Here is a 54,904-nt window from a genome sequence, read left to right on the forward strand (position 1 = left end):
ATCGCCTGCTGCGCCCGTGCTCCGGGCACGGCGACGGCGAAGGCGGCAAGCGCGGCGAGACATATGCGGGGCATCGCCCATCTCCTCATCGGTCGAACGGTTGCGGGCAGGGGTGCAGGATGCGTGCCAAGCGGCGTCCGGCGCCGGTTTCGTCAATGTCCGCGCTGTCCACGTCAATCTTTTGACGTCGCGCCCTGCCGCTCGATCCGCCGCGCAGGAATGCCGGGCAGAACATGCTGCAAATCAAGGGAAATCGGCATTTGGCACGCACATTGCATCAATCCTTGCGGATGATCGCGCGCCCGGTCCCGGCCCCCGCCGGACGGGCCGCATCGACAGGAGGAATGGACAGATGGCTTCCGAAAAGCTCTTCGGCCTGCACGCGACGGCGCTCCAGCTGCGCAGCCAGCGCATGATGATGCTCGCCTCGAACATCGCCAATGCCGCCACGCCGAATTACAAGGCCCGCGACCTCGACTTCGCCAAGGCGCTCGACCTCGCGCAGGAAGGCGCCTCGACCGACGGCGCGATCGAATATCGCGTTCCGGTGCAGGCGTCGCTCGACGGCAACACCGTCGAGATGGCGACCGAACAGACCGCCTTTGCCGAGAATGCGCTCGCCTACCGATCGAGCCTTGCCTTCCTGCAGGGCCGCATCGGCACGCTGACGCGCGCGCTGAAGGGAGAATGACGATGGCCGCGGGTCTTTCGATCTTCGACATCAGCGGGCGCGCCATGTCGGCGCAGCTCGTCCGCCTGAACACCACGGCGTCGAACCTTGCCAATGCGGGGACCGTCGCGGGCAGCGAGGGCGAAGCCTATCGCTCGATGAAGCCGGTGTTCCGCACCGTGATGGACGGCGCGGGCCGCGCGACGGTCGCGGTCGACCAGGTGACGAGCAGCAAGATGGCGCCCACGAAGCGCTACGACCCCGACAATCCGCTCGCCGATGCCGACGGGAACGTCTGGGAAGCCGCGGTCGATAGCGCCGCCGAGCTGGTCGAGATGGTCGAAACCGCGCGCCAGTATCAGAACAATGTCCAGGTCCTCGACACCGCAAAGGGCCTGATCAACGAAACCCTGCGGTTGGGACAATAGCCATGGCGATCGATTCGATAAGCGGCACCGGCACCTCGGCGCAGACGACGACGCTCGGCACGCCGCAGCTCGGCCAGAGCGACTTTCTGCGGCTGATGACGGCGCAGCTGTCGCAGCAGGACCCGTTCAACCCGGTCGATAACAGCGAGATGGTCGCCCAGATGGCGCAATTCTCCAGCCTCGCCGGGGTCAGCGAAACCAACAAGACGCTCATGCAGATCTCCGAACAGCTCACCGCGCAGACGGCGCTGCTCGAACAGATCCGCGCCGCCACCGACACGCCGGCGACGCCGGAAACCGAAGCCACCCAGGAAGGATAAGTCGCATGTCATTCTATACCTCGCTTTCGGGCCTCAAGGGCGCCCAGACCGACATGTCGGTCATCTCGAACAACATCGCGAACGCCGGCTCGATCGGCTTCAAGCGCAGCGCCGCGCAGTTCGGCGACATCTTCGCTTCGTCGCCCAGCCAGTCGACAAAGACGATCGCGGGCCAGGGGCAGCGCCTCAACGGCATCACCCAGCAGTTCACGCAAGGATCGTATGAAACGAGCGAAAAGACGCTCGACATGGCGATCGTCGGCGAAGGCTTTTTCGTCGTGAAGGGTGCGCCGCCGACCAATGCGGTCACCTATTCGCGCAACGGCGCCTTCACGCCGCTCGAGGACGGCACCGTCGTCGACACCACCGGCTCGACGCTGCAGCTGCTGCCGGTCGACGCCGACGGCAATGTCACCGACGCGAGCCTCGGCGGCGCCTATGATCTCGTCCTTCCGAAGGTTTCGTCGACCAATCCCGATGCCGACCTCGTCAACGTCTCGGTGGGCATCGACGGGCTGGTCAGCGCGACCTTCGCCGACGGCTCGACCGAAAAGCTCGGCAAGATCGCGATGGCCTCCTTCCCGGCGACCGAAGGGCTGCGCCCGGTCGGCGACGCGCACTGGCAGTCGACCGGCGAAAGCGGTGCGCCGGTGATCGATTCGCCGGGCAGTGGCGCGATGGGCGCGGTGCGCTCGGGCGCGCTCGAACGGTCGAACGTCGACATCACCGAGGAACTGGTGCTGCTGATCGCGGCGCAGCGCAACTTCCAGGCCAATGCCAAGGCGATCGAGGGCGCATCGACGCTGACCCAGACCGTCATCAACATGAACTGACCGGCCTAATCGCCGCCAGCCCGGAGCCCAGCCATGGACCGCGTCATCTATACCAGCCTTACCGCGATGCGGGGCAGTCAGGCCCGGCAGACGGCGATCGCGAACAATCTCGCGAACGTCAATACGCCGGGCTTCCGCGGCGAAATCGCCGAGGCGCAGTCGCTGTGGCTTCAGGGCAGCGGGGTCGGCGGGCGCGCGGTCGCGTCCGAGGAAGTCGTCGGCGCCGACATGCATCATGGCACGATCACCGCGACCGGACGCGACCTCGACATCGCGATGCAGGGCGATGCGCTGCTCGTCGTCCAGGCGCCGAACGGCGAAGAGGCCTATACGCGGCGCGGCGACCTGATACTTTCGGCCTCGGGCCTGCTCACCACCGGCGACGGCAGCCCCGTCCAGGGCACGCAGGGGCCGGTCACCATCCCGCCCGCCGACGCGATCCGGATCGACGATCAGGGCGGGATATGGATCGTCCCCACCGGCGGCGATCCGGAAAATCCGCAGCAGGTCGACCGCCTCCGCCTCGCGAGCCCCGCGGGCTCGGACGTGGTGAAGGGACTCGACGGCCTGTTCCGCGTCAACAATGGCGGCATCCTTCCCGACGACCCCGAAGCCCGGATCGTCACCCGTTCGCTCGAAGGATCGAACGTCAACGCGACCACCGCGCTCGTCGAGATGATCGAGGCGAGCAAGGCGTGGGATTCGCAACTCAAGCTGATCAGCGACGCGCGCGAAATGGACAGCGCGACCGCGAATCTGATGCAGCTGCCCCGTTAAGGAGAGACAGACATGACCATCGGTGCCCTGCACGTCGCGCGGACCGGCCTTGATGCCCAGAGCTTCAAGATGCAGGTGATCGCGAACAACCTCGCCAATGTGAACACCACGGGCTTCAAGCGCGACCGCGCCAATTTTGAAACGCTGTCGTATCAGATGATGACCCAGCCGGGCGCGACGGCCGCGGCCGACAATCGCTATGCGACGGGGCTCAACCTTGGCACCGGCGTCCAGCTCGCGGGGACCTCGCGCATCGACACGCAGGGGACGTTTGCGGCGACGGGCAATGCGCTCGACATGGCGATCGACGGCGCGGGCTTCTTTCAGGTCGAGCTTCCCGACGGGCGCACCGGCTATACGCGCGCGGGCAATTTCGAGCGCGCCGAGGACGGCACGATCGTCACGTCGGACGGTAAGCCGCTGATCCCGCAGATCCAGGTTCCCGAGGATGCGACCGGCCTGTCGGTCGGCAGCGACGGCACCGTCTCGGCGAGCGTGCCGGGGCAGGCCGATGCGGTCGAACTCGGCCGGATCGAGATCGCGCGCTTCGCCAACCCCTCGGGGCTGCAGGCGATCGGCGACAATATGCTCGTCGAAACCACCGCCTCGGGCACGCCGCAGGTCGGCGCCGCGGGCGAGGAAGGCCGCGGCTCGCTTCGCGGCGGGATGCTCGAGGGATCGAACGTCAACGTCGTCGAGGAGCTCGTCGACATGATCGAGACGCAGCGCGCTTATGAGGTCAATTCGAAGATGATCCAGGCCAGCGACGAAATGATGAAAAATGCGACGCAGACTCTCTGAACTCCTGCTCGTCGCCGCCGTGCTGGCCCCCGTCGGGGCGGCGGCGAAGGACGATGTGCCCGACGATGCCTTCGCGCCCACCGCGCCGGCAGCGCCGGCGGCGACGCCCGCGAACGGTTCGATCTTTCAGGGCGGCTATGTCCCGCTCACCTCGGGCGGGCGCGCCGGGCGCGTCGGCGACATCGTGACGATCCAGCTCGTCGAGCGCACGATCGCGTCCAAGAGCAATGCCGCGGCGACCGAGCGCGGCGGCAGCCTCGGCCTGACGCCGCCGAGCACGGGTCCGCTTTCCTTCTTCAGCCCCAGCGACATCGGAATGAGCGGCGGCAATGAATTTTCGGGCAAGGGCCAGGCGTCGCAGTCGAACCAGCTCGCGGGCGAGATCAGCGTGACGATCGCCGAAATCTATCCGAACGGCACGATGCTGGTGAAGGGCGAGAAACTCGTCACCCTCAACCGCGGCGACGAACGGCTGCAGATTTCGGGCATCGTGCGCGCGATCGACATCGGCCCCGACAACCGCGTCCCCTCGACGCGCGTTGCCGACGCCAATATCCGCTACGTCGGCAAGGGCGAGATCGCCCGCGCCAGCCGTCAGGGCTGGTTGCAGCGCTTCTTCAACATCATCAGCCCCTTCTGACGCTGACCCAGCAAGGACCGACCCTGTGACCCGGCATCCGATCTCCCTCGCTTTCCTCACCCTGCTCGCCGTCTGCCTCGGCTGCGCGTCGCCGGCCTCGGCCGCGCGGATCAAGGACATGGGGCAGTTCCAGGGCATGCGCTCGAACCAGCTCACCGGCTATGGCATCGTCGTCGGGCTCGCGGGCACCGGCGACGACAGCCTCGACTATTCGACGCTCGGCATGAAGGGCGCGGTGTCGCGCTTCGGGCTGACCCTGCCGCCGGGCGTCAATCCCGCGCTCAAGAACGCCGCCGCGGTGATGATCACCGCCGACCTGCCCCCCTTTGCCAAGCCCGGCCAGCGCCTCGACGTCACCGTGTCGGCGATCGGCAAGGCGAAGAGCCTGCGCGGCGGCACGCTCGTCCTCGCGCCGCTCTATGGCGCCGACGGACAGATTTATGCGATGGCGCAGGGCAATCTCGTCATCGGCGGGCTCGGGGTCGATGCCGCCGACGGATCGAAGCTGACGGTCAATGTGCCGTCGAGCGGCCGCATCGCCAACGGCGCCTCGGTCGAGCGCGCGGTCGATACCGGCTTTGCCTATGGCGACCATCTGCTCTTCAACCTCCACCAGTTCGACGCGACCAATGCGAAGCGCGTCACCGACGCGATCAACGGCGCGCTCGGCCCAGGCGCGGCGACGATGGTCGACGGCGCGAGCATCGCGATCCGCACCGGGGGCACCGGCGACGACCGTATGCGCCTGATTTCGATGGTCGAAAATCTCGACGTCGTGCGCGCCGAGCCGCCCGCGAAGGTCATCGTCAATGCGCGCACCGGCACGGTCGTCATCAACGGCGCGGTGCGCGTCGGAACCGCCGCGGTCACGCAGGGCAAGCTCACCGTATCGATCAAGGAATCGCCGACGGTCGTGCAGCCCGCGCCGTTCAGCCGCGGCCAGACCGCGATCGAGCCATCGAGCGATATCGAGGCGAGCGAGGAATATCGCCCCGCCTTCCTGATGAAACCCACCGCTTCGCTTTCGGAGCTCGTCGATGCGATCAACCGCATGGGCGTGCCGCCGGGCGATCTCGTCGCAATCCTAGAGGCGTTGTCCCAGGCGGGCGCGCTCACAGCCGAACTGGTGATCATATGACGACGACCCTGATTTCGCAGCCGGTCCGCCCCGGCGTTCCCGCAGCCGCCACCCCGCGGCTCGGCGGTGCCGGCGGCGGCGACGACGGCGGGCTCGGCAAGGCCGCCGAAGCCTTCGAGGCGGTGATCCTGCGCCAGCTGATGGCGTCGATGCGCCAGGCGAAGCTCGGCGACGACATCTTCGGATCGAGCGCGACCGACAATTTCCGCGAAATGGCCGACGCGCGCACCGCCGATTCGATCGCTGCGATGCGTCAATTCGGCATCGCCGCGATGGTCGAGGCGCAGTTCCGCGGCCGCGCCGCCGCCGCGAGCGGAGCGCTCCAGTGAGCGATCTCCTTTCCATCGGCGCCAGCGGGCTGCGCGCCTATTCGGCGGCGCTCGCGACGATCGGCGATAATATCGCCAACGCGCAGTCGGCGGGCTATGCGCGCCGCACCCTGCAATTGAAGGGCGCGCAATCGGCGGGCGACACGCCCTTCGTGCGCGCGAACATCAACCCCGGCGGGGTCGACATCAATGGCATCAGCCGCTCGGTCGACCAATGGCTGATCGCCGACGCGCGCATCTCGTCGGGCGATGCCGAGCGCGCCTCGGCGAAGCTCGACTGGATGAGCCGCGTCGAAAGCGCGCTCAGCGACGAGAGCAACGGCATCGCGACCGGCCTGACCCAGCTGTTCACCACCGCCGACCAGCTCACCGCCGATCCCGCGAACCGGACGCTGCGCAGCCAGTTCCTCCAGGCCGCCGACGACGTCGCCTCGGGCTTCCGCACCGCAGCGGGGCAGCTTTCCGACATGGCCGACGGCATTTCTGGCGCGGCCACGAGCGAGGTCGCCGCTTTCAATTCGAACCTCGACGCGCTCGAGGCGATCAATATCGGGCTGCGCAAGGCGCGTCCCGGCTCGACTGGCGAAGCGACGCTGCTCGACGAGCGCGACCGGCTGCTCGACGAGCTGTCGGTGCAGGGCGGGATCGACATCACGCTCGACGATCGCGGCGCCGCGACGGTGCGCGCGTCGGGAAGCGGCGACCTGCTCGTCGGCGGCGGCGAGGTTCATCCGATTTCGGTGACGACCGCCGCCGACGGCCGGCTGTCCTACACGGTCGACGGCGGCGGCGCCTTCGCCACCGCAACCGGATCGCTCGCGGGGCTTTCCGAAGCCGCGAACCATGTCGCCGACGAGCGCGCCGCGCTCGACACGCTGGCACAGGATTTCGCGGCGCAACTCAACGCCGCGCATCAGGCGGGTTTCGACGCCGCGGGCAATCCGGGCGCGGCGCTGTTCACGGGCACGAGCGCCGCGACGTTCACCGCCGCGGCCTTGACCCCCGATCAGGTCGCGGTCGCCGACGGGGCGACGAGCAACGGCAATATGCTCGCCTTCGGCGCGCTGCGCGGCGCCAATGATCCCGAATCGCTGTGGGCGGGCCATGTCGCCGAACAGGCGCAGGCGACCGCCTCGGCGCGCGCGCAGGATGCCGCCGCGACGACGCGTGCCGACGCCGCAACCGCGGCACGCTCGGGCGTCAGCGAGATTGATCTCGACAAGGAAGCGGGCGAGCTCTTGCGCTTCCAGCAGGCCTATTCGGCCGCGGCGCGCACGATCCAGGTCGCGCGCGAGACGATGCAGACGCTGCTGAACTCGGTCTAAAAGGACAGTCAGGATGATCAACGCCACCGGCAATCGCATGACGCGCGAGATCGCGCGCCAGTCCAGCCTCGCCGACCGGATCAACGAGTTGCAGATCCAGATTTCGAGCGGCACGCGCCTCCAGCGCGCGTCGGACGACGTCGTCGGATCGCGCCGCGTCGCGACGATCGGCAAGGCGCAGGCGAGCATGGCGACGTGGCAGAAGAATGTCGACGCAGCCGCCGCGCTCGTCTCGCAGGCCGACGGGGTGCTCAAATCGACCTCCGCTTTGATGGCGCGCGCGCGCGAGCTGACCCTGTCGGCTGCGAGCGCTTCGCTGAACGCCGACGACCGCGCGGTGATCGCCGCCGAACTCGGCGCGATCGCCGACGAGATCGACGCGCTCGCCGCGACGCGCGACACCAATGGCGAGCCGCTGTTCGCCGCCGCCGATCCGAAAGTGGTGCGCTTCGACGCCGACGTCAGCTTCGCGCCGGTGCCTTCGGCGGCCGACGCCTTCGTCGTGGGCGGCAACAGCCTGTCGACAACGTTGCGCGACGCCGCCACGGCGGTCGGCGCGAACGACACGGCGGCGATGGGCGCTTCGCTCACCGCGCTGGCCGAGGGAATCGCGCATGTCGCCGACCAGAATGCCGCGCTCGGCCTGTCGGGTGCCCGGCTCGAACGCATCGGCGACAGCCTTGCGAGCCGCGGCATCACGCTCACCGACGAGCGTTCGGCGGTCGAGGATACCGATCTGACGGTGGCGATCGCGCAGCTCAACGCGACCAATCTGACGCTCGAAGCGGCGCAGGCGGCCTTTGCGCGGATCAATCGCCAGACGCTTTTTGATATTTTGGGCTGACGCGCTCAATATCTCGCGGCCGCTGCCGTTAATCATCCAGACCCCCTTGTTTGCCGGGACTCGACAGGTCCCGATTGGAGTTGACTGCGCATGTTTCCCGTCATCGGCATCGTCGTCTTGATCCTGCTGGTTTTCGGGGGTTTCGCGTTCACCGGCGGGAATCTCGAGCCCGTCCTCCACGCCCTGCCGCATGAAATGCTGATCATCGGCGGCGCCGCGGTGGGGTCGCTGATCATCGGCAATTCGGGCAAGGACCTGAAGGCGCTCGCGGGCGGCATGGGCAAGGTGTTCAAGGGGCCGACGTACAAGAAGGACGACTATCTCGACGTCATCCTGCTCGTCTCGACGCTGATGAAGATGATGCGCACCGAAGGCCCGGTCGCGGTCGAACCGCATATCGAGGATCCCGCGAACTCGCCGATCTTCCAGCAATATCCGAAGCTGCTCAAGGATCAGACGCTCGTCCATCTGATCTGCGACACGCTGCGCCTCGTCGTCGTCTCGTCGGGGACGCTCGATCCGCACGCGGTCGAGGAGGTGATGGACAATGCGGTGAAGAACCATCACCACCATGCGATCAAGCCCGCCGACGGCCTGCAGAGCCTGGCCGACGCGCTGCCCGCGCTCGGCATCGTCGCCGCGGTGCTCGGCGTCGTGAAAACGATGGGCTCGATCGACAAGCCGCCCGAGATCCTCGGCGCGATGATCGGTTCGGCGCTCGTCGGCACCTTTTTGGGCGTGCTCCTCGCCTATGGCCTCGTCGGCCCGTTCGCGACGCGCGCGCGCACCGTGATCGAAAGCGACGCCGCCATCTATCATACGGTGAAGCAGCTGATCATCGCCTCGCTCCACGGCCATCCGCAGCCGCTGGTGATCGAGGCGGCGCGCTCGGGCGTCGACCATGGCAACCAGCCTAGCTTTGCCGAGGTCTTCGACGGAATGCGAGGACGCTGATGGCTGCGCGCCCGAATACTCCGCTGCGCCCGATCATCGTCAAGAAAGTGGTCGAGGCGGGCCATGCGGCGCATCACGGCGGCGCGTGGAAGGTCGCCTATGCCGACTTCGTGACCGCGATGATGGCATTCTTCCTGCTGATGTGGCTGCTCGGCGCAACGACCGAAAAGCAGCGCAAGGCGCTCGCCGACTATTTCGCGCCGACGATCGTGCAGGCGAAACAGGATACGGCGGGGTCGAACGGGCTGTTCGGCGGCGAATCGCTCGTGTCGGTCGACAAATATCCGCACGAAGCCGGGCAGACCGGAACCAAGGCGATGACGATCCCGCGCGACGCCGCCGGCGGCCCGCGCGAAGCGACCGCAGGCGCGCGCGCCAGCGCCCGCGCGCAGTTCCAGCAGGTCGCGCAGTCGCTGATGCGCGCGATCGAGGAAAAGGCCGAGCTGCGCCGGCTCGCGCGCAACATCCGCTTCACCGAAACGCGCGAGGGACTGCGCATCGACATCGTCGACGATGCCGATTTCTCGATGTTCGTGCTCGGCACCAGCCAACTCACCCCCGAAGCCTCGCGCATCCTCGGCGAACTGGCGAAGGTCGTCGCGGGGCTGCCCAACGAGCTGATGATCCGCGGCCACACCGACGCCGCGCCCTGGTCGGCGAAGACGGGGATGAACAATTGGCGGCTGTCGGTCGAACGCGCCGAGGTGTCGCGGCAATATCTCGTCTTCCGCGGGATCGCGTCCGATCGCTTCGCGCGAATCGAAGGGGTCGCCGATCGCGAACCCTATGTCCCCTCGAATCGGCTCGACCCGCGCAACCGGCGCATCTCGGTGACGCTCGGCTGGGGTGCGGGTCCGGGGAATTAGCGCCAAACTGGCACTATATCGGAAGCGCGCCACGCAGTTTCGCCGCAATTACTTCCATTGTGGCTATAATCCTTTGTTTTGAAGGGGTTAGGGCCGCAGCGTAAAGCGCTTGTTTACCAATATGACCAATATCCGAAGTCATCGAAGGGGGCGCCACTGGGTGGGGCGCAGTGGAGATGACAATGACTGAGGGTAGGCAAGCCCGCGGCGACCAGGCCGCGCTCGAAACGCTGATCATCGGCCACAGCGCCGCCGCGCAGCATCTGCGCGACATGATCCGCCGCTTGGCGCGTTCGAACGCTTCGGTCATGCTCTGCGGACCGTCGGGTTCGGGCAAGGAACTCGTCGCCCGCGCCATCCACGACGAAGGCGTGCGCGCCGGCAAGACCTTCTCTGCGATCAATTGCGGCGCCATCCCGGGCGAGCTGATCGAATCCGAGCTCTTCGGCCATGAAAAAGGCTCGTTCACCGGCGCCACCGCCCGCCGCATCGGCCATTTCGAGGCAAGCGACGGCGGCACCATCTTTCTCGACGAAATCGGCGACATGCGTTTCGACATGCAGGTCAAGCTGCTCCGCGTGCTCGAAGACCGGACGATCGTCCGCGTCGGCAGCAGCGAGATGCGCAAGGTCGATGTGCGCGTCATCTCGGCGACGCATCAGGATCTTAGCGCTGCGATCGCCGACGGCAAATTCCGCGAAGACCTGTTCTTCCGCCTCGGCGTGGTCGTGCTCCAGGTTCCCAGCCTCGCCAATCGCGTCGAGGACATCCCCGCGCTCATCCGCCATTTTCAGCGTAACATGCCCGCCGACGCCAAATGCCGCTTCGACGAAGCCGCGCTTGCGCTGCTGATGCGGCACAACTGGCCGGGCAACGTCCGCGAGCTCAGGAATTTCGTCGAGCGCGCCAGCGTTCTCCACGGCGGCGAGACGCTGGGGTCGGGCGACGTCGCGATGCTGCTCAACCCGACCGCCGCGATGCCCCGCCTTGCGGCAGCAACCGGCCCCGTCGCGGTGCCCGACGCCTCCGAGACCGTTCCCGTCGCGCCGCGCAAGTCGCCCGCGCCGGGCCGTCCGATCGACCTCAAGCGCGAGATCGAGACGATCGAACTCGAACAGATCCACGTCGCGCTCGACCTTGCCGACGGTATCATTTCCGAAGCTGCGCGCCTTCTCTCGCTCAAGCGCACGACGCTGATCGAGAAGATGCGCAAATATGGCGTGCAGCAGCAGCAGGCCGCCTGACCGCGGCGCTGCCTGAAAGTTCAGCCCCGCTGAAAAAGGGGTACTGGTCCACCCCTTTCAAGTCACCCGGCCGCCCGTCCCCACCTAGGGCGGCCGGGTGCGACTTTCCGGTGTTTCGGGGCGACCGGTGCCGAACCGGAGTCGGCCGGAGGGCCAATCGCCCATCAATTCATCCCTCGCGGATCTTTTTCCACGCGGCGCTGATCGTCTGGACGCCGGCGAGCAGCTCGGCAAAGCCCTCGGCGCTGTTCGCGGCGACCGAATCGTCGAGCTTGCGGCGCATACTGCGATAGACGCGCGACAGCGAACCGGCGACGTCGCCGCCCGCGTCGCGATCGAGCCCGACGTCGAGTCCGATGAGGATAGAGCGGGCGCGGTGCGCGGGGTCGGTCGCCGAGACGCGCTGGCCCTGGTTCACCATCGAAATGAGCACGCCGACCGCGATTTCGAGTTCGTCGTAGAGCATCTGGACGAGTTCGACGGGGTCGGCGGCGGCGGCACGGCTTTCGTGCTGCAGACGGCGATAGAGGCCCGTGGCCCGGACGGTCGAGGCGGTCGGCGGCATCGCGGAAAACCCTTAATTCTTGTACTGGTTGTTCCAGATCTCGATCTGCTGCTCGAGATAGGATTGCGTCGCCTTGAAGGCCGCGAGCTTGGCGTCGAGGCCGCCGAACTGTTTTTCGAGCCGCGCGCGATAGCTTTCCTCGCGTTCCTCGATCTTTTCGAGCTGCTCGGCGAGCGCCTCGCTCTTCGCGTCGAGCGATTCCTCGACGCGGGTGAGGATGCCGTCGGTCGCGACCGCGGCGTCGCGGATCGCGTCGAGCGTGAAGGCGATGCCGGGGTCGGTCGCTTCGCTATGCGTCGCGTCGCGGCGCGGGTTGAACAGTGCCTCGACCGCGCCGGCGTCGGCGGCGAGCGCCGCTTCGAGCTTGTCGCTGTCGACCGCGAGCACGCCGTCCTTGGTCGTATGGATGCCGATGTCGGTCAGCTTGTTGATATTGGGATCGCTCGTCAGCACCGTGCCGACAAGGCCCGAAAGCGTCGATTCGAGCTGGCGCAGCGACATCGTCGAACCCGACAGGCTCGACGCCGACGACAGGCTTTCCTTGAGCTGGTTATAGACCGCGACGAAATCGGTCACCGTCTGGCGGATCATGTCGAGCGGCCGGCTCGCGCCGATGTCGACCGGCTGGCCGGGCGCCGCCTTCTTCAGCGTCAGCGACATGCCGGGGACGACGTCGTCGACGATGTTGGTCGCGCGGCTGAAGGCGACGCCGTCGATCGTGAATTTGGCGTCGGTCGCCGCCTGACCCAGCGTCATGCTGCCGCCGCTGCCATAGGTGAAGGCCGCAAGCCCCGGATCGGCGCCGGCGTCGGCGGCGAGGGTGAAGCCGTTCGCCTCGCCGGTCTGGCCCTTGACGATCAGGCGATAGCCGCCCTGGTCGGCGATGACCGACGCGGTGACGCCGCTGTCGCTCGCGTTGATCGCGTCGGCAAGGCCGTTGAGGCTGTCGTTGGTCGCGTCGATGGTGATCGTATAATCGGTGCCGCCGACGTTCAGCGTCATCGTTCCCCGGCCGATCGCCGCCTCGCGGTCGGCGACAATGCCCGAATAGGCGGTCTGCGCGCGCGCGAGCTGCGTGACCTCGATCGTCGCGGCGAAGCTGTCGGCCTGTAGCCCCGCGCGGGCGGTCGCCGTCAGCACACTCTCGTCCGAAACGGTCGGCGTGCTGCGCAGCGTGCCGTCCTCGACCATCTGGCTCAGCGAATCGGAGAAGCCTTCGAGGTCGGAACGCGCCTGCGCGACGGCGCTGATCCGCGCCTGATTCTGCTGCGTCAGCGTCGTCATCCGGTCGATCTTCGGCTGGCGCGACGCATTGGCCAGGTCGGTGACGATCTGGACCGTATCGATTCCCGACCCGAAGCCGAGGCTGTTGGCGATTGAGCTGACCATGGCACCATCCTTCGCCCTTGTTAACGGCGGGCCGCGGGCAGGATTAAGCCGACCGCGCGCTATTTCTGCCGCCGCCCATCGGGGTCGAAGCGGTGCGTCGGCGGGACGTCGACGGCGGGCTGCGCGCGGCCTTCGGCGGCGGCGCGTTCGAGCTGGAAGACGAAGGCGAGCACGGTCGCCACCGCGACGAACAGCTCCTCGGGGATCGTCCGCCCGGCGCGCGCGGTGAAATAGATCGCGCGGGTGAGCTGCGGATATTCGAGCATCGGCACGCCAGCACCGCGCGCCAGCTCGCGGATCGACAGCGCGACGTCACCGCGCCCGCGCGCGACGACGACGGGTGCGGCATCGACCCCGGGGCGATAGCGCAGCGCGACCGAGAAGTGCGTCGGGTTGGTAAGCACCACCGTCGCCTCCGACACCGCCTTGCGCGCCGACCCGCTCAAAATCTCGTGCGCGCGCTGGCGCTGCGCCTGCTTGAGTTCGGGGGCGCCGTCGGACTGGCGCATCTCCTCCTTCACTTCCTGCTTGCTCATCATCAGCCGCTTATTGCGCTGATACCATTGCGCGGGGACGTCGATCAGCGCGATGATGACCAGCCCCCCGGCGAGCGCGAGCATCGCGTGTCCGACCGCGCGCCCGGCGAGCCCGATCGCGGCATGGAGGTCGCTCGACGCCATCGTCATGAAGGCGGGCAGGCTCTTGGCGACGAGCCAATAGCCGATGCCGCCGAGCAGCAGCACCTTGGCGATCGACTTGCCGAGCTCGATGACGCCCTGAACCCCGAAGATGCGTTTGAGCCCGGTGCCCGGATTGATCCGGTTGCCCTTGAAGGCGAGGGCCTTGCCGCGCCAGCCGAGCGAGCCGAGCATCGCCGGCCCCGCGAAACTTGCGACGAGCGCGAGCGCGAACAGGCTCGCGAGCGGCAGCAGCACGCCGGTGCCACCCCGCATCAGCGCTTCGCCGGGGGCAAAATGCGCGACGTCGTCGGCGCTCAGCGTCAGCCCGTGCTTGACGAGTTCGCCCGCCGCCTCGACCAGCCAGCCGCCCGCGGCGAGCAGCCAGCCGGCGCCCGCGAGCATCATCAGCGCGGTCGCGAGTTCGCGCGACATCAGCACGTCGCCCTCGCGTGCCGAATCGGCGCGCTTCTTGGGCGTCGGCTGTTCGGTTTTCTGGTCCTTTTCGGTCTCGCCCGCCATCGCTCAGCCCGCCGCGACGAGCCGCGCCATGTCGAGCGCGTCGGACAGGATGCGCGCGAGCGTTTCGGCCATCACCGGCGTCGCGATGCCGAGCAGCACGACGCCCGCGAGCAGCGTCGCGGGCAGGCCGACCGCGAACAGGTTCATCGCGGGTGCCGAGCGGCCGATCACGCCCATGATCATCTGGACGAGGATCAGCACGAAGCCGACGGGCAGCGCGATCGTCAGCCCCGCGGCGAACATCAGGCTGCCGAAGCGCAAGATGCCGCCGATCGCGCCGAAAGAGGGAAAGGCATTGCCGGGCGGCAGCGCGCTATAGCTGTCGACGATGATGTCGATGAGGACGAGATGCCCGTCGGCGGCGAGGAAGAGCGCGGTCGCGAGCATCGAGAGGAACTGGCCGATCGCGCTGCTCGCGGTGCCGCTCAGCGGGTCGATCATCGACGCGAAGCCGAGCCCCATCGCATTGCTGATCGCCTCGCCCGCGAGCAGGGCCGCGGCAAGCCCCATCTGGAGCACGAAGCCGATCGCGAGGCCGACGACGACTTCGCCGATCACCAGAATGAAGCCGGGCCACGATACGATCCCGTCGGCGGGCAGCGTCATCCCCGACGCCGCGACCGCGGGCACCCCGACCGCGAGCGCTATGACGAGGCGGAGCTGCACCGGCACATTGGCGGCGCCGAACACCGGCGCGGCGAGGAAGGCGGCGCCGGGGCGGATCATCGCCAGCATCCACAGCTGGAGCATCGTTTCCACATTGGGGATGTCGGCTGGATTCATCGGCTCTAATGCACGAGCGCCGGGATCTGCGCATAGAGGTCGCGCGTGAAGTCGGTGAGCAGCACCAGGATGCTGCCGCCGAAGATCGCGAGGCAGATTGCGGTGACGATCAGCTTGGGCACGAAGCTCAGCGTCTGTTCGTTGATCGACGTCGCCGCCTGCACCATGCCGAGCAGCACGCCGACGACGAGCACCGGAATCAGGATCGGCGCCGCGGCGAGCGCGAGAATCCACAGCGCCTGCTGCGCGACTCCGATGAAATAGTCCGCCTCCATCTCGCTAGGTCCCGAAAGAAGAAGCGAGCGAGCCCATCGTCAGCGCCCAGCCGTCGACGAGGACGAAGAGCAACAGCTTGAAGGGCATCGAAATGACCGTCGGAGACAGCATCATCATGCCGAGCGACATCAGCGCCGAGGCGACGATCAGGTCGATGACGAGGAAGGGCAGGAAAATGAGGAAGCCGATCTGGAAGGCGGTCTTGAGCTCGCTGGTGACGAAGGCGGGGAGCAGGATCGAGAAGGGCACGTCCCGCGGGCTCGCATAATCGGGCGCCTTGGCGATCTTGGCGAACATCATCAGGTCGGTCTTGCGCGTCTGCGCCATCATGAAGCCATGCACCGAGGTGCCGGAGCGCACGACGGCTTCGCCGATGTCGATCTGTTCCTGGCTATAGGGGGTGATGGCGACGCGGTTCACCTCGCTGATCACCGGCTGCATCACGAACAGCGAGAGAAAGAGGCTGAGGCCGACGAGCACCTGGTTCGGCGGCGTCTGCTGGAGGCCGAGCGCGTGGCGCAGGATCGACAGCACGATGATGATGCGCGTGAAACTGGTCATCATCAACAGCAGCGACGGCAGCACCGTCAGCAGGCTCATCAGGAGCAGGATTTGCAGCGACAGCGACAGCGGACGTCCGTCGCCGCCGATCTCGTTCACCGCGCGCGCCAGCCCGTCGGCCGCCTGCGCATGCGCGGCGGGGGCCGCGGCGAGCAGCGCGAGGCCGCCGGCAAGCGCGGCGGCGCGCAGCAAGTGGGGACGAGGCGAGAGTCCGTTGCCCTTTACCCGTATCCCCGAGCGAAGACGAGGGGCCATGCCGAGCGAAGTCGAGACCTGTGCGCCACGGGTTCTCGCTCCGCTCGAACGAGCCCCTCGGCTGCGCTCGGGGAGGCGGAGGATTTCAGGTTCCGTGCCATTCGCCTCAATCGACATGGAAATCGCCCTGGCTATTGTCTGCGAGGCGCGTGACGCCGTTTCGCGACACCGAGAGCAAAATCTGCTGTCCCGCAAACTCCACGACCGCGAGCTTGGTCCCAGGTCCGAGCGGGAGCACGCCGACCATCTCGACCGGACGTCCCTGCTTCTGCCCGCCGGCGATCGGCACGCCCATCTGGACGCGCTTCCACAGCCACAGGCTGCCCCACGCCATGCCGCCGACGATCGGCAGCAGGATCAAAAGGCGCAGGATATATTCGAGCATCAACCCCTCCGCTCGAAGCCGGTCAGCGCGCGGTCGGGCGCGACGACTTCGGCGACCTGAATGCCATAACGGCCGTCGACGTTGACGATCTCGCCGCGTGCGATCAGCGTGCCGTTGGCATAGATGTCGAGAAGGTCGTTCGCCGCGCGGTCGAGTTCGACCACGCTGCCTTCGGTCAGGTTCAGCAGGTCGGACAGCGCCATCGAGGTCGATCCGACCTCGACCGATACGCGGAGCGATACCCCCGCGAGCAGGTCGAAATTGGGCGCCGCGGCTATCGTCTTGGCGTCACGCCGGTCGCGGGCCGCTTTCGGGGCGTCGCTGATGTCACTCATCGTCCGATCCTCTTTCGATACAATCAATCAAAATGGCCGCGTTCCCATTGGCCTCGCCGATGCTGCCCGACGCGAAATGGCGGCCGGCAACGGTGATCGGAACGTGACGCGGTATGGTTAACGAAATGATATCGCCGACCTCCAGAGCGAGAAGTTTTGTCAGCGGAATCTCGGGACGCGCGAGCACCGAACGGACGGGCAGGCGCACATCCTTCAGCGCGCGCGACAGCGTCGCGGTCCACAGCGGGTCGACCTCGGGCGTTTCGGCGAGTTCGGGGGCGGGCTCGCCGCCGCTGATTCCGCGCAGCGCGGCGAGCGGATAGGCGCAGGTGATCATATGCCCGTCGAGCACGCCGCCGCGCAGGGTGAAGCGATGGACGAGCAATTCGTCGTCGGCGCGCACCGCCTGCAGCTTGGCCGCCTCGCAGGTCACGCAATCGAGCTGCGGCTCGATCGCCAGCGTGCTCGCCCACGCCGCGGCGAGCTGCGCGCCGATGTCGCGGCCGAGGCGCGCCGCGAAGCGGTCTTCGGCGTCGGTCAGTTCCTCGCGCCTGCCCGCGAGCTGCCCCTTGCCGCCATAGAAGATGTCGACGAGCTGGAGCACGAGCGCGCGTGCGCCCGCGAGCAGCATCGGACCCTTGAGCGGCGGTGCATGATAGCGCCAGTAGATCGCCGGCGCGGCCTCTTCGCACCAGTCGGCAAAGCGCATCCGCTCGCTTGCGCCGCGCTCGACCTGCACCGTGGGCGCGCCGAGCGCGCGGATCAGGTCGCGCAAGGTGCGCGCAAACTGGTTGGCGACGCCGTCGAGCGCCGGAAAGGCATAGCCGTCCTCGGCCTTGCGCAGCAGCACCGACGCCCTGGCGTCACCGTCGCTGCCGCCGTCGCCGGCGGGAAGCGTCCTGGTGCGCGCCATTACTGGATCACCATGGTGGTGAAATAGACATTGTCGACGCCGCCGAAGCCCTCCTTGTCGCGCAGCACCTGATTGACCGCGGCGGTCAGGCGGCGCTGGAGCATCTGCTTGCCCTGCGACGTCGACAGCAGCGCCGGATCCTGTTCGGCGAGCACCATCAGCACCGCCGAGCGGATCGGCGTCATCTGGCGCTGGATGTTCGCGACCATCTTGCCGTCATAATAGGTCGACAGGCTGATCCCCACCTGCAGGAAGGCCGATCCGTCGGCGAGGTTCGTCGTGAACGCCTGTTCGATCGGCACATAGGTGATTTCATATTTGCGCGGATCGACCTTGTAGCGGTCGTTCGGAACCGACACGGTTCCGACCTTGGGTGCGGCCTCTTCGCCTTCGCCGGCCGGCGCGGCGTCGCTTTCGCCGCGCAGGACGAGCTTGGGATAGAGATCCTCGGGCTTCGGCGCTTCGGCGGCGGCGAGCCCGCCGCCCATATAGATGCCCGCGCCCGCGCCCGCGCCGATCAGCACGGCGGCGCCGACGCCGATCAGCAGCAGCTTCTTCATCTTGCCCCCCTTTTTCGGGCTGTCGGCTTTATCCTTGGTCATGTTCGGACCCTTTCTGATCAGGCGAAGCGGCCGCGGCGATCGGCGGCGCGCGCTCCGTGGGTGGTGTCGGCGCGCGGTTCGGCGTGCTCGGCGGTGGCGGTTTCGATAAGATGCGCGGCGTCGGGGGTCGCGGAGCGGCCCTGGCTCTGTCCCTGCGACTGGCGCCCGGTCTCGCCGGGGGTGCAGGTGACTTCGGCGCCGGTCACGCGGACACCCTGCTGGCGCAGATCGTCGACGAGCTTGCCCTGCGCGGCGTGGACCAGCGTCGCGGTCGCCTCATGCTGGGTGTCGAGCTTGACCGACACGCCGCCCTCGCTGCTCGTCATCGCGACGTCGAGCCGGCCGAGGTGGCGCGGCATCAGGCGAAAGCTGATGTCGCCCTCCTGCGATTTGGTCGCGGCGATGTCGGCGGCGAGCTGCGCAATCCACGCGTCGTCGGACCCCATGTCGAGCGCGCGCTCGGCGACGGGCGCGGCGGCGGCGGCCGGAGCGCTCGCGGCGTGCGCCTGCGGTGCGGGCTGCGCGAACAGCACGGCCATCGCGGCGCCGGTGTCGACGGCCTTGCCCGTCTTCGGCGCGGCGGCAGGCGTGGTGTCGGCGAACGGCGTCGCTGCCTCATGCTTTGCAGGGCGCGGCAGCGCCGGCGCCTCTTCGGTTTTCGCATCCTGCGCTTGCACCGGCTTCGCGGGATCGGCCGCGACGGGCGTGGCGAGGGCGAGCAGCGGGTTCGCGGGCGCCGCATCCTCGTCGGCGACGGGGACTTCGCCGCTTTCGTCGCTATCGGCTTTGCCTTTGCCTGCGACAGCCTGCGTCGCGGCGGGCGTCGATACGGCGGCCTGCCCGGCCGGTGCGCCAGTGGCAATCCGAATCAACAGCGCGGCGGCCGCCGCGGCGTCATTGCCCGTGGCGGCGGGTCGCGTTTGCGGCGTTGCGGTATCGGCAGGTGCCGCGTCGCCATCGGCGGGCGCGACCTTGCCCTCGTCGGCGACCGCCCGCCGGAACTGTTGCAGCGCTTCGGCGGGCAGCGGGCTCACGCCCTCGGCGAGCGGCATGTCGGCGAACAGCGCCTCGAATCTGGCGGGGCTGCCGCCGCCTGCGGGCTTGGCGCCGAGGCCGGCGAGCACGGCCATCAGCCCGCCCTGCGCGGATGTCTGCTGCGGCAGGGCGTTCATCATGCGAGGCCTCCGTCGATCATCCGCAGCCGCATACCGGCGCGCGGGCGGTGCGGGCGATTGGCGTCGCTGCGGCGCTCGTTCTCGCTCTCGTCCGACTTGCGGCTGCGCTCGTAAAGGCGCACCGCCGATTCCTCGCGGACCATCGCGCTCTGCGCGAGCGCATTCATCCGGTCGCGGCGCGCGCTCGCCTGATGGAGCGGCGCGGTCAGATTTTCCTTCGCGACGTCGAGCCGCATCGCGAGTTCGCCGATCGTGTTGAGCGCACGCCCGGCGACCGCACCCTTCGCAACCGCAAGATCGGCGCGCAGCGTTTCGAGCCGCCTCGCCAGCTCGACGAGGTTCGCGAGTTCGCCATTGGCGCGCGCCAGATTGGCCTCCGCCATCTGATGCTCGACGGAGCGCACGCGGATGATGCGTTTGCGGCGTGCGGTGCGGGTGGTCATGCAGTATATCCTTCGATGAGCATTTGGCGGGATGTCTGGAAATCGACCTGCGCGCCGGCAGGCTGGGTGACGAAGGCGAGCTGGTCGGCGCGGCGCCGGATCGCGTCGTCGAGCACCGGGTCGCTGCCGGCGACATAGGCGCCCATCAGCATCAGATCGCGATTCTCTTCATAGGCCGACCAGAGCTGGCGAAAGCGCGCCGCGGCGGCGGCATGGTCGGGATCGACCGAATCGACCATCGTGCGCGACAGCGATCGCGCGACGTCGATCGCGGGATAGACGCCCTGTTCGGCGAGCGCGCGCGACAGGATGATGTGCCCGTCGACGATCGCGCGCGCCGAATCGACCACGGGATCCTCGATGTCGCCGCCGTCGGCGAGCACGGTATAGAGCGCGGTGACCGATCCGCCGGTCGCCTTGTCGATGCCGGCGCGTTCGCACAGCGACGGGATCAGCGCGAAGACCGATGGCGGATAGCCCTTCATCGTCGGCGGTTCGCCGAGCGTCAGCCCGATCTCGCGCTGCGCGTGCGCGACGCGGGTCAGGCTGTCGATCAGCAGCAGCACCTTCTTGCCTTCCTGGCGAAAGGCTTCGGCGATCGCGGTCGCGCGCATCGCGGCGCGCAGGCGGAGCAAAGGCGGATGGTCGGCGGGAACCGCGACGACGACCGATTTCTTGCGCACTGCGGGGGGCAGCTTGGTCTCGACGAAGTCGCTGACCTCGCGGCTGCGCTCGCCGATCAGCCCGACGACGATCACGTCGCATTCGGTGCCCGCGATCATCTGGCCCATCAGCACCGACTTGCCGACGCCCGAGCCCGCGATGATCGCGACGCGCTGACCTTCGCCGACGGTGAGCAGGCCGTTGATCGCGCGCACCCCCATATTGAGCGGACGCGTCACGCGGCCGCGGCGCAGCGGATTGACCTTGCGCCCCGCGAGCGGCCACTGGAACTGCGATTTCACCGGCGGGCGGCCGTCGAGCGGGTTGCCCTGCGCGTCGATGATGCGGCCGAGCAGCGCCTTGCCGCACGCGACCATGCTCGAGGCGCCGTGCGGTTCGACCGGCGCGCCGGTGACGAGCGGCATATTGGTGTCGAAGGGGAGGACGAGGCTGCGGTGGCCGCGAAAGCCGACGACCTCGCCGTTCACATGATCGCCGGTCGCCGACTTGATGCGGACGTTGCTGCCGAGCGGCTGCGGAAAGCCCGACACCTCGAGCATGATGCCTTCGTGCGCGACGAGCGTGCCGATGCGGCGCGGGCTGGCATGCGTGAGGTCGACGGGGCCGAGCAGCTGCCCGGCGGTCATGGCGAGGCGGCGCGTCATGCGGCGACGCTTTCGCTGCCGAGCGCGGCGCGCAGTTCGTCGAGATAGACCGCGCGGCCATGCTCGATCCAGCCCGCCGAGGTTTCGATGCGGACGGTGCCGCGCGTCATCGACGCGTCGGCCTCGACGGGGAGCGCGAGCGGGCAGTCGACGAGCAGCGCGGCGTCGTCGGGATGGACCCACAAGGTGCGCGCCTTGTCGGCCTCGGCGACCATCGCCGCGGCGACTTCGGCCTGGTTCTTCAGCCATTCGGCGTCGATGGGCGCGCTGTCGACGATCTGGCGGACGAGCCGCTCGACCGTCTCGGCGATCAGCTGCGCGAGTTCCTCGCTCGGCTCGTCCTGCAGCGCCTCGGCACCGGCGAGCAGCGCGAGCAGGCGATGCCGCTCGGTCGCATAGGCCGCCTCGGCGAGCCGCTGCCCCTCGGCGAGGCCGAGCGCGAACGGATCCTCGGCCGCTTCGATCTCGGCGGGCGCGGGCTCAGCTTCGGCGGGCTCGGACTCCGGCGGCGCGGAGACGAAAGATAGCGGGCGAAAGCCGCCGCGACCGCCCATCGCGGCGGTGAGCGCGATCGGCGCAAATCCCTTTTCGGCGCGGCGGTCAGACATAGTCGTCGGCCCCGCCCGCGATCACGATCTCGCCCGCCGCCGCCATCTGGCGGACGACCTGCATGATCGCCTTTTGCGCATCCTCGACGTCGCTGCGCTTGACCATCGTCATCTCGGACATTTCGTCGCGGATCGTTTCGCCCGCGCGCTGCGACATCGTCGCCAGGCACATGTCGGCCATCGCCTCGTCGGCGCCTTTCAGCGCGAGCGCGAGTTGCGCCGCGTCGACGCTGCGCAGCACGGTGCCGAGGCTGCGCTGGTCGAGATCGCGCAGATTGTCGAAGACGAACATTTCCTCCTCGATCGTCTGCGCGAGCTGGCGGTCCTGCTTCTTGAGCGCGCGGATCGTGCGTTCGGACAGGTGGCGCGGCATCACCTTCATGATCTTGGCAACGTCGGTCGGGCCGCCGACCGGCTGCCTGGCGACGCGCTGGCCGCCGATGTTCGCGGCCGACAGCACGGCTTCCAGATCCTCGATCGCCGCGGTCGGGACCGCGGTGAGCATGGCGGCGCGCAGCACCAGATCGGCCTGCAGGCTTTCGTCGAGCGTCTCGATCGCGCGCGCGGCGACGTCGGGGACGAGCACCGACAGGATCAGCGCGCCGACCTGCGGATGCTCGCTCGCGAGCAGCGCGCTGATCGCCTCGATGTCCATCCAGCGCAGCATTTCGAGCGACGCGGCGCTCTGGCGCGGCGCGACCTGCGCGAGGATATTGTCGGCGCGGACGTTGCCGACGGCTTCGTTGATGACGGTGCGGATGCGCGTGTCGGCCCCGATCGCGAGCGCGCTCACCGAGCGGCTGCGCGCGACGAAGCGTTCGAGCGCCTGCTCGATCTGGCCTTCGCTCGCATTGGCGGTGTCGAACATCGCCTTGGCGAGGCTGCGCACCTCGTCGGGGTCGAGATGCTTCAGGATCGTCGCGGCTTCGCTCTCGTCGAGCAGCATCAGCAGGATCGCGGCGGCGGCGGACCCGTCGATCGCTGTCTTGGGGGCGGCGTCCAGCGCGGAGTCGAGCGCGTCAGGCACGGGCGCCCTCCTGCATCAGCTGGCGGACGACGAGCGCGGCGCGCTGCGAATCCTGGCGGACGAAGGCGCGGACGAGATTGGCGCGTGCTTCATAGCTCGGCGCGGCCTCGATCATCTCGAGCGTGATCTCCCGGCCCGCGGGGCGGCGCTGGCCGATCGCCGGCGGCGCGTCGGTCGCGGTGAGCAGCGTTTCCTCGATCGCGGCGTCGCGTTCGGCGCGCGCCGCGGCGCGTTCCTTCGCGGCCTTGATCATCGGGCGGCCGATGAACAGGAAGGCGAGCAGCGCGGCGAGGATCGCGCCGACCTGCTTGACCAGCGGCAGAAACCAGCCCTGGTCCCAGAACGCCGGCTCGGCATTCTCGACCTTCGCGAAGGGGCGCTGGCCGATTGCGACCTGGTCGCCGCGCGCGGCGTCGAAACCGACCGCGCCCTTCACCAGATTCTCGATCTTGGCGAGGTCGGCCTGGCCGAGCGCCTTCGTCCCCTGGTTGAGCGCAACCGCGACCGAGACACGGCGCAGGCGGCCCTGCGGCTGGTGCGTGACCGAAATCTCGCGCCCGACCTCATAGGCGCGTGCGGCCTGTTCGTTGCTTTCGGTGCCCGCAGCCGCGCCCGTCGGCGCGGGCGGCGGCGTCTGGGCGAGCGTCGTCGCCGGCGGCGGCTGGTTCGACAGCGCGCCGGGGATGCCGGCCGCGGGCGGGGTCGATCCGCTCACCGACTTGGTGATCCGCTCGCTGGTCAGCGCGCGGTCGTTCTCCGGGAAACTTTCGCGCGTCGCCTGGCTTTCGGACATGTCGACGTCGGCGTGGACCTCGACCGTATAATTGTCGCGGCCGAGCATCGGGCCGAGGAGGCTGTCGAGCGCGCGGCGATAGCGGTCCTCCATCTGCGTCTGCAGCTGGAACGCCTGCATGTCGCTGGACGTCGCGGTGTCGGAGAGCAGCGCGCCGCGCTGGTCGATCACCGACACCTGATCGGCGTTCATGCCCGGCACCGAAGAGGCGACGAGAAAGCGGATCGCCTGCACCTGCCCGTCGGACAGCGAGCGGCCGTTCTGCAGCGTCAGCATCACCGACGCGGTCGCGGGCTTGTCGTCGCGCACGAACAGGCTCGGCTCGGCGGCGGCGATGTGGATGCGCGCGACCTTGACCGCGTCGATCGCCTCGATCGTGCGGGCAAGGTCGGCCTCGCGCGCGGCGCGCAGCGTCTCGCCCTCGATCGCGCGGCTCGATCCCATCGGCAGCGCGGCGATCAGGCTGTCGCCTGTCGGCTGCGCGCGGGGCAGGCCCTGGCCGGCGAGCGCGATGCGCGCCTGATAGAGCTTGTCGGCATCGACGGTCAGCGCGCCGGTGACCGGGTCGATCGTGTGGCCGATCCCCTGCGTCTGCAGCGCTTCGGCGACCGCGGCCTTGTCGGCATCGTCGAGCCCGGCGAACAGCTGCGTCTGCGGCGCCGACTGGGTCATGAACCAGGCGAGCGCGGCGATGCCGATCGCGGTCGAGGTCGCGATCGCGGGCAGCGCGCGCTGCACCGCGGGCTGGCGAAAGACCTGGGTAAGGGGTTCGAATCGCGCCGCGAAGGCGGGCACGGGAAGCCGCGCGGCGCTGCCGGTGTCGACGGGGGCGGGGAGTTGAGCTTCGGCCATGGGTTACACCGGCATGTTCATGATGTCGCGATAAGCGGAGAGCAGCTTGTTGCGGACCTGCAAGGTCGTCTCGAAACCGAGCGAGGCCTTTTGCCGCTCGATCATCACGCTGACGATGTCGTGCGTGTCGCCGCGCTCATAGGCTTCGCTGAGGTCGCTCGCCCTTGCCTGCTGGGCGTTGACCTGTTGCAGCGCGGCCGAAATCGCCGAGCCGAAATCGGGCGTGCCCTCGCTCGCTTCGGCGCCGCCGGTCGTGGCGCGCCCCGCGGCGCGTTGCAGCGCCTGGTTCTGATTGAGGATCGAGCTGCGCATCTGCAGCAGCCGGCTCTGATCAATCGTGCTCATCCGTTCCATCCGTCCTTGGTCGCGGCGTCGTGCCGCGCGCCCAAATAAGAATGCAAAGGATGTGCCAAAAAAATTACATAAGAAAAATCAGGGTGTTGCTCATGGGGTGCAGGAAGAAGTGTCTCATTCCGGCATTTTTTTGACGCGCCGCGCTTAAGCCCCCCGGCGGCGCGCCGTTACTGCAACCGTGAAGCTCGCTGAGCCCACACCACGGGAATGGCCATCGGGCCGGAAAGGAAGATCATGACTGTCATCAACACCAATGTGAGCGCGCTCCGCGCCCAGAACAATTCGCGTGTTGCCAACCGCATGCAGTCGCAGGCCATGGAACGCCTGTCGAGCGGCAAGCGCATCAACAGCGCGAAGGACGACGCCGCGGGTCTCGCGATCGCGACCCGCATGGACGCCAATGTCCGCGGCCTCAACCAGGCGGTCCGCAACGCCAACGACGGCATTTCGCTGGCGCAGACGGCAGAAGGCGCGATGGCCGGCATCTCGAACATCCTCGTTCGTATGCGCGAACTGGCGGTTCAGTCGGCCAACGGCACGAACGGGACGACCGACCGCGCCGCGATCCAGACCGAAGTCACCGCGCTGATCGCGCAGATCGGCGACATCGCCGGCCGTACCGACTTCAACGGCAACAATCTGCTCGACGGCAGCGTCGCGACCGGCTTTGACATCCAGACGGGTCTCAACACCGGTGAAACCGTGAACATCACCATCGGTGATCTCACCGCCACCGGCCTCGGCGTCGACGCGATCGACCTGTCGACCGCTGCCGGCGCCTCGGCGGCGCTCGCGACGCTCGATACGGGCATCCAGACGGTTGCCACCGAACGTGCCAACCTCGGTGCGCAGCAGAACCGCCTCGAAGCCGCTGTCGATACTTTGACGTCGACCGTCACGAATCTGGCGGACGCCAAGTCGCGGGTCGAAGACGCCGACTTCTCGGTCGAATCGACGAACCTCGCGGCTGCCGGCATCCTTGCGCAGGCGTCGACCGCGATGCTCGCGCAGGCGAACCAGAGCCAGCAGGGCGTGATGAACCTGCTCCGCTAAGGCGCCCAAGCCTGCCAGGCTATATTGGTTGGTCCCTTTGATAGCCTGACACCGATGCCCCGGCCCCCCACGGCCGGGGCATCTTCTTTTGGGCTGCGGGTGGGCGCGGCGCGTTTCGGGTGATACCAGCCGTCGCCCCAGCGAAAGCTGGGGCCGCTATCGGCCCGGTCTTTCGCCGCTGGGACAAGAGGATGGCGGCCCCAGCTTTCGCTGGGGCGACGTTTCATGGTGGGATGCTCTGTCCGCTCTCCACCTTCCAATGTCGGCGTCCGCCCTATTCGGCGCCGGCTTCGTCCCGGTCTTTGCGCAGCTCGCTGACGAGCAGCTTGTCGATCTTGCGCCCGTCCATGTCGACGATCTCGAAGCGCCAGCCGCGGTCGGTGAAACTCTCCCCTTCCTTTGGCAGGTGCTTCAGGATCGCGAGCGCGTGGCCTGCCGCGGTCGCATAGTCGCGATCATCGGGTAGCTCGATCCCCAGCCGGTCGGCCATCTGGTCGGCGGGCATCGACCCCGCGATCAGCAGGCTGCCGTCGTCGCGCTCGGTGACGAAAGGTTCGCTGCCGATATCCTGATCCGACGCGAACTCGCCCGCGATCGCCGACAGCAGGTCGGCGGGGGTCACCAGTCCTTCGAAATGGCCGTATTCGTCGTGGACGAACAGCATCGGCACTTCGGCGCCGCGCAGCGTTTCGAGCGCGTCCATCGCGTCGATCTGGTCGTGCATCACCGCCGCGCGGCGCATCAGCCGTTCGAGGTCGAGCGGCTCGCCGCGAAAGAGCGCCGCCGCGATGTCGCGCGCCTGCACCACGCCGACGATATCGTCGACCGACCCGCGCGCGACCGGCAGCCGCGTGTGCGGGGTTTCGAGCAGCTTGGCGCGCACCGCGTCGGCGTCCGAGGCGATGTCGATCCAGTCGACGTCGGTGCGCGGCGTCATCACTTCGCGCACCGGCCGGTCGGCGAGGCGCACGACGCCCGAGATGATCGCGCGCTCGCTTTCCTCGATCACCCCCGATTTCGACGCTTCGGCGACGATCAGGTGCAGTTCCTCGGCGGTCACCCGGTCTTCCGATTCGCGGCTGAGGCCGAACAGGCGAAAGACCAGCGCCGAACTCGCGTCGAGCAGCCAGACGAGCGGCGCGGCGACGCGCGACAGCCACAGCATCGGCAGCGCCATGGCGATTGCGATGCGCTCGGGCGCGCGCAGGGCGAACTGCTTGGGCACGAGTTCGCCCGCGATCAGCGAGGCATAGGTGGTGAGGCCGATGACGACGGCAAAGCCCGCGGTCTGCGCGCTGTCGGCGTCGAGCCCGAACCACGCCGCGAGCCGGTCGGCGACCGGCTGGCCGAGGCTCGCGCCCGAATAGGCCCCCGCCAGAATGCCGATCAGGGTGATGCCGACCTGCACCGTCGACAGGAAGCGCCCCGGATCGGCGGCGAGCCGGCGCGCGATCGCGGCGCCGCGGCTGCCGCGCTTCTCCGCCGCCTGCAATCGCGGGCCGCGCGCCGAAACGATCGCCAGCTCGGACATGGCGAAGACGCCGTTCAACAGGACGAGGACGGCAATGATCGCCACGTCCGACCAAGGAAAAGGGGTCATGGGATGGTCACCGGCGCCCGCGCGCCGCCCCCCGGCAAGGATCGGTCATCGCGCGGCTATAGGGCAAATATGCGGGAATACACAATGGCGCCGCGCAATGGGGTCCGATCGCTCAGCCGCCATTCAGGACCGGTTTGGAACCAGATGCGCGGCCGACTGTTATCGCCATGGAAGGATGGCGGACCAGCGCCATCACAATAGGGAGCGACAGATGAAGAACGGAACGATCCAGCTCACGACCCTCGCTGCGATAAGCGCCCTCGCGCTCGGCGGCTGCGTCACCGACCCGGTGACAGGGGAAAAGAAGATTTCGAAGGCCGCGATCGGCGGCGTCGGCGGCGCGCTCGGCGGCTATCTGCTCGGCGACCTGATCGGCGGCAAGAACAGCCGCACCGAGGAAATCGTCGGCGCCGGCATCGGCGCGGTCGCCGGCGCGGGCGTCGGCTATTATATGGACCAGCAGGAAAAGAAGCTGCGCGAACGCACCGCGGGCACCGGTATCGACGTCGAACGGCAGGGCGACCAGCTGGTGCTCAACATGCCCGGCGACGTCACCTTCGACCTGAACAGCGCAGTGGTGAAGAGTCAGTTCCGCAGCGCGCTCGACAGCGTGGCCTCGACCCTCGGCGAATATCCGAGCACCTATATCGACATTTACGGCCACACCGATTCGACCGGCAGCGACAGCTATAATCAGGGGCTGTCCGAACGCCGCGCGGCGTCGGTCGCCGACTATCTGGCGAGCCGCGGCGTCCAGCGCGCGCGCATAGCGACGATGGGCTATGGCGAATCGCAGCTCAAATGCACGCCCGAGACGACCGAGGCTGATCGCCAGTGCAACCGCCGCGTCGAAATCCGCATCGCGCCGGTGACCCAGAACGACGTCGCCAACGCGCAATAAAGTCCATTCCCGTGGACCGAAGGGGCGTCGCCGCGAGGCGGCGCCCTTTCCATATGGCGCCGGATGCCTAGAGCATCGTGCCGGAAATCTGCACCGTTTCCCCGAGCGAAGACGAGGGGCATTGCCGAGCGAAGTCGAGGCGGCGACGCTGCGGTTCTCGCTCCGCTCGAACGAGCCCCTCGTCTTCGGCCAAAGGCCGAAGTTCATCCTGAGCGCCCGCCAGGGCAGTCGAAGGGCTCGGGGATGCGGATGATTCGGATTTCGCGCAATTTGCTCTAGCCGAGCGTCGGGAAGCTGGCTTTCAGCCCGTCGATCACGAACTGCGCGGCGAGCGCGGCGAGCAGGACGCCGAGGAGGCGGGTGATCACCGCTTCGCCCTTGGCGCCGATCAGCCGCATCATCGGCCCGGCGGCAAGCAGCGCCGCGAGCGTCAGCGCGAGCACGAGGAGCAGCGCGGCGAAGATCACCAGTGCGCGCTCGACTCCGTTATTCTGCGCGACGAGCAACATCACCGACGCGATCGAGCCCGGCCCGGCGAGCATCGGCATCGCCATGGGGAATACCGAGACATCCTCGATCTCGGGGGTCGCGATCACCCGTTCGGCGCGTTGTTCGCGGCGCTCGGTGCGCTTTTCGAACACCATGTCGATCGCGATGATGAACAGCATGATCCCGCCCGCGACGCGGAAGCTGTCGAGGTCGATGTGGAGGAAGCTCAAAAGCGCTTCGCCGAACATCGCGAAGAAGACGAGGATCGCGCCCGCGATGACGATCGCGCGCACCGCCATCGAACGCCGCTGCGCCGCGCTCGCGTCGGCGGTCAGGCTCGCATAGATTGGCGCGCAGCCCGGCGGGTCGATCACGACGAACAACGTGACGAAGGCGGAGATGAAAAGGTCGATCACCGGGCGGGCGCCGCGACCTGATCGTCGATGACCGGCACCATCGCTTTGCCGTCCCACATCCGCACCGTGATGCGGCGCGAGCCGTCGGGCCGCACGATCGACGTCCAGCTGAGCGTCTGGTCGCCCGACAGGCCGACCTGCATATCCTCGCCCTCATTTGCTGCGGTGACGGCGGTCGCGGGGCGTGTTCCGCACGCCGCTTGTCTGGTCGAGATGAAATCGGGGGCTTCCCGCGGGGTCGCAAGATCGGCGCCATGGTCGAGCACCCAGCGCATCTCGCCCTTGCGCGGATCGCGCCGCCAGACGGTCGTGAAATAGCCGGTTTCGGCGCCCTTCTGCCACGCGCCGGTGGTCGCGCCGCTGTTGCCGTCGCAGCTGATATAGACCGCGTGCGGCTGCCAGTTCACCGCTTGGGCGGGGTCGGCCCTGCCCTTGAACCAGTCCTGCGCGAGCACGCGCTGCGGCACGAACATCACCGCATCGTCGGCCGCGGTCTCGCGAAAGGCGGTCCACTGGCCCTTTTCCTGCGCGAGCCGCGCGAAGGCGATCTCGGCGGCGACAAAGGCGCTCGGGTTCGCGGCGAGCGGCCGGTTGTAGAGGTCGCCGCGCGGCGAGGAGCCCGCGCATCCGGTAAGCAAAGCGGTGGCGGCAATGGCAGGCAGCAGGCGGCGCATCAGAAGCCCTCCGGATCGGCGAGTCCCGCGCGGCGATGCGCGGCGACGAGCGTGTTGCGGAGCAGGCAGGCGATCGTCATCGGGCCGACGCCGCCGGGGACCGGGGTGATTGCATCGGCCACCGCCGCGGCTTCAGCATAGGCGACGTCGCCGACGAGCCGGCCCTTCGCCTCGCCCGCGGCGGGCGCGAGGCGATTGATGCCGACGTCGATCACGACCGCGCCGGGCTTGATCCAGTCGCCCCGGACCATTTCGGCGCGCCCGACCGCGGCGACCACGATGTCGGCGCGGCGGACGAGACCGGCGAGATCCTTGGTGCGGCTGTGCGCCATCGTCACGGTGCAATTGGCACCGAGCAGCAGCTGCGCCATCGGCTTGCCGACGAGGATCGAGCGCCCGACGACGATCGCGTCCTTGCCCGACAGGTCGCCGAGGCGATCCTTGAGCAGCATCAGGCAACCGAGCGGGGTGCAGGGCACGAGCCCCGCAATACCGAGCGCGAGGCGCCCCGCGCTGACCGGGGTCAGCCCGTCGACATCCTTGTCGGGGTCGATCGTCGCGACCGCCGCCTGTTCGTCGAGATGCGCGGGCAGGGGAAGCTGGAGCAGGATGCCGTCGACCCTGTCGTCGGCGTTGAGCCGCGCGAGCAGCGCCTCGACCTCGTCCTGCGTCGCGTCGGCGGGCAGGCGATGCTCGAAGCTCGCCATGCCGGCGGCGAGGGTCGCCTTGCCCTTCGATCCGACATAGACCGCGCTCGCCGGATCGTCGCCGACGAGCACCACGGCGAGGCCGGGGACGCGCCCGGCCGCCGCCTCGAACGCGGGCACCGCGTCCGCGACGCGCGCGCGCAGACCGGCGGCGAACGCCTTGCCGTCGATCACATGCGCCCCCGCCGCCATGGTCACATCACCCCGGCATTCATGCCGAGCCGATAGAGATAGGACATCACCGGCCCCTGGAGGATGATGATCAGGATGAGCACGACCATCGGCGTCAGGTCGATGCCGCCGAAATCGGGCATGATGCGGCGGAAGGGGCGATAGAGCGGCTCGGTGATCCGTTCGAGCACATACCAGAGCTGGCCGACGAAGGCGTTATGCGTGTTGATGACGTTGAAGGCGATCAGCCACGACATCACCGCCTGGACGATGATGATCCACCACAGCACGTTGAGGAGGATCGACAGAATATCGAGAAGCATGAAATACAAGGCAAGGTCTCCGGCCGAAAGGTCGATGGCGGCGATGTTAGCGGTGAATGAGCGTGCCTGCACCCCTGGCGGTGAAAATTTCGAGCAGCATCGCGTGCGGGATGCGCCCGTCGAGGATCACCGCCGCCTCGACGCCGGTATCGACGGCAGCGAGGCAGGTGTCGACCTTGGGGATCATGCCCCCGGTGATCGTGCCGTCGCCTTTCAGCGCGTCGATGCCTGCACGGTCGAGGTCGGTGAGCAGCGTTCCCGACTTGTCGAGCACCCCGGCGACGTCGGTGAGCAGGAAGAAGCGCTTGGCGCCGAGCGCGCCCGCGATCGCCCCCGCCATCGTATCGGCGTTGATATTATAGGTGTCGCCGTCGGCGCCGAGCGCGACCGGCGCGACGACCGGGATGAAATGATCCTTGGTCAGATTGGCGAGGATCGTCGGATCGACCGCGACCGGCTCGCCGACGAAGCCCAGGTCGACGTGACGCTCGATCCCCGAATTGGGGTCGGGTTCGCTGCGATGCACTTTTTCGGCGAGGACGAGGTTCGCGTCCTTGCCCGAAATGCCGACCGCGCGCCCGCCGAGCCCGGCGATCCAGCCGACGATCTCCTTGTTGATCTTGCCCGCGAGCACCATTTCGGCAACCTCGGCGGTCGCGGCGTCGGTGACGCGGAGGCCCCCGACGAAGGTCGATTCGATCCCCAGCTGTTTCAGCATCGCGCCGATCTGCGGCCCGCCGCCGTGGACGACGACCGGGTTGATGCCGACGGCTTTCAAGAGCACGACATCCTCGGCGAAGTCGCGCTGCGCCTCGGGATCGCCCATCGCGTGACCGCCATATTTGATCACGAAGGTCTCGCCCGCATAGCGCTGCAGATAGGGCAGCGCCTCGACAAGCGTTTCGGCCTTGGCGAGCAGGTCGGGCATCTTTGCGGGGTCGGGGGCGTGAGTCATGCGAGCGCTCCTTCGGGGGCGGGCGTGCCGTCGAGCCGGCGGCCGATCGCGACCACCGCCGTGACGAGCAGCGGCACCATCACCGCCGACAGCACAACCTTGGCGATCATCTGCCCGAGCATCAGGTCGGCGATCGGGCGCACGCCATAGAAGCTGATGGTGATGAAGAGCAACGTGTCGACGATCTGGCTGAGCGCAGCGGCGACGAAGCCGCGCAGCGGCAGCAGCCGGCCGTTGTTCGCGGTCATCCGCGCGAAAATCCAGACGTTGAGGCTGACCGAGACGCCATAGGCGACGATCCCCGCCGCCATCATCCGCCAGCTCTGCCCGACGATGATCGGGAAGGCCTCTTTCGCGGGCTCGTACATGCCCTCGTCGGTCGGCAGTTGCAGCACGAACAGCGCGAGCAGAATTGCGACGACGAGCGGGATAAAGCCGAGCCGGACGAGGCGGTCGGCGACGGCGCGCCCGTGGAGTTCGGCGATGCCGCTCGAAATCGCGATCAGCGTCAGGAAGGGAAAGATGCCCGCCTCGACCGCGAGCGGGCCGAGCGCGACCTGCTTGGCGCCCAGAAAGCCGCCGAGCGGGACCATGCCGCCATAGAGTATCGCAAAGAGCAACAGCGAGGGCGCGACGGCGCGCGAGGTCGAGCTTTCCATCGGCGCGCGATAGTCGCTTTTGCCGCGCGGGGGAAGATAGTGCTCAATCGGGCGGGTTGTGCTTGCGCAAAAAGGCTTCGATTGCGGTCAGCAAGGTCAGCCGATCGGCCTCGCGCGTGAAATAGTGATCGGCGAGCGGGATCGGAAGATATTCGACCTCCTTTCCCGCCTTCACCATCGCCGAATACATTTTTGCCGACTGGACGACGTCGACGGTCACATCCTTCTTGCCGTGAATCAGCAGCAGCGGCGCCTTGATCCGGTCGACCGCGTTGATCGGCGATACCGTGGCGAAATCGGGAGTCATTTTTTGCCACTGACCGCGGTAGAGGCGTTCGCGGACGTTGCCACCGAAATCGTTGACCTCACGCCGCAGGTTCGACACCCCCGCGATCGAAATAGCGCAGCGATATTGATCGGGATCTTTGGCGATGCCCCACATCGCGGCATAGCCGCCATAGGAGGCTCCGACGATGCAAACGCGCTTGGGATCGGCGATCCCTTGGGCGACAGCCCAGCGCACGCCGTCGCTGACATCGTCCTGCATGGCATAGCCGAGCTGACCCTGTCCCGCCTTAAGAAATGCCTCGCCATAGCCGGTCGAGCCGCGAAAATTGGGTTGCAGCACGGCATAGCCGCGCTCGGCAAGAAATTGAGCCCAATAGTCGTAGCCAAGATCGTCATGTGCCCATGGGCCGCCATGCGGCATCACGACAAATGGCAGGTTGGACTTGCCGCCTCCACGCGGCATCGTCAGCACCGCTTCGATCTCCAGCCCGTCGCGCGCGCGATAGGTGACGAATTTCGCACGCGACAGCCGCTTGGCGCCGAGTTGCTCATTGTAGGACGCCAGCCGCGTCGCCATGCCCGTGCCCGCATCATAGTAAAAGAGCAGGCCGGGATTGTCGGGAGTGCTGAAGCGCACGAGCAATTTCTGCAGATCGTCACTATAACTTATGATCCGTGCGGTCGCATTGGGCGACATAGCATCGAGCGCCTTCTGGTTCGCTGCCATCACGGGGTCTATCCAGCGGACCGGACGGTCGCGATCGGAGACATGGACGCCGATCATCTTCGTGCCGTCGATCGACATCAGCACGCCTTCGATATCGGCATCGGGTTCGGCATGCACCGTCCGCACAGCCTCTCCGGTCAGCAGGTCCACTTCGGCGACCACCATGCGGTCATCGGGCGCGGGACGGATCATATATCCATGGTCGGTGCCGTGAAGGAAATGAAAGGGCAGGTCCAGCTCGTCTTCGTCGCGCAACCGTACGGTGTCGATCAGCTTGAACCCATGGTCGTTTTCGGAACGATAGAGCAGGGTCGATCGGGTGGAATGATCGCGATAACCGACCGCGTAGCGGACCTGTCCGCGGTTGTCGGCGCCCCAGTCGAGAACCGAACTGCGCCCGCGCTCGACGATGCGCTTGCGGCCGTTCGTCACATCGACGCGATAGACGGCGGGCCAGAATTCGGCGGATTCATAAATGCTATTCTGTCCCGTGACCAGAATTTGCGTGCTCCCGTCGCTCGGTATCCAAAGGACATCGGCGGCATTCTGTCCGTTGAGATCCCACAGCAGCTTCGTGATCTTCCGGCTCGTGCGGTTGATCGCGATCAGTCGCGATATGTACCAATTGTCGATATCGACCGGCAGCAGTGCGTGGAGTCCGACGATGATGTTGTCGTTCCCGACCCAGCGAATCCAAGCCACTTCGGTTTGGTCGGGGATCGCGACTGCAACATCGTCTTCGCGTTTTCCCTCAAGGTCCATCATGCGAATTTGCTGCGCGCCATCGGCGGCAATCAGGCCGGCGACGCGCCCTCCGTCGGGCGACAGCTGGGCGTCTTCGATGAAAGGAAGCTGAGCGAAGACTTCGGTCGGAAGCGGAATAAAGTCGCCCGCGGCGGCCGCGGCCGCCCCATCATCGGCGCCAGCCGCCCCGACAGGGCACAGACATGTCGCCAGCAGAAACACCCATATCCAACGCATAATACCCCCCTTCCCCGATTTAGCGTATGACAATTGCAGAGAAAAATCGCGCCGCCAAGCACCCGAAGAGCCCATAGGCGCGCGCGCCCCTTGCCCCCGCGGCAAAGCCCGCTAGACAGGCGTCTTAACTCGCGGGGGACGCACGAGCTTTATGGAACGTCTGATCGGTTTGCTGGGGATCGCCGCGTTGCTGGCGATCGCCCTCGCTTTCTCGTCGAACCGCCGCTGGATTCGCCCGCGCGTCGTGATTCCCGCCTTTCTGCTTCAGGCGGGTTTCGCGCTGCTCGTCATCGGGACGCCGTGGGGACGCGCGGTGATTCAGGGCATGTCGAACGGGGTCACCAACCTGCTCGGCTATGCAAAGGCGGGGACCGACTTCATCTTCGGCCCGCTCGCCTCGCCCGAAATGGGCGCGAACAGTTTCGCGATCGCCGCGTTGCCGGTGATCATCTTCTTCGCCTCGCTGATCTCGATCCTCTATTATCTCGGCATCATGCAGCTGGTGATCCAGTGGGTCGGCGGCGCGATCCAGAAGGTCACCGGCATCACCAAGGTCGAAAGCCTCGGCGCCGCGGCGAACATCTTCGTCGGCCAGAGCGAGAGTCCGCTCGTCATCCGCCCCTATCTCGCGAGCCTGACCGCGTCGCAGCTCTTCACGATCATGACCGTCGGCATGGCGGGGGTCGCGGGCACGATCCTCGGCGCCTATGCGAGCATGATCGGATCGCAGCTCTTGCCCTATCTGCTCGCCGCGAGCTTCATGTCGGCGCCGGGCGGCATCTTGATGGCGAAAATCATGATGCCCGACGATCCCAAGGACCTCGGGATCGAACCGGTGATCATGCCCGAGGCGACGCACGACGAGGAAAAGCCCGCGAACATCATCATGGCGGCGGCGCAGGGCGCGCAGACCGGCGTCAAGCTCGCGGTCGCGGTCGGCGCGATGGTGCTCGCCTTTGTCGCGCTCGTCGCGCTCGCCAACGGGCTGCTCGCGGGGATCGGCGGCTGGTTCGGCTATCCCGATCTGTCGTTTCAGGCGATCATCGGCGCGATCTTTCGCCCGGTGATGTGGCTGATGGGCGTGCCGTGGAGCGAAAGCGCCGACGTCGGCGGGCTGTTCGGGACCAAGGTCGTGCTCAACGAATTCGTCGCCTTCATCGACCTCGGCCGCGAACAGGCGGGCTTTTCGCCGATCTCGGTCGCGATCGCGACCTTTGCCTTGTGCGGCTTCGCCAACTTCAGCTCGATCGCGATCCAGATGGCGGTGACCGGCGGGCTTGCCCCCAACCAGCGCCCGATGATCGCGCGCCTCGGGCTCAAGGCTTTGCTGGCGGGCAGCCTCTCGAACCTGATGTCGGCGGCGCTCGCCGGGCTGATGCTGTCATTCACGGCGCCGCTGACGGCCGCAGCCTCCTGATCGTCAGATCGGCATGACACCGAAGCCGGCGCGCAGTTCGGCGACGAAGAGTTCGGGCTGTTCCCAGGCGGCGAAATGGCCGCCGCGCTCTACCTCGTTCCAATAGACGATGTTGCGATAGCGCTTGTCGGCCCAGCGGCGCGACAGGCGCATGATCTCGTTCGGGAACAGGCTGCACGCGGTCGGCACATGGATTTCGCCGCCGACGAAGCTGCGGAAGCTTTGCCAATAGAGCCGCGCGGAAGAGGCGGCGCTCGCGGTCAGCCAATAGAGGCTGACGGTGTCGAGCATCGCGTCGCGCGATAGGGCGTTTTCGGGATGGCCGCCGATCGACCGGCCGCCGGGCTGGTGCCCGCAATCGGTCCAGCCGTGGAATTTCTCGACGATCCACGCCATCTGCCCGACCGGCGAATCGGTGAGCGCATAGCCGATCGTCTGCGGCCGCGTTGCCTGCTCGGTCGAATAACCGCTGTCCTTCGTTCGATACCAGTCGAAGCGGGCGAGATAGGCCTTTTCGGTGTCGCTGAGGTCGGTCATCATCTCGGGCGGCGGCGCGCCGACCACCATGTTGACGTGGATTCCCGCGCAATGCGCGCCGTGCGCGACACCGATCGCGCAGGTCACCGCGCTGCCCCAGTCGCCGCCTTGCGCCAGATAGCGGTCGTAACCGAGCGCGAGCATCAGCGCGTTCCACGCATTGGCGATATGCTCGACGCTCCATTTGGCCTGCGCCGGCTTGCCCGAAAAGCCGTAGCCGGGGAGCGAGGGGATCACGAGGTGGAAGTCGGCCGAGAGCGGCTCGATCACGTCCAGAAATTCGAGCACCGACCCCGGCCAGCCGTGGGTGAGGATCAGCGGTCGCGCGTCGGGATTGGCCGAACGGACGTGCAGGAAATGGATGTCGAGCCCGTCGATCGTCGCGAGAAAATTGGGCCAGGCGTTGAGCCGCGCCTCGACGCGGCGCCAGTCGTGATGGTCGCGCCACCAGTCGACGAGTTCGCGCGCATAGGCGAGCGGCACGCCCTGGTCCCAGTCGGCGACGGTTTCCTTCTCGGGCCAGCGCGTGCGCGCGAGACGGTCCTTGAGATCGTCGAGCGCCGCCTGCGGCACCGCGACCGTGAACGGGCGGATATTATCGACCTTCATGTCCCCCTCCTCTGTAGTCTTCAGGGTCGCGCGGGCGCCTTGCAGCCGCGTTCGAGCCCGACGCCCTTCAAAAAGCCGCGGCGCACCGTGCCCGCGTAGAGGGCGGCGGCATAGCGGCGGCGTTCGTCGTTGGCGCCTGTAATCTCGCCGATCACCCCGCCGAAGGGGATGAACGATCCCGCCACCGAACCCGCGACGCGCCCGACGGTCGCCTCGGTCTTGTCGCCATCGTCCTTTTCGGCGCGTTCGTTCACATCGGGGCCGAGCACCGCGTTGAGTTCCTCGACCTCGCGAATGATCGCTGCGCATTTCCCAAGACCTGCGAGCGAATAGGGGTCGTCCTGAACCGCCATCAGTTTCGCTGGGATTTCCTTGCCGTCGAAGGGCTCGGTTACCATGTCGCCGGTCTTTTCCAGCGTCGAGCTTTCGGGCGCGCCTTGTTGCGCGTGGGCGGGAAACGCCAGACCCAGTGATGTTGCGGCCAATACCGCGAAAGCCTTATCCTGCATGATCGGTCCTCCCTTGCCTGGACACAGGATGATGCGCGCCGCGCCCTAACCGGCTCCCGACGATCGTCTAGCGCGTCGGCACGGGCTCCGGCCCCGTCCAGTCATAGAAGCCGCGCCCCGCCTTCTTGCCGACCCAGCCCGCCTCGACATATTGGACGAGCAGCGGCGCCGGGCGGAATTTGGGGTCGCCGGTGCCGCTTTGCAGCACGCGAATGATCTCGAGGCAGGTGTCGAGGCCGATGAAGTCGGCGAGCGTGATCGGCCCCATCGGATGATTGAGGCCGAGGCGGCAGCCGGCGTCGATGTCCTGCATCGTCGCGACGCCTTCGCCGAGCGCGAAGATCGCTTCGTTGATCAGCGGCATCAGCACGCGGTTGACGATGAAGCCCGGCGCGTCGTTCGCGTGGACGATCTCCTTGCCGAGGCCGCGGCCATAGGCCTCGACCGCGGCGAGCGTCTCGTCGCTCGTGGCAAGGCCGCGGATCAGCTCGATCAGCCCCATCACGGGGACGGGATTGAAGAAATGGACGCCGATGAAGCGCGCCGGGTCGGGCGCCGCCTGCGCGAGCCGGGTGATCGGGATCGAGCTGGTGTTGCTCGCGAGGATCGCCTTGTCCGAGAGATGCCGGCCGACGCTTTCGAAGATCGCGCGCTTGATGTCCTCGCGCTCGGTCGCGGCTTCGACGACGAGGTCGGCGGGGGTGAAAGCCGCATGGTCGGCGACAGGGGCGATGCGGCCTAGCAGCGCGTCGGCGTCGTCCCGGCTCATCTTCTCCTTGGCGACGAGGCGGCCGAGCGCCTTGGCGATCCCCGCCTTGCCGGCTTCGGCGCGTGCGAGGTCGATGTCGGCGAGCAGGACGTCGTGCCCCGCGCCCGCCGAAACCTGCGCGATCCCCGCGCCCATCTGCCCTGCCCCGATAACGCCGACGATCATAGCCAAATCTCCACAGAAACCCTCGAAACCAAGTTCGTCATCCCGGCGAAGGCCGGGATCCCGCCGGTGCGCTTTACGGCAGCTGAATAGTCCCGCACTAGGTAATCGACCCCGCCCGTCAAGGGGCGGAGCGGAATTCGGTCGCTTCGGCGAGGATCAGCGCAAAGGCGGGGTCGGCATCGTCCCAGCTCGCAACCGGGGTCCAGCCGCCGGCGCGCAGCAGCAGGCCCGCGTCGCGCGGGCCGTATTTATGGCTGTTCTCGCTGTGGATCGTCTCGCCCTTCGCCATATGATAGGCGCGCCCGTCGACCGTGAAATCCATGTCGCATTCGGCGACGAGATGCATTTCTATCCGGGCGTTGACGTCGTTCCACACCGCGCGATGGGTGAAATTCGCGGTCGCTATGTCGCCGCCGAGTTCGCGGTTGATCCGCTCGAGCAGGTTGAGATTGAACGCCGCGGTGACCCCGGCGGGGTCGTCATAGGCGGCGATCAGCGTCTCGCGGTCCTTGATCCGGTCGATCCCGATCAGCAGCTGCGACCCGTCGCCCAGCGCCTTGCGCCAGATACGCAGCAGGTCGATTGCGGTGCGCGCGACCATGTTGCCGATCGTCGAACCCGGGAAGAAGCCGAGCTTCGGCAGCGGGCAGATTTCGCGCGGCAGCGGCACCGGCTGAGTGAAGTCGGCCTCGACCGGATAGACGGGAAGCCCGGGGAAGCGTTCGGCGAGCTGTTCGGCGCTGTCGCGCAGGAAGTCGCCCGAAATATCGACCGGCACATAGGCCGCGGGCGAAATCGCGTCGAGCAGCAGCGGCGTCTTGGTCGAACTGCCCGAGCCGAGTTCGACGACCGCGCGGCCCGGCCCGATCGCCCGCGCCAGATCGGCGGCGTGGCGTTTCAGCAGATCGGTTTCGCTGCGTGTCGGATAATATTCGGGAAGCGCGGTGATGTCCTCGAACAGCGCCGAGCCCGTTGCATCATAGAACCAGCGCGCGGGGATCGCCTTTTGTGCCTGCGACAGCCCCGCATGGACGTCGGCGCGAAAGGCCACATCGACGCCGGCATGATCGGCATCGACCTGACGCAAATGACGAACGACTCCCATATCAAAGATCCTTTGCGAGCCGCACGCCGGTGAACTGCCAGCGCTGGTGGGGGTAGAAGAAATTGCGGTAGGAGGCGCGGCAATGCCCGCGCGGGGTCGCGACGCTGCCGCCGCGCAGGACGAACTGGCCGCTCATGAACTTGCCATTATATTCGCCGACCGCGCCGGGCGCAGCGCGGAAGCCGGGATAGGGGCGATAGGCGCTGCCGGTCCATTCCCAGACGCTGCCGAACATTTGTTGCAGCGGCGCGTCGTCGTCCGCTGCGGCGGGCTGGACAGGCCCCGCGGCATCGAGCTGGTCGCCGCCCGACGGATCGAGCGCCGCGGCGGCCGCTTCCCATTCGGATTCGGTCGGCAGGCGCGCCCCGGCCCAGTTTGCGAAGGCGTCGGCTTCATAGAAGCTGATGTGCGTCACCGGGGCGGCGGGGTCGATGGCGCGCCAGCCCGACAGGGTGAAATAACGCCCGTCCCGCCAATAGGCGGGCGCGTCGATCGCATCCGCCTGCACCCACGCCCAGCCGTCGCTGAGCCAGAGCGAGGGCGTGCGATAGCCGCCGTCGGCGATGAATTCCTGCCACTCGCCGTTGGTCACCGGCCGGTGCGCCAGCGCGTGCGGGGCGAGCAGCACCGGATGGCGCGGGCCTTCGCAGTCGAAGGCGAAACCCTCGCCCGAATGACCGACCGAGACCATGCCCTCCGCGCCGCGGACCCAGCGCAGCTTGTCGGCGGAAAGCCGCGATACTTCATTCGCGATTGCACCGTCGTCGCGCCACATTGCGGGGCCGAGCGGGTTCTGCGCGAAGAGATGCTTGATGTCGGTGAGCAGCAACTCCTGATGCTGCTGCTCGTGATGGATGCCGAGTTCGACGAGTGCGAGCGCCGCGGGCGACAGGCGGGGCAGCGCGTCGAGTACCGCCGCATCGACGTGCGCGCGCCAGCGCAGCACCTCGGCGAGCGACGGGCGGGTCAGCAGCCCGCGGCGCGGACGCGCGTGGCGCGGCCCTTCGGCCTCGTAATAGCTGTTGAACAGATAGGAGAAACGATCGTCGTAGAGGGAATAGCCCGTGACATGATCGCGCAGCACGAAGGTTTCGAAGAACCAGCTTGTATGCGCAAGATGCCATTTGGCGGGCGAGGCGTCGTCCATCGACTGCGCGCTCGCATCGGCGTCGGACAGCGGCGCCGCAAGATCGGCCGACAGGCGGCGCAGCGCGGCGAAGCGTCGGCTCAGCGCTTCGGCCGGATCGGTGCGAGCGACAATCGGCGAAGCATCGGTTCGGCTGGCCATGTTCGAGCAATCCTCCGGCGACGATTCGGTTTCGGGGACAGGAGGATTATGGTTACGCCGCGGCGCGATGTCCAGAACATTTCGGGAACGATTTTCAGCCGCGAGGCGAAGCCTGCCTGAAAGACGACGATGTGCGGGTGGGCAGAAGCTCAGCGCGTTGCGCCGGGTTTCCACAAAATGTCGCAGCCCGCCGCGGCGTTGATCGCGCGCGTCATCACGAAAAGATGGTCGGAGAGGCGGTTGAGATAGGCGAGCGCGAGGGGGTTGAGGTCGCGCGTTTCGGCGGCTGCGACCGCGGCGCGTTCGGCGCGGCGCGCGACCGCGCGCGCGAGGTGGAGCCGCGCCGCCGCCTCGGTCCCGCCGGGCAGGATGAAGCTGTTCAAGGGCGCGAGCGTTTCGTTCATCGCGTCGATTTCGGCCTCGAGCCGCTCGATCTGGCGCGGCACGATGCGCAGCGCCATGTCGTGCGGACCAAAGCCATGCTCGGCATCCGCGGGCGTCGCAAGGTCGGCGCCGAGGTCGAACAGCTCGTTCTGGATGCGCGTGAGCATCGCGGCTTCGCTGGCGCCTTCGGGCAATGCGGCGACCGCGAGGCCGACCCAGCTATTCGCTTCGTCGACGTCGCCGACGGCTGCCATCAGCGGTGCCGACTTGGCGATGCGCGAGCCGTCGACGAGGCCGGTCGTGCCGGCATCGCCGGTGCGCGTGTAGATCTTGTTGAGCTTGACCATCAGGGGTGGCGGCTGGCGATCTGGCGCGCTGTGGATCGACCAACCTCGTCATTGCGAGCGAAGCGAAGCAATCCAGGCGACCGGCAAACCGCTCTGGATTGCTTCGCTTCGCTCGCAATGACGCGAATCATTCCCTAGCTGCCCGCGGCGAGGAGGCCGATCAGCACGAGCAGGATGATGGTGATCGCCTGCCATTTGATGCGCGCCATCATCATCTTGTTCTGCATCACCTGATTTTCATGGGCATTGCCCTCCATTGCCGCGCGATGCCCCTGCGAGAAATAGAAGAGGCCGCGCGCGAGCGCGAAGAGGACGAGGCCGGCGGCAGCGACCACCGCGAGGATGAGCAGAACTTGCATCGGTCCTATTTAGGGATTTCGCAGCGAATATCCAGCCGGAAGCCGCCCGGCGCGCAAATCGGCGGCGAGCGCGTGCCCGTCGACGCCCGCTTCACGCAAGGTGGCGAGCGTCGCGGCGGCGTCGCGCTTCGCGAGCCTTTTCCCGTCCGCTCCGCACACGAGCGCGTGGTGGCGATAGGCGGGGGTCGGCAGGCCGAGCAGCGCCTGGAGCAGCCGGTGGACGTCGGTCGAGGCGATCAGGTCGGCGCCGCGGATCACCTCGGTCACTTTCATCGCGGCATCGTCGATCGTGCTCGCGAGATGATAGCTCGCGGGCGCATCCTTGCGCGCGAGCACGACATCGCCGTGTGCGGCGGGATCGGCAGCGCGCAGGCCTTGCCCGGCCTCCTCCCACACGAGCGGCCCGGCGAGCGCGGCGGCGCGCGCCATGTCGAGCCGCCAGCAATGCGGCTCGCCGGCGATCCGGAGCGCGCGTTCGTCGGCGCCGAGATGGCGGCAGGTGCCCGGATAGACCGGCCCGGCGGGGCCGTGCGGCGCGGCGAGGCTCTGCACGATGTCGGCGCGGGTGCAGAAGCAGGGATAGACGAGATCGCGCGCGCGCAGATGGTCGAGCGCCGCGGCATAGTCGCCGAGATGCTGCGACTGGCGCACCGGCGCGCCATCCCGCTCGAGCCCGAGCCAGTCGAGGTCGGCGATCGCGGCGGCAACATGCTCTTCGCGCGAGCGGGCGCCGTCGATATCGTCGATGCGGAGCAGGAACGCGCCGCCGGCGCGGCGCGCGGCATCGTGCGCCAGAACCGCGCTATAGGCGTGGCCGAGGTGGAGTTCGCCGGTCGGGCTGGGCGCGAAGCGGGTCAGCATGGCGCGGGGGCCGAATCCAGATACTGTGTCCTGAAAGCCGCAATCCTTCCATATCTTGCGACAAAAGCCCCCTTGACGTGCGAATCGGATTCGGCATGTAATGATGCTGTCACTCGGGAAAGGCAGTGGCGCGCCATCCCGCGCAGCATGAGGGGCAGCGTTACCAAGCCATGTTCCATCCCGATCTCGCCCGGCATCCCGATAGCTGTCCCGCGCTCGTCCTCAACGCCGATTATACGCCGCTGAGCTATTACCCGTTGAGCCTGTGGCCGTGGCAGACCGCGGTCAAGGCGGTTTTCCTCGACCGCGTAACGATCGTCGAAAATTATGCGCGCGAGATTCATTCGCCGACGCGCTCGATGCCGATCCCGAGCGTGATCGCGCTCAGGCAATATGTGAAGCCGTCGGAGCATCCGGCCTTCACCCGCTTCAACCTGTTCCTGCGCGACCGTTTCGCGTGCCAATATTGCGGGTCGGGCCGGGACCTGACCTTCGATCATGTCGTGCCGCGCCGCCTCGGCGGGCGCACGAGCTGGGAAAATGTCACCACCGCCTGCGCGCCGTGCAACCTCAGGAAAGGCGGCCGCACGCCGCAACAGGCGCATATGCCGCTCTATCGCCAGCCGTGGCGCCCGACGAGTTGGCAGCTCCAGGACAATGGCCGCGCCTTTCCGCCGAATTATCTGCACGAAAGCTGGATCGACTGGCTCTATTGGGACGTCGAGCTGGAGGGCTGAGATACCGAAGGGGGAGAAGAGGATGCTCCGTTTCGCCGCGATCTTCGCCCTGGGCTTGCCTCTCGCCGCCTGCGCCTCGACGCCGCCCGCCGATGGCATGATCACCCTTACCGGCAGCATCGCCTATCGCGAGCGGGTCGCGCTGCCGCCGAGCGCGCGGATCGAGGTGCGGCTCGACGATGTCAGCCTCGCCGACGCGCCCGCGCGCACGCTCGCGCGGCAGGAATTCGCCGCGGACGGCAAGCAGGTGCCCTTCGCCTTTTCGCTCACCGTCGATCGCGCCGAAATCGACCCGCGCCACAGCTATGCCGTCGCGGCGCGGATCAGCGATGGGGAGGGCAAGCTGATGTTCGTCACCGACACGCGCAACAGCGTTGCGTTCGATACGGGGGCGACGGTCGATATGGGCACGCTGATGCTCGTTATGACACGCTGAATCTTGCGTGGCGCATAGCTATGCGCCTGCCCCGCCCTTGACCCCGCATCTTCGCAGGTGCAGCATTCGCGGCCATGGGCCCTCCGATCCAGATTTCGCAAAATCCCGATATTCGCTATCTCGGGCGTATCCTCGGCGACGTCATTCGCGCCTATGGCGGCGACAAGCTGTTCCGCCAGACCGAATATATCCGTTCGGCGAGCGTCGACCGCCACCGCGGCCTTGCGGGCGCCGACGCGATCGACCCGGGGCTCGAGGCGCTGAGCCTCGACGACACGATAGCCTTTGTGCGCGGCTTCATGCTCTTTTCGATGCTCGCCAACCTCGCCGAGGACCGGCAGGGGGTCGCCGCCGAGCCCGAGGCGACGGTCGCCGCGGCGCTGGCGCGGCTCGACGCCGACGGCATCGACGCGGCGGCCGTCGCCAGGCTGCTCGACGCCGCGCTGATCGCGCCGGTCCTGACCGCCCACCCGACCGAGGTGCGCCGCAAGTCGATGCTCGACCACAAGAACCGCATCGCCGAGCTGATGCAGCTGCGCGATGCCGGGGTCGAGGAGACGCCGCAGGGCGATATCGTCGAAGAGGCGATCCGGCGCCAGATCGTGCTCTTGTGGCAGACGCGCCCCTTGCGCACCGAAAAATTGTTCGTCGCCGACGAGATCGACAATGCGCTGACCTATTTGCGCGACGTCTTCCTGCCCGTCGTGCCCAAACTCTATGCGCGCTGGGAAAAGGAGCTGGGGCAGCGTCCGGCGAGCTTCCTGCGCGTCGGGAGCTGGATCGGCGGCGACCGCGACGGCAACCCTTTCGTCACCGCCGAAACGCTGCGCCTTGCGACCAGCCGCAACGCCGCCGCGGTGCTCGGCCATTATATCGACGCGGTCCATGCGCTCGGCGCCGAGCTGTCGGTGTCGTCGGGTCTCGCGACGGTCCCCGACGCGGTCGAGGCGCTCGCCGAGGCGAGCGGCGACGAAGCGCCGAGCCGCCGCGACGAACCCTATCGCCGCGCCCTGTCGGGCATCTATGCCCGGCTGTGCGCAACCTATGCCGGGATCGTCGGCCAGCCGCCGCCGCGTCCGTCGCGGCTCGCGGGCGAGGCCTATGCGGCGCCCGCCGATTTCCGGCGCGATCTTGTCGTCATCGCGAACGGCTTGTCGGCGAGCGGCGAAGGCCAGCTCGGCAGCATCGGCGCGCTCGGGCGGCTGATCCGCGCGGTCGAAGTGTTCGGCTTCCACCTCGCGACGCTCGACATGCGGCAGAACAGTGCGGTTCACGAGCGCGTGCTCGCCGAACTGCTCAGCGTCTCGGGCGTGTGCGACGACTATGCGGCGCTGTCCGAAGCGGAACGTGTCGCGCTGCTCACCGCCGAGCTGAGGAGCGACCGGCCGCTTGCCGCCGCGTGGCACGAATGGAGCGAGGAAACCGCGGGCGAGCTTGCGATCATCCACACCGCCGCCGAGGTGCGGCAGCGGCTGGGGCAGGAGACGATCTGCCAGTGGATCATCTCGATGGCGCAGGATCTTTCCGACCTGCTCGAAGTCCATGTGCTCGCGCGCGAAGCGGGGCTGTGGCGCGGCGGCGCCGAGGCGGGGGCGACGAACCTGATGGTCGTGCCGCTGTTCGAGACCATCGACGATCTCGGCCGCGCGCCGGACATCATGGCGCGCTATTTCGCGATGCCCGAGGTCGGCCCGCAGGTCGCGGCGCGCGGGCATCAGGAAGTGATGATCGGCTATTCGGATTCGAACAAGGACGGCGGCTATCTGACCTCGACCTGGGGACTTTATCAGGCGTCGCAGGCGCTGACCCCGGTGTTCGCGGCGGCGGGCAACGCGATGCAGCTGTTCCACGGCCGCGGCGGTGCGGTCGGGCGCGGCGGCGGCAGCGCTTTCGCCGCGATCCGCGCGCAGCCCGCCGGCACGGTGCAGGGGCGCATCCGCATCACCGAACAGGGCGAGGTGATCGCCGCGAAGTTCGGGACGATCGAAAGCGCCGCGACGAACCTCGAGGCGATGGTATCGGCGAGCCTGCTCGCGAGCCTCGAGCCCGAGAAATTGAGCGAGAAGGACGCGGGGCGTTTCACGCAGGCCATGGATGCGCTGTCGGGCCGCGCGCTCGGCGCCTATCGCGGGCTGGTGTACGACACGCCGGCGTTCAAGGACTTCTTCCGCGCGATGACCCCGATCGCCGAGATTGCGACGCTGAAAATCGGGTCGCGTCCGTCGAGCCGCAAGAAAAGCACCGCGATCGAGGATCTGCGCGCTATCCCCTGGGTATTCAGCTGGGCGCAGGCGCGCACCATGCTGCCCGGCTGGTACGGGACCGGCGAGGCGTTCGCGGCGTTCGAGGACCAGGCGCTGCTCGCCGACATGGCGCAAAGCTGGCCCTTCTTTGCCGCGCTGCTCGGCAATATGGAGATGGTGCTCGCCAAGTCGGACATGGGGATTGCTGCGCGCTATGCGGCGCTCGCGGGCGAGGTCGACGGGCATGAGGCGATCTTTTCGGCGATCCGCGACGGCTGGAACCGCGCGCACGACGGGCTGCTGCGCATCACCGGCCAGTCGCGGCTGCTCGAAAAGAGCCCCGCGCTCGAGGCGTCGATCCGCCTGCGCCTGCCCTATATCGAACCGCTGAACCTGCTCCAGATCGAGCTGATGAAGCGCCACCGCGCGGGCGAAACCGACCCGCGCATCGCCGAGGGCATCCAGCTGACGATCAACGCAATCGCGACCGCGCTCAGGAACAGTGGCTGATTCTTTCTCCCGTCATTGCGAGGAGCCGAAGGCGACGCGGCAATCCAGAGCGTGCGTAAACCGCTCGGGATTGCTTCCCCCGGCTTCGCGGGGTCGCAATGACGACGTGTGTTTGCGCGCCGTCAGTTCGAAACGATCTTCACCGTGCCTTTGCTGGTCGCTCCGTCGGGGGCGAAGGCAATGGTGAAATCGTCGCCGTCCTCGTCCTTGCCCGCAAGCATGTCGCCGTCGCGCGTGACCTTGACGCCCTTTTTCGCGAACTCGCCTGCCATCCAGTCGGCGGCCTTCGCGGGCGCGGCGGGGGAGGTGAAGCCGAGCTTCACCGTCGCCTTGTCATTGCCGCCCTTGTCGCTGGCATCGATGTCGACCCTGGTGATCTTGCTGCCCGGATAGAGCTTGACCCCGTCGATGTCGAAATCGCCCTCGATGTCGAAATCGACGAAATCGGGGATGTTGATGTTGACGGCCGTCCCGTCCTTGCCGCCGATGGTCAGCTTGCCGCCATTCTGCCCGGTCTTGATCTGGACGCCACCGTCGTCGCCATCGGCGTTGATCGCGATTTCGGTCGCGTCCTTCTTGTCCTCGCCCTGCCCGCACGCGGCGAGAAGGAGCATCGGGGGGATGAGGAAGGCGAGGCGCATGGGATGTCTCCTTGGTGAGTTATGAATATAATACACCTTGGGGCGCGCAAGTCAATTTCCCCCACTTCGTCATGCCGGACTTGATCCGGCATCCTTTCCAACGGCGCCGGAGTGGACCCCGGATCAAGTCCGGGGTGACGACAGGGGAAACAGCCGCGCTAAGCGTCGATGCTGGTCTTAAGATCGCCGTGGACCAGCCCGCCATCGACCGCGATCGTGTCGCCGACGACATAGTCGCCCGCCTTCGACGCGAGGAAGATCGCGGTGCCCGCCATGTCCTCGGGCACGCCGATGCGCTTCACCGGGATGCTTTTCGCGACCGCGTCGCCATGATCGCGCGCCGCCTTGTTCATGTCCGACTGGAAGGCGCCGGGGGCGATTGCGGTGACGATGATATGGTCCTGCACCAGCCGCGCCGCGAGGCGCTTGGTGAGGTAGAGGATCGCCGCCTTCGATGCATGATAGCTATAGGTTTCCCACGGATTGAGCCGCATACCGTCGATCGAGCCGATGTTGATCACCTTCGCCGGCCGGCCGGCGCTCGCCGCCGCCTTGAGCAGATCGTGGAGCGCCTGCGTCAGGAAGAAAGGCGATTTGACGTTGATGTCCATCACCTTGTCCCAGCCCGCCTCGGGGAAGCCCTCGAAGGGCTCGCCCCACGCCGCGCCGGCGTTGTTGACGAGGATGTCGAGCTTGTCTTCGCGCTTGCCGATCTCGGCGGCGAGCGCGCGGCAGCCCTCGACGGTCGAGAGGTCGATCGGCAGCCCGATCACCTGCCCCGGATAGCGGGTGTCGAAGTCGGCGACCGCGGCGTCGATCTGCTCGGCCTTGCGCGCCGAGATATAGACGCGCGCGCAGCCCGCGGCGAGGAAGCCCTCGACGATCATCTTGCCGATCCCGCGCGACCCGCCGGTGACGAGCGCGACGCGGCCGTCGAGGCCGAACATGCTTTGGAGGTTCATAACGCTGTCCTTTTTAAAGCCCCTCCCCTGAAGGGGAGGGGTTTGGGCCGCTCAATATCCGTTCATCCGCGCGACCTGGTCGATGTGGTAATGCACGTCGCCCATAAATTCGGCGAGCGCGCGGTCGCGCTTCATATAGAGGCCGATGTCATATTCGTCGGTCATGCCGATGCCGCCGTGCATCTGGACGCCTTCGCGCACCGCGAGGTTCGCGGCGCGGCCGGCTTTCGCCTTGGCGACCGAGACCATCAGCTTCGCGCCCTCGCTGCCCTCGTCGAGCAGCTGCTGCGCCTTCATCACCGTCGCGCGCGCGACTTCCATTTCACCATAGAGGTGCGCGGCGCGGTGCTGGAGCGCCTGAAACTCGCCGATCAGCTTGCCGAACTGCTTGCGTTCCTTGAGGTAATTCACCGTCATGTCCATCGCGCCCTGGCCGACACCGACCATTTCGGCGGCGGCGCCGGTGCGCGTCGCGGCGAGCAGCGCGTTCAGCACATCCTCGCCCGCATCGACCTCTCCGATCACCGCATCGGCGTCGAGTTCGACGCCGTCGAAGCGGACGTGGCTCGCGAGGCTCGAATCGACGAGGCGGCGCGGGTCGGCGGTCACGCCACTGGCGTCTTTCGGCACCGCGAACAGGGTGATGCCGCCGTCGGTCCGGGCCGACACGATGCTCATGTCGGCGACATGGCCGTGAAGGACGAAATCCTTCCTGCCGTCGAGCCGGAAGCCGTTGCCGCTGCGCGTTGCCGTGGTGGCGACGCGGTCGGGGCGGTGCTTCGGCCCCTCGTCGATCGCGAGCGCGACGATCGCCTCGCCGCTTGCAATCGCGGGGAGCCACCGCCCCGCCTGCGTGCCGCCGGCCTGCGCCAGCGCCGCGACCGCGCCGACGCTGGTCGCGAGAAAGGGCGAGGGGGTCAGGTTGCGCCCGATCTCCTCGAGCACGATGCCGGCCTCCATATGCCCCATGCCGAGCCCGCCATGCGCTTCGGGAACGAGCATCCCGGGCAGGCCCATTTCGGTAAACTGCTTCCACAGGTCGCGCGAAAAGCCGGTTTCGTCGGCCTTGTCGCGCAGCTTGCGAAGATGCGATACGGGCGCCTGTTCGGCCACGAAGGGGGCGACGCTGTCCTTGAGCATCGCCTGGTCGTCATTGTGATAGAGCGGCATGTCTGGTCTCTCCGAAAGCCCCTCCTCTTCAGAGGAGGGGTTGGGGGTGGTGGACGCCGGTGAAGGAGCACCACCCCGCTGCGACTAGCGGGCAAGCCCCGCAAGTCTCGCTGCCCCTCCTCTGAAGAGGAGGGGTTGGTTGTTTCTACGCCCCCGGCAAATCCAATATCCGCTTGGCGATGACGTTGAGCATGACTTCGCTCGTTCCGCCTTCGATCGAATTGGCCTTGGTGCGCAGCCAGCTGCGCGCCCGCGCGCCGCCCTTGGTTTCCTCGCTGTCCCATTCGAGCGCTTCGCTGCCGCCGCCCGCCATGACGAGCTCGTAGCGGCGCTTGTTGAGCTCGGTGCCGACATATTTCATCATGTTCGACGATGCGGGATGCGCGCGGCCGGTCTTCCACATGTCCATGAAGCGTTCGCCCATCGCGCGATAGGCGAAGACCTCGGTGTCGAACGCCGCCATTTCGGCGCGCAGGATCGGGTCGTCGAGCTCGCCCGCTTCATTCTTGCCGAGCGATTTCGCGAATAGCGCGCCGATGCTGAGCATGTCGCCGCCGGCGCCGCCGCCCGAGATCATCTCGCGTTCGTGGCCGAGCAGATATTTGGCGACGTCCCAGCCGCGATTGACCTCGCCGACGAACTGGTCCTTCGGTACTTTCACATCGTCGAAGAAGGTTTCGCAGAAGGGGCTGTTGCCGCTGATCAGCAGGATCGGCTTGGTCGAAACGCCGGGGCTCTCCATGTCGAAGAGCATGAAGGTGATGCCCTGATATTTGTTCGTCTTGTCGGTGCGGACGAGGCAGAAGATCCAGTCGGCCTTGTCGGCATAGCTCGTCCAGATCTTCGAGCCGTTGACGACCCAGTGATCGCCCCTGTCTTCGCCAAAGGTCTGGAGCGAGACGAGGTCGCTGCCCGAACCCGGTTCCGAATAGCCCTGGCACCAGCGGATCTCGCCGCGCGCGATCTGGTTCAGATAATGAACCTTCTGCTCTTCGGTGCCGAATTTGAGCAGCGCGGGCCCCAGCATCCAGATGCCGAAGCTCTGGAGCGGCGGGCGGGCATTGATCCGCGCCATTTCCTGCTTGAGCACCTTGGTCTGTTCGGGAGTCAGGCCCGCGCCGCCATAGGGCTTGGGCCAGTCGGGCACGGTATAGCCCTTTTCCACGCAGCGCTCGAGCCACTGTTTCTGCGCGTCATTCTTGAACTCGAACTTGCGCCCGCCCCAGCAGACATCGTCCTCGTCGCGGACGGGTTCGCGCATTTCGGGGGGACAATTGGCTTCCAGCCAGCTGCGCACTTCGGCGCGGAACGCATCCAGATCGCTCATCGCAAGGGCTCCTCTTCCGGCGCCAAATTAAGGGGAGTCGGCAAGTTTACGCAAGCGTCAACTTGGGCGGGACGCCCTGCCGCTACGGCGCCGTAGCGTCCGCTTGCCGGGCGTTGACGCGCCCCGCAGCGCGCCTAAGCTGAGTGGCAAAAGAAAACGGGAGCAAGGAAGATGCGATTCGCAGGCAAGGTCGCCGTCGTCACCGGCGCGGCATCGGGTATCGGCAAGGCGGCGGTGCTCAAACTGGCGGGCGAGGGCGCGCATGTCTTCGCCGCCGACATCGACGAGGCGGGCGGCAAGGCGCTCGCCGAAGCCTCGAACGGCAAAATCGAGTTCCTGCGCTGCGACGTTACCGTCGCAGCGGACATCGAGGCGCTGATGAACGAGGCCGCGAAGCGCGGCGGCGGCATAGACATCGTCTTCAACAATGCCGCCGCGGGCGGCGACCGCGCCCCGATCGACGAGATCAGCCCCGAAGGCTGGGACTGGACGATGAATCTGGTCCTGAAATCGGTCGCGATGGGCATCCGTTATGCCGCGCCCCATATGAAGGGGCGCAAGGGGGCGAGCATCGTCAACACCGCGAGCGTCGCGGCGCTCGGCGCCGGCTATTCGCCGACCGCCTATGCGGTGGCGAAGGCGGGCGTGCTGCAACTCACCAAGGTCGCGGCGACCGACCTCGCGCAATATGGTATTCGCGTGAACGCGATCTGCCCGGGCTTCATCAACACCAACATCTTCACCTCGACGCTCGAGGTTCCCGATGCGAGCAAGGATGCGGCAAAGGCGATCATCGCCGACATGAGCGCGCACGCACAGCCGGTCGCGCGCGGCGGCCAGCCCGAGGATATTGCGAACGCGGTCGCCTATCTCGCGAGCGACGAGGCGAGCTTCATGACCGGCACGCACATGCTCGTCGATGGCGGGCTGACGATCGGCCAGCGCCATGCATGGGACCCCGAGGCGCCGGGCCTGTTCGACGCGCTGGTCGCGATGGAGGATGCCGCCAAGGCCGGGGCACCCGCGTGACCGCTGCCGCGGTGGCGTTGCCGCCGGCCGAACGGCTGCCGCTGCGCATCAAGCTGGGCAATGGTTTCGGATCGGTCGCCTATGGCGTGAAGGACAATGGCTTCGCCACGCTGTTGATGCTGCTCTATAATCAGGTTCTGGGCCTCGACGCGCGCGTCGTCGGGCTGATCCTGCTGATCGCGCTGTTTCTCGATGCGATCATCGACCCGATGGTCGGCTATTGGAGCGACAAGACGCACAGCCGCTGGGGCAAGCGTCATCCGTGGATGTATGCGTCGATCCTGCCGATGGCCTTTGCATGGATGATGCTGTGGCATCCGCCGCAGATTCACTCCGACTGGCTTTACGGCTATCTGCTGCTCTTTGCCTTCCTGATGCGGGCGGCGGTCTCCTGCTACGAAATCCCCGCCCTCTCTGTGGTGCCGGGGCTGACGAGCGATTACGACGAGCGCACGTCGCTGACGCGCTGGCGTTTCGTGTTCGGCTGGGCGGGCGGGCTGCTGATGCTCACTTTGGCCTTCGGCGTGTTCCTCGTCCCCACCGAGCGCTATCCGGTCGGACAGCTCAATGTCGAAGGCTATCAGCTTTATGGCTGGACCGGGGCAGCGCTGATGATCGTCGCGACCAGCGTTTCGGCCTGGACGACGCATCGCCGCATCGCGCGGCTCGATGCGACGCCGCCGATGCATCTGCCGCTCGGCCCGACGCTCCGGAAGATCGGAGCGATCCTGTCGAACAAGGCGTTTCTGATTCTGCTCGGCAGCTCGCTCTTCGCCTTCGTGAATCAGGGGCTGACCTTTTCGGCCACCACCTATCTGCTCAGCTATTATTGGGAAATGCCGCAGGCGGGCTTCATCGCCTATTCGGCGACCCTGTTCGTCGGCGTGCTCGGTGCTTTCCTGATCGTCGGGCTGTTGCAAAAGCATATCGAAAAGCGCACCGGCGCAGTCGCGGCGGGCATATTGGCGCTGATCTTCGCGCTGCTGCCCTATCTGCTGCGCTTCGGCGGCCTGTTTCCCGCCAATGGCGATCCCCGCCTGATCCCGTCGCTCTTCACGCTCGTCACCATCTCGAATGCCTTTGCCGTCGCGTCGATGATTCTCGGCCAGTCGATGGCGGCCGATATCGTCGAGGCATCGCAGGAGCAGACCGGCGAGCGGTCGGAGGGCATTTTCTTTTCGGCCTATTTCTTCGTCCAGAAATGCGCGACGGGGGTCGGGCTGTTTCTGACGGGTCAGGTCATCGGCGCCGCCAATTTTCCTGCGCAGGCCAAGCCCGGCCATGTCGACCAGACGGTGCTGGACAATATGGCGACCTATTTCCTCGTCATATTGGTCCTCTTCGCGGTCGCCAGCATTGCATTTATCGCGCGTTTTCCCATTTCGCGATCGGACCATGAGGCGCGGGTCGCCGCGCTGGCCGCCGCAACCGCCGACGGTCCGCGATGACGGCCCCCGCCATCCTCCCCGGCAGGCTGCCGACGCGGATCAAGGCCGCGCACGGGCTGGGCAGCGTCACCTTGGGGATCAAGGAGTCGGGGCTCACCACCTTCTTCATGATCTATTACAATCAGGTGCTGGGGTTCGATCCGCGCCTGGTGTCGCTGGTGCTGATCGGCGCGATGTTCGTCGATGCGCTGGTCGACCCGCTGATCGGGCGCCTCTCCGACGCGACGCGCTCGCGCCTCGGGCGGCGGTTGCCGTGGCTCTATGGCGCCGCGCTGCCGATGGCGATCGCCTGGGCGCTGCTGTGGATGTCGCCCGACGTCGCGCGGCATTCGGCGCTGGGCCTGTTCCTCAACGTCGTCGCGGTGCGCGTGCTGGTGTCGGCGTGCGAGATTCCTTCGATCTCGCTCGTCGCCGAACTGACGCGCGATTATGACGAGCGCACCGCCCTGATGCGCTTTCGCTTCCTGTTCGGCTGGCTCGGCGGGCTGCTCGCGGTCGCGCTCGCTTACGGCTATTTCCTGAAATCGGACGACCCGGCGACCAACGGCCTGCTCGATCCGTCGGGCTATGCGGCCTTCGGCCTGTTCGGCGCGACCCTGATCCTCGTCTCGACGCTCGGCTCGGCGCTCGGGCAGCAGCGCCGTATTCTCGCGCTGCCGCCGCCGCCCGCCGCCGCGCACCACAGCAAGGCGATGTTCGCCGACATAGCGCTCGCCTTTCGCAATCCCGCCTTCGTCGCGTTGGTCAGCGGGGCGCTGTTCGTCACCACCGGCTATGCGACGACGATCGCCTCGACCAATTATATGATGCTCTATGTGTGGCGGATGAGCGACGCGCAGCTCGCCTGGTATCCCGCGGGCCTCGCGATCGCGGTGTTCGGCGCCTTCGCCGCGGTCGGTCATGCGCATCGCCGCTTCGGCAAGCGCGACAGCGCGATCGCCGCGGCGCTCGCGAGCGGGGCGATCGCCTTTCTGCCCTATGCCGCGCGCAACCTCGGCTGGTGGCCCGAGCTCGGCAGCTGGACCTCGATGGCGCTGCTGCTGTCGTTTCAGACGACGTCGCTGTTCGGGCTGATCGTCGCGACCATATCGACCT

At 67.3% G+C, this 54,904-nt stretch carries 61 protein-coding genes (2 of these 61 running past the window's edge); 23 read left to right on the forward strand and 38 right to left on the reverse strand.

Annotated elements, in window-relative coordinates; translation table 11 throughout:
- On the reverse strand, positions 1-74 hold the 5' portion of the coding sequence (locus KNJ79_RS01070) for a flagella basal body P-ring formation protein FlgA (RefSeq protein ID WP_317152457.1). 433 nt of this gene lie to the left of the window's left edge; the window shows 74 of its 507 coding nt (coding positions 1-74); the start codon lies at positions 72-74; its stop codon lies beyond the left edge, outside the window.
- 278 nt (positions 75-352) lie between these two features.
- On the opposite strand from KNJ79_RS01070, the gene KNJ79_RS01075 reads away from it, so the two are divergent.
- The 14 genes from KNJ79_RS01075 (at position 353) to KNJ79_RS01140 (ending at position 11,169) form a co-directional block, all read left to right on the forward strand.
- Complete coding sequence (locus KNJ79_RS01075; RefSeq protein WP_317152458.1) at positions 353-691, forward strand: flagellar basal body rod protein FlgB; 339 nt, start codon at positions 353-355, stop codon at positions 689-691.
- Positions 688-1,098 (forward strand): flagellar basal body rod protein FlgC, encoded by a 411-nt coding sequence (gene flgC, locus KNJ79_RS01080; RefSeq protein WP_089216508.1) that lies wholly within the window; start codon positions 688-690, stop codon positions 1,096-1,098. Before KNJ79_RS01075 ends, flgC begins: the two co-directional genes overlap by 4 nt.
- Before the next feature lie 2 nt (positions 1,099-1,100).
- Complete coding sequence (locus tag KNJ79_RS01085) at positions 1,101-1,418, forward strand: flagellar hook assembly protein FlgD (protein WP_317152459.1); 318 nt, start codon at positions 1,101-1,103, stop codon at positions 1,416-1,418.
- Positions 1,419-1,423: 5 nt separating this feature from the next.
- Positions 1,424-2,251, forward strand: coding sequence for a flagellar hook-basal body complex protein (locus KNJ79_RS01090; RefSeq protein WP_317152460.1), 828 nt, complete (start codon positions 1,424-1,426; stop codon positions 2,249-2,251).
- A 33-nt stretch (positions 2,252-2,284) separates the two neighbouring features.
- On the forward strand, positions 2,285-3,028 hold the full coding sequence (locus KNJ79_RS01095) for a flagellar basal body rod protein FlgF (protein WP_317152461.1): 744 nt from the start codon (positions 2,285-2,287) through the stop codon (positions 3,026-3,028).
- Between the two features lie 12 nt (positions 3,029-3,040).
- A complete protein-coding gene (gene flgG / locus KNJ79_RS01100) occupies positions 3,041-3,829 on the forward strand; it encodes a flagellar basal-body rod protein FlgG (protein WP_089216512.1) in 789 nt (262 codons plus the stop codon).
- The gene (locus tag KNJ79_RS01105) at positions 3,810-4,469 is read left to right on the forward strand and encodes a flagellar basal body L-ring protein FlgH (RefSeq protein ID WP_317152462.1); all 660 of its coding nucleotides are present in this window, start codon (positions 3,810-3,812) and stop codon (positions 4,467-4,469) included. The genes flgG and KNJ79_RS01105 overlap by 20 nt, the downstream gene beginning before the upstream one ends.
- Before the next feature lie 40 nt (positions 4,470-4,509).
- Positions 4,510-5,607 (forward strand): flagellar basal body P-ring protein FlgI, encoded by a 1,098-nt coding sequence (locus tag KNJ79_RS01110; RefSeq protein ID WP_394357187.1) that lies wholly within the window; start codon positions 4,510-4,512, stop codon positions 5,605-5,607.
- Positions 5,604-5,936 carry a rod-binding protein gene (locus KNJ79_RS01115; RefSeq protein WP_089216514.1) on the forward strand — a complete coding sequence of 111 codons (333 nt, stop codon included), beginning with the start codon at positions 5,604-5,606 and terminating at the stop codon, positions 5,934-5,936. Before KNJ79_RS01110 ends, KNJ79_RS01115 begins: the two co-directional genes overlap by 4 nt.
- Positions 5,933-7,261, forward strand: coding sequence for a flagellar hook-associated protein FlgK (gene flgK / locus KNJ79_RS01120; protein ID WP_317152463.1), 1,329 nt, complete (start codon positions 5,933-5,935; stop codon positions 7,259-7,261). Before KNJ79_RS01115 ends, flgK begins: the two co-directional genes overlap by 4 nt.
- Before the next feature lie 13 nt (positions 7,262-7,274).
- Entirely contained in the window at positions 7,275-8,105 is an 831-nt protein-coding gene (locus KNJ79_RS01125) for a flagellin N-terminal helical domain-containing protein (RefSeq protein WP_317152464.1), read from the forward strand.
- 90 nt (positions 8,106-8,195) lie between these two features.
- Positions 8,196-9,059, forward strand: coding sequence for a flagellar motor stator protein MotA (gene motA / locus KNJ79_RS01130; protein WP_089216517.1), 864 nt, complete (start codon positions 8,196-8,198; stop codon positions 9,057-9,059).
- A complete protein-coding gene (locus KNJ79_RS01135) occupies positions 9,059-9,925 on the forward strand; it encodes a flagellar motor protein MotB (RefSeq protein WP_089216518.1) in 867 nt (288 codons plus the stop codon). Before motA ends, KNJ79_RS01135 begins: the two co-directional genes overlap by 1 nt.
- A gap of 182 nt (positions 9,926-10,107) precedes the next feature.
- Positions 10,108-11,169, forward strand: coding sequence for a sigma-54 interaction domain-containing protein (locus KNJ79_RS01140; protein WP_317152465.1), 1,062 nt, complete (start codon positions 10,108-10,110; stop codon positions 11,167-11,169).
- Positions 11,170-11,338: 169 nt separating this feature from the next.
- On the opposite strand, the gene KNJ79_RS01145 is transcribed toward KNJ79_RS01140, so the two are convergent.
- The 17 genes from KNJ79_RS01145 to fliE form a co-directional block, all read right to left on the reverse strand.
- Positions 11,339-11,734 (reverse strand): flagellar export chaperone FliS, encoded by a 396-nt coding sequence (locus KNJ79_RS01145; RefSeq protein WP_089216520.1) that lies wholly within the window; start codon positions 11,732-11,734, stop codon positions 11,339-11,341.
- 12 nt (positions 11,735-11,746) lie between these two features.
- Positions 11,747-13,123, reverse strand: a complete 1,377-nt coding sequence (gene fliD / locus KNJ79_RS01150) for a flagellar filament capping protein FliD (protein ID WP_317152466.1) — start codon at positions 13,121-13,123, stop codon at positions 11,747-11,749.
- 59 nt (positions 13,124-13,182) lie between these two features.
- Positions 13,183-14,322: a flagellar type III secretion system protein FlhB gene (gene flhB, locus KNJ79_RS01155; RefSeq protein WP_317152467.1), complete on the reverse strand. Its 1,140-nt coding sequence runs from the start codon at positions 14,320-14,322 to the stop codon at positions 13,183-13,185.
- A gap of 3 nt (positions 14,323-14,325) precedes the next feature.
- Entirely contained in the window at positions 14,326-15,105 is a 780-nt protein-coding gene (fliR, locus tag KNJ79_RS01160) for a flagellar biosynthetic protein FliR (protein WP_317152468.1), read from the reverse strand.
- Positions 15,106-15,110: 5 nt separating this feature from the next.
- Complete coding sequence (locus tag KNJ79_RS01165) at positions 15,111-15,380, reverse strand: flagellar biosynthetic protein FliQ (protein WP_089216524.1); 270 nt, start codon at positions 15,378-15,380, stop codon at positions 15,111-15,113.
- 4 nt (positions 15,381-15,384) lie between these two features.
- Positions 15,385-16,197 (reverse strand): flagellar type III secretion system pore protein FliP, encoded by an 813-nt coding sequence (fliP, locus tag KNJ79_RS01170; protein WP_394357142.1) that lies wholly within the window; start codon positions 16,195-16,197, stop codon positions 15,385-15,387.
- 106 nt (positions 16,198-16,303) lie between these two features.
- The gene (locus KNJ79_RS01175) at positions 16,304-16,582 is read right to left on the reverse strand and encodes a flagellar biosynthetic protein FliO (RefSeq protein WP_317152470.1); all 279 of its coding nucleotides are present in this window, start codon (positions 16,580-16,582) and stop codon (positions 16,304-16,306) included.
- Positions 16,582-16,917: a flagellar motor switch protein FliN gene (gene fliN, locus KNJ79_RS01180; protein WP_089216527.1), complete on the reverse strand. Its 336-nt coding sequence runs from the start codon at positions 16,915-16,917 to the stop codon at positions 16,582-16,584. The genes KNJ79_RS01175 and fliN overlap by 1 nt, the downstream gene beginning before the upstream one ends.
- Positions 16,910-17,830, reverse strand: a complete 921-nt coding sequence (locus KNJ79_RS01185; RefSeq protein WP_089216528.1) for a FliM/FliN family flagellar motor switch protein — start codon at positions 17,828-17,830, stop codon at positions 16,910-16,912. Before KNJ79_RS01185 ends, fliN begins: the two co-directional genes overlap by 8 nt.
- Positions 17,830-18,432: a flagellar basal body-associated FliL family protein gene (locus KNJ79_RS01190; RefSeq protein ID WP_089216529.1), complete on the reverse strand. Its 603-nt coding sequence runs from the start codon at positions 18,430-18,432 to the stop codon at positions 17,830-17,832. The genes KNJ79_RS01185 and KNJ79_RS01190 overlap by 1 nt, the downstream gene beginning before the upstream one ends.
- 17 nt (positions 18,433-18,449) lie before the next feature.
- Positions 18,450-19,607, reverse strand: a complete 1,158-nt coding sequence (locus tag KNJ79_RS01195; protein ID WP_317152471.1) for a flagellar hook-length control protein FliK — start codon at positions 19,605-19,607, stop codon at positions 18,450-18,452.
- Positions 19,604-20,050 carry a hypothetical protein gene (locus KNJ79_RS01200; RefSeq protein WP_317152472.1) on the reverse strand — a complete coding sequence of 149 codons (447 nt, stop codon included), beginning with the start codon at positions 20,048-20,050 and terminating at the stop codon, positions 19,604-19,606. Before KNJ79_RS01200 ends, KNJ79_RS01195 begins: the two co-directional genes overlap by 4 nt.
- The gene (locus tag KNJ79_RS01205; protein ID WP_317152473.1) at positions 20,047-21,378 is read right to left on the reverse strand and encodes a FliI/YscN family ATPase; all 1,332 of its coding nucleotides are present in this window, start codon (positions 21,376-21,378) and stop codon (positions 20,047-20,049) included. The genes KNJ79_RS01200 and KNJ79_RS01205 overlap by 4 nt, the downstream gene beginning before the upstream one ends.
- A complete protein-coding gene (locus tag KNJ79_RS01210; protein WP_317152474.1) occupies positions 21,375-21,986 on the reverse strand; it encodes a FliH/SctL family protein in 612 nt (203 codons plus the stop codon). Before KNJ79_RS01210 ends, KNJ79_RS01205 begins: the two co-directional genes overlap by 4 nt.
- Positions 21,979-23,013 (reverse strand): flagellar motor switch protein FliG, encoded by a 1,035-nt coding sequence (gene fliG, locus KNJ79_RS01215; protein WP_089216534.1) that lies wholly within the window; start codon positions 23,011-23,013, stop codon positions 21,979-21,981. Before fliG ends, KNJ79_RS01210 begins: the two co-directional genes overlap by 8 nt.
- Positions 23,006-24,658, reverse strand: coding sequence for a flagellar basal-body MS-ring/collar protein FliF (gene fliF, locus KNJ79_RS01220; RefSeq protein ID WP_317152475.1), 1,653 nt, complete (start codon positions 24,656-24,658; stop codon positions 23,006-23,008). The genes fliG and fliF overlap by 8 nt, the downstream gene beginning before the upstream one ends.
- 3 nt (positions 24,659-24,661) lie before the next feature.
- Entirely contained in the window at positions 24,662-25,003 is a 342-nt protein-coding gene (gene fliE / locus KNJ79_RS01225) for a flagellar hook-basal body complex protein FliE (RefSeq protein ID WP_089216664.1), read from the reverse strand.
- Between the two features lie 243 nt (positions 25,004-25,246).
- Here fliE and KNJ79_RS01230 point away from each other — a divergent pair, with 243 nt between their 5' ends.
- Positions 25,247-26,065 (forward strand): flagellin N-terminal helical domain-containing protein, encoded by an 819-nt coding sequence (locus KNJ79_RS01230; RefSeq protein ID WP_089216665.1) that lies wholly within the window; start codon positions 25,247-25,249, stop codon positions 26,063-26,065.
- Positions 26,066-26,339: 274 nt separating this feature from the next.
- Here the strand turns inward: KNJ79_RS01230 and KNJ79_RS01235 are convergent, their stop codons facing one another.
- The gene (locus KNJ79_RS01235) at positions 26,340-27,665 is read right to left on the reverse strand and encodes a hemolysin family protein (RefSeq protein ID WP_317152476.1); all 1,326 of its coding nucleotides are present in this window, start codon (positions 27,663-27,665) and stop codon (positions 26,340-26,342) included.
- 211 nt (positions 27,666-27,876) lie between these two features.
- Between KNJ79_RS01235 and KNJ79_RS01240 the strand changes: the two genes are divergently transcribed.
- Positions 27,877-28,566 carry an OmpA family protein gene (locus KNJ79_RS01240; RefSeq protein ID WP_317152477.1) on the forward strand — a complete coding sequence of 230 codons (690 nt, stop codon included), beginning with the start codon at positions 27,877-27,879 and terminating at the stop codon, positions 28,564-28,566.
- Positions 28,567-28,841: 275 nt separating this feature from the next.
- On the opposite strand, the gene KNJ79_RS01245 is transcribed toward KNJ79_RS01240, so the two are convergent.
- The 7 genes from KNJ79_RS01245 to KNJ79_RS01275 are packed head-to-tail and all read right to left on the reverse strand — an operon-like array spanning position 28,842 to position 34,956.
- Entirely contained in the window at positions 28,842-29,471 is a 630-nt protein-coding gene (locus KNJ79_RS01245; protein ID WP_089216538.1) for a MarC family protein, read from the reverse strand.
- Positions 29,468-30,145, reverse strand: a complete 678-nt coding sequence (locus tag KNJ79_RS01250; protein ID WP_317152478.1) for a hypothetical protein — start codon at positions 30,143-30,145, stop codon at positions 29,468-29,470. The genes KNJ79_RS01245 and KNJ79_RS01250 overlap by 4 nt, the downstream gene beginning before the upstream one ends.
- Positions 30,145-31,044: a bifunctional methylenetetrahydrofolate dehydrogenase/methenyltetrahydrofolate cyclohydrolase FolD gene (folD, locus tag KNJ79_RS01255; protein WP_317153971.1), complete on the reverse strand. Its 900-nt coding sequence runs from the start codon at positions 31,042-31,044 to the stop codon at positions 30,145-30,147. Before folD ends, KNJ79_RS01250 begins: the two co-directional genes overlap by 1 nt.
- A gap of 2 nt (positions 31,045-31,046) precedes the next feature.
- The gene (locus tag KNJ79_RS01260) at positions 31,047-31,346 is read right to left on the reverse strand and encodes a YggT family protein (RefSeq protein WP_170935560.1); all 300 of its coding nucleotides are present in this window, start codon (positions 31,344-31,346) and stop codon (positions 31,047-31,049) included.
- 46 nt (positions 31,347-31,392) lie between these two features.
- Positions 31,393-32,301, reverse strand: a complete 909-nt coding sequence (gene argB / locus KNJ79_RS01265) for an acetylglutamate kinase (protein WP_317152479.1) — start codon at positions 32,299-32,301, stop codon at positions 31,393-31,395.
- Positions 32,298-32,960: a queuosine precursor transporter gene (locus tag KNJ79_RS01270; protein ID WP_317152480.1), complete on the reverse strand. Its 663-nt coding sequence runs from the start codon at positions 32,958-32,960 to the stop codon at positions 32,298-32,300. Before KNJ79_RS01270 ends, argB begins: the two co-directional genes overlap by 4 nt.
- 43 nt (positions 32,961-33,003) lie before the next feature.
- Entirely contained in the window at positions 33,004-34,956 is a 1,953-nt protein-coding gene (locus KNJ79_RS01275) for an alpha/beta hydrolase family protein (RefSeq protein ID WP_317152481.1), read from the reverse strand.
- Positions 34,957-35,107: 151 nt separating this feature from the next.
- Between KNJ79_RS01275 and KNJ79_RS01280 the strand changes: the two genes are divergently transcribed.
- Positions 35,108-36,373, forward strand: coding sequence for a NupC/NupG family nucleoside CNT transporter (locus KNJ79_RS01280; RefSeq protein WP_317152482.1), 1,266 nt, complete (start codon positions 35,108-35,110; stop codon positions 36,371-36,373).
- Between the two features lie 3 nt (positions 36,374-36,376).
- Here the strand turns inward: KNJ79_RS01280 and KNJ79_RS01285 are convergent, their stop codons facing one another.
- The 8 genes from KNJ79_RS01285 to gluQRS form a co-directional block, all read right to left on the reverse strand.
- Complete coding sequence (locus KNJ79_RS01285; protein WP_317152483.1) at positions 36,377-37,519, reverse strand: epoxide hydrolase family protein; 1,143 nt, start codon at positions 37,517-37,519, stop codon at positions 36,377-36,379.
- 20 nt (positions 37,520-37,539) lie between these two features.
- Positions 37,540-38,028, reverse strand: coding sequence for a hypothetical protein (locus KNJ79_RS01290; RefSeq protein WP_317152484.1), 489 nt, complete (start codon positions 38,026-38,028; stop codon positions 37,540-37,542).
- A gap of 67 nt (positions 38,029-38,095) precedes the next feature.
- The gene (locus tag KNJ79_RS01295) at positions 38,096-38,962 is read right to left on the reverse strand and encodes a 3-hydroxyacyl-CoA dehydrogenase NAD-binding domain-containing protein (protein ID WP_089216548.1); all 867 of its coding nucleotides are present in this window, start codon (positions 38,960-38,962) and stop codon (positions 38,096-38,098) included.
- A gap of 118 nt (positions 38,963-39,080) precedes the next feature.
- Positions 39,081-40,067 carry an L-histidine N(alpha)-methyltransferase gene (gene egtD, locus KNJ79_RS01300; RefSeq protein WP_317152485.1) on the reverse strand — a complete coding sequence of 329 codons (987 nt, stop codon included), beginning with the start codon at positions 40,065-40,067 and terminating at the stop codon, positions 39,081-39,083.
- A 1-nt stretch (position 40,068) separates the two neighbouring features.
- Positions 40,069-41,355: an ergothioneine biosynthesis protein EgtB gene (gene egtB / locus KNJ79_RS01305; protein WP_317152486.1), complete on the reverse strand. Its 1,287-nt coding sequence runs from the start codon at positions 41,353-41,355 to the stop codon at positions 40,069-40,071.
- Positions 41,356-41,504: 149 nt separating this feature from the next.
- Positions 41,505-42,086: a cob(I)yrinic acid a,c-diamide adenosyltransferase gene (locus KNJ79_RS01310; RefSeq protein ID WP_089216551.1), complete on the reverse strand. Its 582-nt coding sequence runs from the start codon at positions 42,084-42,086 to the stop codon at positions 41,505-41,507.
- Positions 42,087-42,220: 134 nt separating this feature from the next.
- Positions 42,221-42,445 (reverse strand): HIG1 domain-containing protein, encoded by a 225-nt coding sequence (locus tag KNJ79_RS01315; RefSeq protein ID WP_317152487.1) that lies wholly within the window; start codon positions 42,443-42,445, stop codon positions 42,221-42,223.
- A gap of 9 nt (positions 42,446-42,454) precedes the next feature.
- Complete coding sequence (gene gluQRS / locus KNJ79_RS01320; RefSeq protein ID WP_317152488.1) at positions 42,455-43,306, reverse strand: tRNA glutamyl-Q(34) synthetase GluQRS; 852 nt, start codon at positions 43,304-43,306, stop codon at positions 42,455-42,457.
- Between the two features lie 170 nt (positions 43,307-43,476).
- Between gluQRS and KNJ79_RS01325 the strand changes: the two genes are divergently transcribed.
- From KNJ79_RS01325 to ppc, 3 genes are all read left to right on the forward strand, one after another.
- Positions 43,477-44,043: an HNH endonuclease gene (locus KNJ79_RS01325; protein WP_089216554.1), complete on the forward strand. Its 567-nt coding sequence runs from the start codon at positions 43,477-43,479 to the stop codon at positions 44,041-44,043.
- Positions 44,044-44,065: 22 nt separating this feature from the next.
- Complete coding sequence (locus KNJ79_RS01330; protein WP_317152489.1) at positions 44,066-44,479, forward strand: YbaY family lipoprotein; 414 nt, start codon at positions 44,066-44,068, stop codon at positions 44,477-44,479.
- 74 nt (positions 44,480-44,553) lie between these two features.
- Complete coding sequence (gene ppc / locus KNJ79_RS01335) at positions 44,554-47,232, forward strand: phosphoenolpyruvate carboxylase (protein ID WP_317152490.1); 2,679 nt, start codon at positions 44,554-44,556, stop codon at positions 47,230-47,232.
- Positions 47,233-47,354: 122 nt separating this feature from the next.
- Here ppc and KNJ79_RS01340 read toward each other — a convergent pair whose 3' ends face one another.
- From KNJ79_RS01340 to KNJ79_RS01355, 4 genes are all read right to left on the reverse strand, one after another.
- Complete coding sequence (locus KNJ79_RS01340) at positions 47,355-47,873, reverse strand: hypothetical protein (RefSeq protein ID WP_317152491.1); 519 nt, start codon at positions 47,871-47,873, stop codon at positions 47,355-47,357.
- A 158-nt stretch (positions 47,874-48,031) separates the two neighbouring features.
- Entirely contained in the window at positions 48,032-48,835 is an 804-nt protein-coding gene (locus tag KNJ79_RS01345) for an SDR family oxidoreductase (RefSeq protein WP_317152492.1), read from the reverse strand.
- A 51-nt stretch (positions 48,836-48,886) separates the two neighbouring features.
- Positions 48,887-50,005 (reverse strand): acyl-CoA dehydrogenase family protein, encoded by a 1,119-nt coding sequence (locus KNJ79_RS01350; RefSeq protein WP_089216559.1) that lies wholly within the window; start codon positions 50,003-50,005, stop codon positions 48,887-48,889.
- Between the two features lie 145 nt (positions 50,006-50,150).
- The gene (locus tag KNJ79_RS01355) at positions 50,151-51,332 is read right to left on the reverse strand and encodes an acyl-CoA dehydrogenase family protein (protein ID WP_317152493.1); all 1,182 of its coding nucleotides are present in this window, start codon (positions 51,330-51,332) and stop codon (positions 50,151-50,153) included.
- A 171-nt stretch (positions 51,333-51,503) separates the two neighbouring features.
- On the opposite strand from KNJ79_RS01355, the gene KNJ79_RS01360 reads away from it, so the two are divergent.
- The 3 genes in view from KNJ79_RS01360 to KNJ79_RS01370 are tightly spaced (each overlapping or abutting the next) and all read left to right on the forward strand, a layout consistent with a single transcriptional unit that may run on beyond the window.
- Complete coding sequence (locus tag KNJ79_RS01360) at positions 51,504-52,361, forward strand: SDR family NAD(P)-dependent oxidoreductase (protein ID WP_089216561.1); 858 nt, start codon at positions 51,504-51,506, stop codon at positions 52,359-52,361.
- Entirely contained in the window at positions 52,358-53,809 is a 1,452-nt protein-coding gene (locus tag KNJ79_RS01365; protein ID WP_317152494.1) for an MFS transporter, read from the forward strand. Before KNJ79_RS01360 ends, KNJ79_RS01365 begins: the two co-directional genes overlap by 4 nt.
- Positions 53,806-54,904, forward strand: partial view of an MFS transporter gene (locus KNJ79_RS01370; protein WP_317152495.1) — the 5' portion only. 359 nt of this gene lie beyond the right edge of the window; only the first 1,099 of its 1,458 coding nucleotides appear in the window; its start codon is at positions 53,806-53,808; its stop codon lies off the right edge, out of view. The genes KNJ79_RS01365 and KNJ79_RS01370 overlap by 4 nt, the downstream gene beginning before the upstream one ends.

It is taken from the genome of Sphingopyxis indica, assembly GCF_032879645.1.
Classification (GTDB): domain Bacteria; phylum Pseudomonadota; class Alphaproteobacteria; order Sphingomonadales; family Sphingomonadaceae; genus Sphingopyxis; species Sphingopyxis indica.

Coding starts and splice junctions, on each gene's coding strand:
- KNJ79_RS01075 (WP_317152458.1), top strand. CDS start 353: ATGGCTTCCGAAAAGCTCTTCGGCCTGCACGCGACGGCGCTCCAGCTG.
- flgC (WP_089216508.1), top strand. CDS start 688: ATGACGATGGCCGCGGGTCTTTCGATCTTCGACATCAGCGGGCGCGCC.
- KNJ79_RS01085 (WP_317152459.1), top strand. CDS start 1,101: ATGGCGATCGATTCGATAAGCGGCACCGGCACCTCGGCGCAGACGACG.
- KNJ79_RS01090 (WP_317152460.1), top strand. CDS start 1,424: ATGTCATTCTATACCTCGCTTTCGGGCCTCAAGGGCGCCCAGACCGAC.
- KNJ79_RS01095 (WP_317152461.1), top strand. CDS start 2,285: ATGGACCGCGTCATCTATACCAGCCTTACCGCGATGCGGGGCAGTCAG.
- flgG (WP_089216512.1), top strand. CDS start 3,041: ATGACCATCGGTGCCCTGCACGTCGCGCGGACCGGCCTTGATGCCCAG.
- KNJ79_RS01105 (WP_317152462.1), top strand. CDS start 3,810: ATGCGACGCAGACTCTCTGAACTCCTGCTCGTCGCCGCCGTGCTGGCC.
- KNJ79_RS01115 (WP_089216514.1), top strand. CDS start 5,604: ATGACGACGACCCTGATTTCGCAGCCGGTCCGCCCCGGCGTTCCCGCA.
- KNJ79_RS01125 (WP_317152464.1), top strand. CDS start 7,275: ATGATCAACGCCACCGGCAATCGCATGACGCGCGAGATCGCGCGCCAG.
- motA (WP_089216517.1), top strand. CDS start 8,196: ATGTTTCCCGTCATCGGCATCGTCGTCTTGATCCTGCTGGTTTTCGGG.
- KNJ79_RS01135 (WP_089216518.1), top strand. CDS start 9,059: ATGGCTGCGCGCCCGAATACTCCGCTGCGCCCGATCATCGTCAAGAAA.
- KNJ79_RS01140 (WP_317152465.1), top strand. CDS start 10,108: ATGACTGAGGGTAGGCAAGCCCGCGGCGACCAGGCCGCGCTCGAAACG.
- KNJ79_RS01145 (WP_089216520.1), bottom strand. CDS start 11,734: ATGCCGCCGACCGCCTCGACCGTCCGGGCCACGGGCCTCTATCGCCGT.
- fliD (WP_317152466.1), bottom strand. CDS start 13,123: ATGGTCAGCTCAATCGCCAACAGCCTCGGCTTCGGGTCGGGAATCGAT.
- flhB (WP_317152467.1), bottom strand. CDS start 14,322: ATGGCGGGCGAGACCGAAAAGGACCAGAAAACCGAACAGCCGACGCCC.
- fliR (WP_317152468.1), bottom strand. CDS start 15,105: ATGAATCCAGCCGACATCCCCAATGTGGAAACGATGCTCCAGCTGTGG.
- KNJ79_RS01165 (WP_089216524.1), bottom strand. CDS start 15,380: ATGGAGGCGGACTATTTCATCGGAGTCGCGCAGCAGGCGCTGTGGATT.
- fliP (WP_394357142.1), bottom strand. CDS start 16,197: ATGGCCCCTCGTCTTCGCTCGGGGATACGGGTAAAGGGCAACGGACTC.
- KNJ79_RS01175 (WP_317152470.1), bottom strand. CDS start 16,582: ATGCTCGAATATATCCTGCGCCTTTTGATCCTGCTGCCGATCGTCGGC.
- fliN (WP_089216527.1), bottom strand. CDS start 16,917: ATGAGTGACATCAGCGACGCCCCGAAAGCGGCCCGCGACCGGCGTGAC.
- KNJ79_RS01185 (WP_089216528.1), bottom strand. CDS start 17,830: ATGGCGCGCACCAGGACGCTTCCCGCCGGCGACGGCGGCAGCGACGGT.
- KNJ79_RS01190 (WP_089216529.1), bottom strand. CDS start 18,432: ATGACCAAGGATAAAGCCGACAGCCCGAAAAAGGGGGGCAAGATGAAG.
- KNJ79_RS01195 (WP_317152471.1), bottom strand. CDS start 19,607: ATGATGAACGCCCTGCCGCAGCAGACATCCGCGCAGGGCGGGCTGATG.
- KNJ79_RS01200 (WP_317152472.1), bottom strand. CDS start 20,050: ATGACCACCCGCACCGCACGCCGCAAACGCATCATCCGCGTGCGCTCC.
- KNJ79_RS01205 (WP_317152473.1), bottom strand. CDS start 21,378: ATGACGCGCCGCCTCGCCATGACCGCCGGGCAGCTGCTCGGCCCCGTC.
- KNJ79_RS01210 (WP_317152474.1), bottom strand. CDS start 21,986: ATGTCTGACCGCCGCGCCGAAAAGGGATTTGCGCCGATCGCGCTCACC.
- fliF (WP_317152475.1), bottom strand. CDS start 24,658: ATGGCCGAAGCTCAACTCCCCGCCCCCGTCGACACCGGCAGCGCCGCG.
- fliE (WP_089216664.1), bottom strand. CDS start 25,003: ATGAGCACGATTGATCAGAGCCGGCTGCTGCAGATGCGCAGCTCGATC.
- KNJ79_RS01230 (WP_089216665.1), top strand. CDS start 25,247: ATGACTGTCATCAACACCAATGTGAGCGCGCTCCGCGCCCAGAACAAT.
- KNJ79_RS01235 (WP_317152476.1), bottom strand. CDS start 27,665: ATGACCCCTTTTCCTTGGTCGGACGTGGCGATCATTGCCGTCCTCGTC.
- KNJ79_RS01240 (WP_317152477.1), top strand. CDS start 27,877: ATGAAGAACGGAACGATCCAGCTCACGACCCTCGCTGCGATAAGCGCC.
- KNJ79_RS01250 (WP_317152478.1), bottom strand. CDS start 30,145: ATGCGCCGCCTGCTGCCTGCCATTGCCGCCACCGCTTTGCTTACCGGA.
- folD (WP_317153971.1), bottom strand. CDS start 31,044: ATGGCGGCGGGGGCGCATGTGATCGACGGCAAGGCGTTCGCCGCCGGT.
- KNJ79_RS01260 (WP_170935560.1), bottom strand. CDS start 31,346: ATGCTTCTCGATATTCTGTCGATCCTCCTCAACGTGCTGTGGTGGATC.
- argB (WP_317152479.1), bottom strand. CDS start 32,301: ATGACTCACGCCCCCGACCCCGCAAAGATGCCCGACCTGCTCGCCAAG.
- KNJ79_RS01270 (WP_317152480.1), bottom strand. CDS start 32,960: ATGGAAAGCTCGACCTCGCGCGCCGTCGCGCCCTCGCTGTTGCTCTTT.
- KNJ79_RS01275 (WP_317152481.1), bottom strand. CDS start 34,956: ATGCGTTGGATATGGGTGTTTCTGCTGGCGACATGTCTGTGCCCTGTC.
- KNJ79_RS01280 (WP_317152482.1), top strand. CDS start 35,108: ATGGAACGTCTGATCGGTTTGCTGGGGATCGCCGCGTTGCTGGCGATC.
- KNJ79_RS01285 (WP_317152483.1), bottom strand. CDS start 37,519: ATGAAGGTCGATAATATCCGCCCGTTCACGGTCGCGGTGCCGCAGGCG.
- KNJ79_RS01290 (WP_317152484.1), bottom strand. CDS start 38,028: ATGCAGGATAAGGCTTTCGCGGTATTGGCCGCAACATCACTGGGTCTG.
- KNJ79_RS01295 (WP_089216548.1), bottom strand. CDS start 38,962: ATGATCGTCGGCGTTATCGGGGCAGGGCAGATGGGCGCGGGGATCGCG.
- egtD (WP_317152485.1), bottom strand. CDS start 40,067: ATGGGAGTCGTTCGTCATTTGCGTCAGGTCGATGCCGATCATGCCGGC.
- egtB (WP_317152486.1), bottom strand. CDS start 41,355: ATGGCCAGCCGAACCGATGCTTCGCCGATTGTCGCTCGCACCGATCCG.
- KNJ79_RS01310 (WP_089216551.1), bottom strand. CDS start 42,086: ATGGTCAAGCTCAACAAGATCTACACGCGCACCGGCGATGCCGGCACG.
- KNJ79_RS01315 (WP_317152487.1), bottom strand. CDS start 42,445: ATGCAAGTTCTGCTCATCCTCGCGGTGGTCGCTGCCGCCGGCCTCGTC.
- gluQRS (WP_317152488.1), bottom strand. CDS start 43,306: ATGCTGACCCGCTTCGCGCCCAGCCCGACCGGCGAACTCCACCTCGGC.
- KNJ79_RS01325 (WP_089216554.1), top strand. CDS start 43,477: ATGTTCCATCCCGATCTCGCCCGGCATCCCGATAGCTGTCCCGCGCTC.
- KNJ79_RS01330 (WP_317152489.1), top strand. CDS start 44,066: ATGCTCCGTTTCGCCGCGATCTTCGCCCTGGGCTTGCCTCTCGCCGCC.
- ppc (WP_317152490.1), top strand. CDS start 44,554: ATGGGCCCTCCGATCCAGATTTCGCAAAATCCCGATATTCGCTATCTC.
- KNJ79_RS01340 (WP_317152491.1), bottom strand. CDS start 47,873: ATGCGCCTCGCCTTCCTCATCCCCCCGATGCTCCTTCTCGCCGCGTGC.
- KNJ79_RS01345 (WP_317152492.1), bottom strand. CDS start 48,835: ATGAACCTCCAAAGCATGTTCGGCCTCGACGGCCGCGTCGCGCTCGTC.
- KNJ79_RS01350 (WP_089216559.1), bottom strand. CDS start 50,005: ATGCCGCTCTATCACAATGACGACCAGGCGATGCTCAAGGACAGCGTC.
- KNJ79_RS01355 (WP_317152493.1), bottom strand. CDS start 51,332: ATGAGCGATCTGGATGCGTTCCGCGCCGAAGTGCGCAGCTGGCTGGAA.
- KNJ79_RS01360 (WP_089216561.1), top strand. CDS start 51,504: ATGCGATTCGCAGGCAAGGTCGCCGTCGTCACCGGCGCGGCATCGGGT.